Origin of the sequence: Iningainema tapete BLCC-T55, assembly GCF_014698965.1 — a bacterium.
Lineage (GTDB): Bacteria > Cyanobacteriota > Cyanobacteriia > Cyanobacteriales > Nostocaceae > Iningainema > Iningainema tapete.
Window position 1 is genome coordinate 1 of the sequence record NZ_JACXAE010000119.1, and the last position, 52,876, is coordinate 52,876.

General features: G+C 41.0%; 65 protein-coding genes and 1 pseudogene. 33 read left to right on the forward strand and 33 right to left on the reverse strand.

Going from position 1 to position 52,876, the window contains the following annotated elements:
* Window positions 1-18: 18 nt before the first annotated feature.
* From ICL16_RS39730 to ICL16_RS39740, 3 genes are read right to left on the reverse strand one after another with little or no spacing between them, the layout of a single operon-like run.
* The gene (locus ICL16_RS39730; protein ID WP_190837216.1) at window positions 19-795 is read right to left on the reverse strand and encodes an AAA family ATPase; all 777 of its coding nucleotides are present in this window, start codon (window positions 793-795) and stop codon (window positions 19-21) included.
* A gap of 30 nt (window positions 796-825) precedes the next feature.
* Complete coding sequence (locus ICL16_RS39735; RefSeq protein ID WP_190837219.1) at window positions 826-2,067, reverse strand: alpha-L-fucosidase; 1,242 nt, start codon at window positions 2,065-2,067, stop codon at window positions 826-828.
* 25 nt (window positions 2,068-2,092) lie between these two features.
* A complete protein-coding gene (locus ICL16_RS39740; protein WP_190837221.1) occupies window positions 2,093-2,416 on the reverse strand; it encodes a hypothetical protein in 324 nt (107 codons plus the stop codon).
* 280 nt (window positions 2,417-2,696) lie between these two features.
* Here ICL16_RS39740 and ICL16_RS39745 point away from each other — a divergent pair, with 280 nt between their 5' ends.
* Together ICL16_RS39745 and ICL16_RS39750 are read left to right on the forward strand one after the other, a co-directional pair.
* Entirely contained in the window at window positions 2,697-3,209 is a 513-nt protein-coding gene (locus ICL16_RS39745) for a DUF4365 domain-containing protein (protein WP_190837223.1), read from the forward strand.
* Entirely contained in the window at window positions 3,206-3,514 is a 309-nt protein-coding gene (locus ICL16_RS39750) for a hypothetical protein (RefSeq protein ID WP_190837226.1), read from the forward strand. Before ICL16_RS39745 ends, ICL16_RS39750 begins: the two co-directional genes overlap by 4 nt.
* Before the next feature lie 62 nt (window positions 3,515-3,576).
* Here ICL16_RS39750 and ICL16_RS39755 read toward each other — a convergent pair whose 3' ends face one another.
* Window positions 3,577-8,304 carry a beta strand repeat-containing protein gene (locus tag ICL16_RS39755; protein ID WP_190837228.1) on the reverse strand — a complete coding sequence of 1,576 codons (4,728 nt, stop codon included), beginning with the start codon at window positions 8,302-8,304 and terminating at the stop codon, window positions 3,577-3,579.
* Window positions 8,305-8,453: 149 nt separating this feature from the next.
* The gene (locus ICL16_RS39760; protein ID WP_190837230.1) at window positions 8,454-9,359 is read right to left on the reverse strand and encodes a class I SAM-dependent methyltransferase; all 906 of its coding nucleotides are present in this window, start codon (window positions 9,357-9,359) and stop codon (window positions 8,454-8,456) included.
* A 77-nt stretch (window positions 9,360-9,436) separates the two neighbouring features.
* Here ICL16_RS39760 and ICL16_RS39765 point away from each other — a divergent pair, with 77 nt between their 5' ends.
* Window positions 9,437-10,945: a hydroxysqualene dehydroxylase gene (locus ICL16_RS39765; RefSeq protein WP_190837345.1), complete on the forward strand. Its 1,509-nt coding sequence runs from the start codon at window positions 9,437-9,439 to the stop codon at window positions 10,943-10,945.
* A 48-nt stretch (window positions 10,946-10,993) separates the two neighbouring features.
* Here the strand turns inward: ICL16_RS39765 and ICL16_RS39770 are convergent, their stop codons facing one another.
* Window positions 10,994-11,425 carry a hypothetical protein gene (locus ICL16_RS39770; protein WP_190837232.1) on the reverse strand — a complete coding sequence of 144 codons (432 nt, stop codon included), beginning with the start codon at window positions 11,423-11,425 and terminating at the stop codon, window positions 10,994-10,996.
* Window positions 11,426-11,839: 414 nt separating this feature from the next.
* On the opposite strand from ICL16_RS39770, the gene ICL16_RS39775 reads away from it, so the two are divergent.
* The 9 genes from ICL16_RS39775 (at window position 11,840) to ICL16_RS39815 (ending at window position 18,627) form a co-directional block, all read left to right on the forward strand.
* Window positions 11,840-13,843 carry an amylo-alpha-1,6-glucosidase gene (locus ICL16_RS39775; protein WP_190837235.1) on the forward strand — a complete coding sequence of 668 codons (2,004 nt, stop codon included), beginning with the start codon at window positions 11,840-11,842 and terminating at the stop codon, window positions 13,841-13,843.
* Between the two features lie 292 nt (window positions 13,844-14,135).
* Window positions 14,136-14,948 carry a squalene/phytoene synthase family protein gene (locus ICL16_RS39780; protein ID WP_190837237.1) on the forward strand — a complete coding sequence of 271 codons (813 nt, stop codon included), beginning with the start codon at window positions 14,136-14,138 and terminating at the stop codon, window positions 14,946-14,948.
* 84 nt (window positions 14,949-15,032) lie between these two features.
* Window positions 15,033-16,475, forward strand: a complete 1,443-nt coding sequence (hpnJ, locus tag ICL16_RS39785; RefSeq protein WP_190837239.1) for a hopanoid biosynthesis associated radical SAM protein HpnJ — start codon at window positions 15,033-15,035, stop codon at window positions 16,473-16,475.
* Window positions 16,476-16,514: 39 nt separating this feature from the next.
* Window positions 16,515-16,703, forward strand: coding sequence for a hypothetical protein (locus ICL16_RS39790; protein WP_190837242.1), 189 nt, complete (start codon window positions 16,515-16,517; stop codon window positions 16,701-16,703).
* Window positions 16,704-16,778: 75 nt separating this feature from the next.
* Window positions 16,779-17,075 carry a hypothetical protein gene (locus tag ICL16_RS39795; RefSeq protein ID WP_190837244.1) on the forward strand — a complete coding sequence of 99 codons (297 nt, stop codon included), beginning with the start codon at window positions 16,779-16,781 and terminating at the stop codon, window positions 17,073-17,075.
* 48 nt (window positions 17,076-17,123) lie between these two features.
* Complete coding sequence (locus ICL16_RS39800) at window positions 17,124-17,441, forward strand: hypothetical protein (protein ID WP_190837246.1); 318 nt, start codon at window positions 17,124-17,126, stop codon at window positions 17,439-17,441.
* Window positions 17,438-17,809, forward strand: coding sequence for an aspartyl protease (locus ICL16_RS39805; protein WP_190837248.1), 372 nt, complete (start codon window positions 17,438-17,440; stop codon window positions 17,807-17,809). The genes ICL16_RS39800 and ICL16_RS39805 overlap by 4 nt, the downstream gene beginning before the upstream one ends.
* Window positions 17,810-17,996: 187 nt before the next feature.
* Window positions 17,997-18,314 (forward strand): hypothetical protein, encoded by a 318-nt coding sequence (locus ICL16_RS39810; protein WP_190837250.1) that lies wholly within the window; start codon window positions 17,997-17,999, stop codon window positions 18,312-18,314.
* Window positions 18,232-18,627: a protein rep gene (locus ICL16_RS39815; protein WP_190837253.1), complete on the forward strand. Its 396-nt coding sequence runs from the start codon at window positions 18,232-18,234 to the stop codon at window positions 18,625-18,627. The genes ICL16_RS39810 and ICL16_RS39815 overlap by 83 nt, the downstream gene beginning before the upstream one ends.
* A gap of 6 nt (window positions 18,628-18,633) precedes the next feature.
* Here ICL16_RS39815 and ICL16_RS39820 read toward each other — a convergent pair whose 3' ends face one another.
* The gene (locus tag ICL16_RS39820; protein WP_190837255.1) at window positions 18,634-18,945 is read right to left on the reverse strand and encodes a hypothetical protein; all 312 of its coding nucleotides are present in this window, start codon (window positions 18,943-18,945) and stop codon (window positions 18,634-18,636) included.
* Window positions 18,946-19,332: 387 nt separating this feature from the next.
* Between ICL16_RS39820 and ICL16_RS39825 the strand changes: the two genes are divergently transcribed.
* Window positions 19,333-19,650, forward strand: coding sequence for a hypothetical protein (locus ICL16_RS39825; protein WP_190837257.1), 318 nt, complete (start codon window positions 19,333-19,335; stop codon window positions 19,648-19,650).
* Between the two features lie 35 nt (window positions 19,651-19,685).
* Window positions 19,686-20,306, forward strand: coding sequence for a Uma2 family endonuclease (locus ICL16_RS39830; RefSeq protein WP_190837259.1), 621 nt, complete (start codon window positions 19,686-19,688; stop codon window positions 20,304-20,306).
* A 90-nt stretch (window positions 20,307-20,396) separates the two neighbouring features.
* On the opposite strand, the gene ICL16_RS39835 is transcribed toward ICL16_RS39830, so the two are convergent.
* The 3 genes from ICL16_RS39835 to pdxA are packed head-to-tail and all read right to left on the reverse strand — an operon-like array spanning window position 20,397 to window position 22,086.
* Window positions 20,397-20,690 (reverse strand): helix-turn-helix domain-containing transcriptional regulator, encoded by a 294-nt coding sequence (locus ICL16_RS39835; protein WP_190837261.1) that lies wholly within the window; start codon window positions 20,688-20,690, stop codon window positions 20,397-20,399.
* Complete coding sequence (locus ICL16_RS39840; protein WP_190837263.1) at window positions 20,680-21,018, reverse strand: type II toxin-antitoxin system RelE/ParE family toxin; 339 nt, start codon at window positions 21,016-21,018, stop codon at window positions 20,680-20,682. The genes ICL16_RS39835 and ICL16_RS39840 overlap by 11 nt, the downstream gene beginning before the upstream one ends.
* Before the next feature lie 21 nt (window positions 21,019-21,039).
* Entirely contained in the window at window positions 21,040-22,086 is a 1,047-nt protein-coding gene (gene pdxA, locus ICL16_RS39845; protein ID WP_190837265.1) for a 4-hydroxythreonine-4-phosphate dehydrogenase PdxA, read from the reverse strand.
* Between the two features lie 195 nt (window positions 22,087-22,281).
* On the opposite strand from pdxA, the gene petM reads away from it, so the two are divergent.
* The 6 genes from petM (at window position 22,282) to ICL16_RS39875 (ending at window position 26,768) form a co-directional block, all read left to right on the forward strand.
* Window positions 22,282-22,389 (forward strand): cytochrome b6-f complex subunit PetM, encoded by a 108-nt coding sequence (gene petM / locus ICL16_RS39850; protein ID WP_190837267.1) that lies wholly within the window; start codon window positions 22,282-22,284, stop codon window positions 22,387-22,389.
* Window positions 22,390-22,564: 175 nt separating this feature from the next.
* On the forward strand, window positions 22,565-23,548 hold the full coding sequence (locus tag ICL16_RS39855) for an SDR family oxidoreductase (protein WP_190837269.1): 984 nt from the start codon (window positions 22,565-22,567) through the stop codon (window positions 23,546-23,548).
* 156 nt (window positions 23,549-23,704) lie between these two features.
* Window positions 23,705-24,622, forward strand: coding sequence for an NAD(+) kinase (locus ICL16_RS39860; protein ID WP_190837271.1), 918 nt, complete (start codon window positions 23,705-23,707; stop codon window positions 24,620-24,622).
* 247 nt (window positions 24,623-24,869) lie between these two features.
* Window positions 24,870-25,556: a response regulator transcription factor NblR gene (gene nblR, locus ICL16_RS39865; RefSeq protein WP_190837272.1), complete on the forward strand. Its 687-nt coding sequence runs from the start codon at window positions 24,870-24,872 to the stop codon at window positions 25,554-25,556.
* A gap of 72 nt (window positions 25,557-25,628) precedes the next feature.
* A complete protein-coding gene (locus tag ICL16_RS39870; RefSeq protein WP_190837274.1) occupies window positions 25,629-26,168 on the forward strand; it encodes a DUF192 domain-containing protein in 540 nt (179 codons plus the stop codon).
* Between the two features lie 408 nt (window positions 26,169-26,576).
* Window positions 26,577-26,768 (forward strand): DUF2949 domain-containing protein, encoded by a 192-nt coding sequence (locus tag ICL16_RS39875; RefSeq protein WP_190837347.1) that lies wholly within the window; start codon window positions 26,577-26,579, stop codon window positions 26,766-26,768.
* A 167-nt stretch (window positions 26,769-26,935) separates the two neighbouring features.
* On the opposite strand, the gene ICL16_RS39880 is transcribed toward ICL16_RS39875, so the two are convergent.
* The 4 genes from ICL16_RS39880 to ICL16_RS39895 form a co-directional block, all read right to left on the reverse strand.
* Window positions 26,936-27,187 carry a DUF5340 domain-containing protein gene (locus tag ICL16_RS39880; RefSeq protein ID WP_190837275.1) on the reverse strand — a complete coding sequence of 84 codons (252 nt, stop codon included), beginning with the start codon at window positions 27,185-27,187 and terminating at the stop codon, window positions 26,936-26,938.
* Between the two features lie 102 nt (window positions 27,188-27,289).
* Window positions 27,290-28,180: an indole-3-glycerol phosphate synthase TrpC gene (trpC, locus tag ICL16_RS39885; protein ID WP_190837277.1), complete on the reverse strand. Its 891-nt coding sequence runs from the start codon at window positions 28,178-28,180 to the stop codon at window positions 27,290-27,292.
* A 62-nt stretch (window positions 28,181-28,242) separates the two neighbouring features.
* Window positions 28,243-29,670: a dihydrolipoyl dehydrogenase gene (lpdA, locus tag ICL16_RS39890; protein WP_190837279.1), complete on the reverse strand. Its 1,428-nt coding sequence runs from the start codon at window positions 29,668-29,670 to the stop codon at window positions 28,243-28,245.
* 23 nt (window positions 29,671-29,693) lie between these two features.
* A complete protein-coding gene (locus ICL16_RS39895; RefSeq protein ID WP_190837281.1) occupies window positions 29,694-31,019 on the reverse strand; it encodes an RNA-guided endonuclease InsQ/TnpB family protein in 1,326 nt (441 codons plus the stop codon).
* Between the two features lie 130 nt (window positions 31,020-31,149).
* Here ICL16_RS39895 and ICL16_RS47960 point away from each other — a divergent pair.
* Together ICL16_RS47960 and ICL16_RS39900 are read left to right on the forward strand one after the other, a co-directional pair.
* Window positions 31,150-31,314 (forward strand): annotated as a pseudogene (locus ICL16_RS47960) (transposase); the annotation flags it as partial.
* 163 nt (window positions 31,315-31,477) lie between these two features.
* Window positions 31,478-33,016, forward strand: a complete 1,539-nt coding sequence (locus tag ICL16_RS39900; RefSeq protein ID WP_190837283.1) for an SWIM zinc finger domain-containing protein — start codon at window positions 31,478-31,480, stop codon at window positions 33,014-33,016.
* Between the two features lie 134 nt (window positions 33,017-33,150).
* On the opposite strand, the gene ICL16_RS39905 is transcribed toward ICL16_RS39900, so the two are convergent.
* The 4 genes from ICL16_RS39905 to ICL16_RS39920 all read right to left on the reverse strand — a co-directional run bounded on the left by ICL16_RS39905 (window position 33,151) and on the right by ICL16_RS39920 (window position 34,677).
* Complete coding sequence (locus tag ICL16_RS39905; protein WP_190837286.1) at window positions 33,151-33,390, reverse strand: DUF2283 domain-containing protein; 240 nt, start codon at window positions 33,388-33,390, stop codon at window positions 33,151-33,153.
* Complete coding sequence (locus ICL16_RS45095) at window positions 33,375-33,704, reverse strand: hypothetical protein (protein ID WP_238361162.1); 330 nt, start codon at window positions 33,702-33,704, stop codon at window positions 33,375-33,377. The genes ICL16_RS39905 and ICL16_RS45095 overlap by 16 nt, the downstream gene beginning before the upstream one ends.
* Before the next feature lie 23 nt (window positions 33,705-33,727).
* Complete coding sequence (locus tag ICL16_RS39915) at window positions 33,728-34,357, reverse strand: type I restriction enzyme HsdR N-terminal domain-containing protein (RefSeq protein ID WP_190837288.1); 630 nt, start codon at window positions 34,355-34,357, stop codon at window positions 33,728-33,730.
* A gap of 110 nt (window positions 34,358-34,467) precedes the next feature.
* Window positions 34,468-34,677 (reverse strand): hypothetical protein, encoded by a 210-nt coding sequence (locus tag ICL16_RS39920; RefSeq protein WP_190837290.1) that lies wholly within the window; start codon window positions 34,675-34,677, stop codon window positions 34,468-34,470.
* A gap of 109 nt (window positions 34,678-34,786) precedes the next feature.
* Here ICL16_RS39920 and ICL16_RS39925 point away from each other — a divergent pair, with 109 nt between their 5' ends.
* Window positions 34,787-35,116, forward strand: coding sequence for a hypothetical protein (locus ICL16_RS39925; protein ID WP_190837292.1), 330 nt, complete (start codon window positions 34,787-34,789; stop codon window positions 35,114-35,116).
* A gap of 66 nt (window positions 35,117-35,182) precedes the next feature.
* Here the strand turns inward: ICL16_RS39925 and ICL16_RS39930 are convergent, their stop codons facing one another.
* Complete coding sequence (locus ICL16_RS39930; protein WP_190837294.1) at window positions 35,183-35,392, reverse strand: hypothetical protein; 210 nt, start codon at window positions 35,390-35,392, stop codon at window positions 35,183-35,185.
* Window positions 35,393-35,635: 243 nt separating this feature from the next.
* On the opposite strand from ICL16_RS39930, the gene ICL16_RS39935 reads away from it, so the two are divergent.
* Window positions 35,636-36,058 (forward strand): hypothetical protein, encoded by a 423-nt coding sequence (locus ICL16_RS39935; RefSeq protein ID WP_190837297.1) that lies wholly within the window; start codon window positions 35,636-35,638, stop codon window positions 36,056-36,058.
* Entirely contained in the window at window positions 36,048-36,725 is a 678-nt protein-coding gene (locus tag ICL16_RS39940; RefSeq protein ID WP_190837299.1) for a hypothetical protein, read from the forward strand. Before ICL16_RS39935 ends, ICL16_RS39940 begins: the two co-directional genes overlap by 11 nt.
* A 330-nt stretch (window positions 36,726-37,055) precedes the next feature.
* Here ICL16_RS39940 and ICL16_RS39945 read toward each other — a convergent pair whose 3' ends face one another.
* The 5 genes from ICL16_RS39945 to ICL16_RS39965 form a co-directional block, all read right to left on the reverse strand.
* Window positions 37,056-38,684 carry a caspase, EACC1-associated type gene (locus tag ICL16_RS39945; RefSeq protein ID WP_190837301.1) on the reverse strand — a complete coding sequence of 543 codons (1,629 nt, stop codon included), beginning with the start codon at window positions 38,682-38,684 and terminating at the stop codon, window positions 37,056-37,058.
* 9 nt (window positions 38,685-38,693) lie between these two features.
* A complete protein-coding gene (locus tag ICL16_RS39950; protein ID WP_190837303.1) occupies window positions 38,694-39,077 on the reverse strand; it encodes a hypothetical protein in 384 nt (127 codons plus the stop codon).
* Between the two features lie 105 nt (window positions 39,078-39,182).
* Window positions 39,183-39,545, reverse strand: coding sequence for a type II toxin-antitoxin system PemK/MazF family toxin (locus tag ICL16_RS39955; RefSeq protein ID WP_190837304.1), 363 nt, complete (start codon window positions 39,543-39,545; stop codon window positions 39,183-39,185).
* The gene (locus tag ICL16_RS39960) at window positions 39,542-39,766 is read right to left on the reverse strand and encodes a hypothetical protein (protein WP_190837306.1); all 225 of its coding nucleotides are present in this window, start codon (window positions 39,764-39,766) and stop codon (window positions 39,542-39,544) included. The genes ICL16_RS39955 and ICL16_RS39960 overlap by 4 nt, the downstream gene beginning before the upstream one ends.
* 82 nt (window positions 39,767-39,848) lie before the next feature.
* Window positions 39,849-40,334 carry a helix-turn-helix transcriptional regulator gene (locus tag ICL16_RS39965; RefSeq protein ID WP_190837309.1) on the reverse strand — a complete coding sequence of 162 codons (486 nt, stop codon included), beginning with the start codon at window positions 40,332-40,334 and terminating at the stop codon, window positions 39,849-39,851.
* 293 nt (window positions 40,335-40,627) lie between these two features.
* On the opposite strand from ICL16_RS39965, the gene ICL16_RS39970 reads away from it, so the two are divergent.
* The 3 genes from ICL16_RS39970 to ICL16_RS39980 are packed head-to-tail and all read left to right on the forward strand — an operon-like array spanning window position 40,628 to window position 43,284.
* On the forward strand, window positions 40,628-41,530 hold the full coding sequence (locus tag ICL16_RS39970) for a hypothetical protein (RefSeq protein ID WP_190837311.1): 903 nt from the start codon (window positions 40,628-40,630) through the stop codon (window positions 41,528-41,530).
* Window positions 41,531-41,532: 2 nt separating this feature from the next.
* On the forward strand, window positions 41,533-41,940 hold the full coding sequence (locus tag ICL16_RS39975; protein WP_190837313.1) for a hypothetical protein: 408 nt from the start codon (window positions 41,533-41,535) through the stop codon (window positions 41,938-41,940).
* Window positions 41,941-41,979: 39 nt separating this feature from the next.
* Window positions 41,980-43,284 (forward strand): tetratricopeptide repeat protein, encoded by a 1,305-nt coding sequence (locus ICL16_RS39980; RefSeq protein WP_190837315.1) that lies wholly within the window; start codon window positions 41,980-41,982, stop codon window positions 43,282-43,284.
* Between the two features lie 84 nt (window positions 43,285-43,368).
* Here the strand turns inward: ICL16_RS39980 and ICL16_RS39985 are convergent, their stop codons facing one another.
* The 3 genes from ICL16_RS39985 to ICL16_RS39995 form a co-directional block, all read right to left on the reverse strand.
* Entirely contained in the window at window positions 43,369-43,734 is a 366-nt protein-coding gene (locus ICL16_RS39985) for an aspartyl protease (RefSeq protein WP_190837317.1), read from the reverse strand.
* On the reverse strand, window positions 43,731-44,048 hold the full coding sequence (locus tag ICL16_RS39990; RefSeq protein ID WP_190837319.1) for a hypothetical protein: 318 nt from the start codon (window positions 44,046-44,048) through the stop codon (window positions 43,731-43,733). Before ICL16_RS39990 ends, ICL16_RS39985 begins: the two co-directional genes overlap by 4 nt.
* 177 nt (window positions 44,049-44,225) lie before the next feature.
* On the reverse strand, window positions 44,226-44,429 hold the full coding sequence (locus tag ICL16_RS39995; RefSeq protein WP_190837321.1) for a hypothetical protein: 204 nt from the start codon (window positions 44,427-44,429) through the stop codon (window positions 44,226-44,228).
* A gap of 250 nt (window positions 44,430-44,679) precedes the next feature.
* Here ICL16_RS39995 and ICL16_RS40000 point away from each other — a divergent pair, with 250 nt between their 5' ends.
* The gene (locus ICL16_RS40000; protein WP_190837323.1) at window positions 44,680-44,922 is read left to right on the forward strand and encodes a hypothetical protein; all 243 of its coding nucleotides are present in this window, start codon (window positions 44,680-44,682) and stop codon (window positions 44,920-44,922) included.
* A gap of 52 nt (window positions 44,923-44,974) precedes the next feature.
* Here the strand turns inward: ICL16_RS40000 and ICL16_RS40005 are convergent, their stop codons facing one another.
* On the reverse strand, window positions 44,975-46,048 hold the full coding sequence (locus ICL16_RS40005) for a serine/threonine-protein kinase (RefSeq protein ID WP_190837325.1): 1,074 nt from the start codon (window positions 46,046-46,048) through the stop codon (window positions 44,975-44,977).
* A gap of 154 nt (window positions 46,049-46,202) precedes the next feature.
* Here ICL16_RS40005 and ICL16_RS40010 point away from each other — a divergent pair, with 154 nt between their 5' ends.
* Both ICL16_RS40010 and ICL16_RS40015 read left to right on the forward strand, forming a co-directional pair.
* Window positions 46,203-46,592, forward strand: coding sequence for a nuclear transport factor 2 family protein (locus ICL16_RS40010; RefSeq protein ID WP_190837327.1), 390 nt, complete (start codon window positions 46,203-46,205; stop codon window positions 46,590-46,592).
* Window positions 46,593-46,657: 65 nt separating this feature from the next.
* Window positions 46,658-49,084, forward strand: coding sequence for a bifunctional serine/threonine-protein kinase/ABC transporter substrate-binding protein (locus tag ICL16_RS40015; protein WP_190837329.1), 2,427 nt, complete (start codon window positions 46,658-46,660; stop codon window positions 49,082-49,084).
* A 29-nt stretch (window positions 49,085-49,113) separates the two neighbouring features.
* Here the strand turns inward: ICL16_RS40015 and ICL16_RS40020 are convergent, their stop codons facing one another.
* The 4 genes from ICL16_RS40020 to ICL16_RS47965 all read right to left on the reverse strand — a co-directional run bounded on the left by ICL16_RS40020 (window position 49,114) and on the right by ICL16_RS47965 (window position 51,284).
* Complete coding sequence (locus ICL16_RS40020) at window positions 49,114-49,575, reverse strand: hypothetical protein (RefSeq protein WP_190837331.1); 462 nt, start codon at window positions 49,573-49,575, stop codon at window positions 49,114-49,116.
* A 68-nt stretch (window positions 49,576-49,643) separates the two neighbouring features.
* On the reverse strand, window positions 49,644-50,951 hold the full coding sequence (locus tag ICL16_RS40025) for an FAD-dependent oxidoreductase (protein WP_190837333.1): 1,308 nt from the start codon (window positions 50,949-50,951) through the stop codon (window positions 49,644-49,646).
* 16 nt (window positions 50,952-50,967) lie between these two features.
* Window positions 50,968-51,183, reverse strand: coding sequence for a DUF6887 family protein (locus ICL16_RS40030; RefSeq protein ID WP_190837335.1), 216 nt, complete (start codon window positions 51,181-51,183; stop codon window positions 50,968-50,970).
* Window positions 51,180-51,284 (reverse strand): DUF6888 family protein, encoded by a 105-nt coding sequence (locus ICL16_RS47965; RefSeq protein ID WP_420485334.1) that lies wholly within the window; start codon window positions 51,282-51,284, stop codon window positions 51,180-51,182. Before ICL16_RS47965 ends, ICL16_RS40030 begins: the two co-directional genes overlap by 4 nt.
* Window positions 51,285-51,609: 325 nt before the next feature.
* Between ICL16_RS47965 and ICL16_RS40035 the strand changes: the two genes are divergently transcribed.
* Window positions 51,610-51,861: a hypothetical protein gene (locus ICL16_RS40035; RefSeq protein WP_190837337.1), complete on the forward strand. Its 252-nt coding sequence runs from the start codon at window positions 51,610-51,612 to the stop codon at window positions 51,859-51,861.
* A gap of 13 nt (window positions 51,862-51,874) precedes the next feature.
* Window positions 51,875-52,108 carry a type II toxin-antitoxin system PemK/MazF family toxin gene (locus tag ICL16_RS40040; RefSeq protein WP_190837340.1) on the forward strand — a complete coding sequence of 78 codons (234 nt, stop codon included), beginning with the start codon at window positions 51,875-51,877 and terminating at the stop codon, window positions 52,106-52,108.
* A gap of 249 nt (window positions 52,109-52,357) precedes the next feature.
* Here the strand turns inward: ICL16_RS40040 and ICL16_RS40045 are convergent.
* A partial coding sequence (locus tag ICL16_RS40045; protein ID WP_190837342.1) for a WD40 domain-containing protein occupies window positions 52,358-52,876 on the reverse strand: 519 nt, incomplete at its 5' end.

The window sequence follows — 52,876 nt, forward strand, 5'->3', positions numbered from 1 at the left end:
CTCACACTCGAATCATTTTTATTCTTTTACTAACTCACAAGTCATCTTGCTAATGGGGGGGGAGTGAAAAGTTACATTGTATCTTCTCACTAGTAACTGAATGCCGAAGAAATAGGAGCCAAGAAATGCATAGAAAATTATTTTTACTGTATTGGCTTCTATAAAGTTGAATCTGTTCGGCTCTGTAGTGACAATATAGTATGAAGCAAATATCAGCGATGATAGCGTTACAAATAAAACAATATAGACTCCAAATTGAAACGGATTGTATACCGTACTATAAAGTTCATTTATCTCATCAATATTTTGCTCGGAAACCAAACCTAGTAATCTTAAGTCATTAGCAAGACGTTCTTTTTGAACTTCAGATTTATAAAAACTATAGGCAATATATGAAATTGGGAAAATTCCTACTAATGCGCCCACAACTAAAGTGAATACTATAATTCCTGATAAGTCGTTAATAAGCAATGAACTAACAAAGAAAATAATTACTCCTGATAAAGCTAAAAGAAAGAAAGACATTGTACGTTGAAATGTTCTTCTTGTCCTTTGCACTTGTGCTTTATATGCAACTAATTCTAGATAATTGTCTATTAAATTTTCTATTCCATCACTTATTCCTTCAATAACTGAGTTAAGTTCTTTGTCATTATTTTGTTCTTGTTTAAGTTTTTCTAACAGTAAATTTCTCAGTTGTTGAGGTATATTTTTAGATTTTTCAATACTGGCTGGCGATAACAACTCAGATACTTCTTTTGATACGTTTCGTCTTTTTTTGCGACGATTCCACATTTTGTTAATTTTTATCAACATATCTGTAGACTACCATTCAATATCAATAGTAATTACAGTTGCGTATGGGTCAATTACAGATTCTGGTACAGTAATTGTTATTTCTCCTATTGGGTTAGGATTGAAAGATTCGATGATGCTACAGCGAGTTGTGTATTGGAGTGGGGTTCCGCTAGCCAAAACGCTTACTGATTGCACTTTTTTGATGGGTATTCCCCGTACAGAAATTGTTTCATACGGCTTCCAGAGAAGATGTAAATAGATTTGGTTGTCTTTACGGGTTGATGGACCGTAAAATTGCCAAGGCTCTAATCCTGGTTGCGTACCTATGATGCTCTGTTTGTTCGATCGCATCCAGGTTTCTACTACTGCTAATCTTTCTAGTAATTCTGGTTGAATTTGTCCATCACCCATAGGGCTGATGTTTAACAACAAATTGCCGCCTTTACCTGCTACTTCGCAAAGGGTGTGAATTAATTGTCGTGGTGATTTAAAATTAGTATCGGCAGTATTATAACCCCAACTTTCGTTGATGGTCATGCAAGTTTCCCAAGCTTGATCTGGAGGTTGGGGAGGTATAAACTGTTCTGGGGTGGTGAAGTCACCAAATCCTGGTAGGCGATCGCTAATTAATATTTCTGGCTGCAAAGAGCGAATTATGTTGTATAATTTTTCAGCTTGCCATTGTTCAGGCGATCGCTCCCAACTACCATCAAACCAAATTACATCAATATTACCGTAATTTGTGAGTAATTCGCGCACTTGGGCGAACATAAAGTTTATATAACGCTGCCATTGTTCAGGAGTGGGCTGACGGTGTTGAAAAGTTTGATAAGGTTTATCAGCTTCAGTAAAAGCCGGATAATCAGGATGATGCCAGTCAATTAAGGAAAAATACAAGCCGATGCGAATTCCTTCTAGTCGCATTGCTTCTACAAATTCCCGGACAATATCTTTTTTATAGGGCGCATTCTGAATAGAAAAGTCTAATTGCTTTGTGTGAAACATCGCAAAACCATCATGGTGCTTGGTTGTCAGAATGGCGTATTGCATTCCTAACCGTTTAGCTAAATTAGCCCATTCTTGGGGATGATATTGTTGTGGGTTGAATGTTTTTGCTGTGCTGTGATATTCTTCAACAGGAATATTGCCACAAAAAGGTAGGCTGAAAACACCTCCTACTAAGGGCCAAGATAATTCGCAGCCTTGTTGAGAACTATGTCCCCAATGAATAAACATTCCAAAACGGGCTTGTTCAATCCAGGTTTTCATAACTAGATATTCCTAACATTTATATTCATGCTTCCATCGGATCGAGTCTACCAATTCCTAGTTCCTTTAACTTAGCCTTGACATCTTCCCACTCAGTACCACAGTAGTAATATTTTTTATCCAAGATGTTTGCTATGTAAAAACCCTGTTTACCGCCGTTAATTTGTCTTAGCTCATTAGCAGCTTGTTTCATAGATATGCCAAAAGTAGCAAATAAATCCTCGCCCTGAAGCCAAGGTGCGTTAAACCAATTGATAAACGGCTCACCTTTTGTGAAGTACCAAGTGTTGTCACGACGAACAACTAGTCGATAATAAACTGGGTAAACAATTGTGCCTAATTTTGACATAATGTTCTATCCTGAATTTAGGGAATAGCCCCTAGAGGCAATTCTAGGGGTAAAGCGAAACATCTGACGCCTAGTGCTTAAAGTGCTCAACAGCCGCGCCAAGAGCGCTCGCCAGCAAATGAGGTGTCACATTGGTTGCAGTAGCAACTAGAACCACATCACCATTGGCATCTCTTACCCAAAAGCCAAGTTTAGAATTGCTGAATGCTCCATTTCAAGCTAACTTCATAGTACCCAATTGAGGTATCATTCAAAATTACCTCAAGCAGAATGTAATTTTGTGTTGACTGAACCCCATATTCTTGAATCATTAAGTCGATCTTATATCCGAGCGATTGCTGGTATTGCTGGCTTAAATCTTTCCATCCGCGAGTATGATTATGGAGTAGATGGCAACTTTGATGAAATTACTATCCGCAACAATCGGCGTGTTGAGTCTGGCTTTTCCCTTAGCTTTCAATTAAAAGCTTCAACCCAATGGCAGCGAGACGACAACATAGTTATTTACGACTTGGAAGCCAAAACTTATAACGATTTAGTGCTTCGAGGCAATTTCAGGATGGCTGTACCTTGTATCCTCATATTATTTGCCTTACCTTCAGACTCATCCCAATGGTTAATATATAATGAAGATGAAATGCGGCTTCGTGGCAGTTGTTACTGGGAATACCTGAGTGGTAAACCAACCGATAATAGACAAAGTGTGAGAATCCGGATTCCAAGGGCACAACGCTTAACCCCAGAATCATTGCTAAATTTAATAGAGAAGGTAAAAACAGGAGAGTGGTCATGACAGAACAGATTGTCCCAGAGGAATTGCAAACCCATTCTCTTAAAATTGCTGATATCGTATCTTATCTCCATCAAAATGGTTGGCAAGCAGTAAGACATCCCAACCCACGTTTATTGGTATTTCAAGGTGCTGCTGACGATGAAGGAAATCCCATCCAACTTGTATTACCCAGTCACAACACTTTTGAAGACAGCGATCGCTTATTAACAAAAGCTGTAAACTTGTTAGCAGTAATTGAAGATAAATCACCGCAAGCAATCATAGATTTAATTACTCAAACACATGCAACAACAGCAGGTACTTAGTGGCTAATAGACACAAACAGCTATACTAATAGCGACCGCCAGCAAATGAGGTTTGTTTTTCATCAATCAGAACAAGATGCAGGCGTAAACCAGGGATTTTGAGGTATCACACTAGGTACACTAGCAACTAGAACCACATCACCATTGGCATCTCTTACCCAACCTTGTGCTTCCACAATTTGATTAGAGGGATTGACATTTACGGCATTTTGTTTTATTTCTCCCCTTGTTTCATCAAACAGTGTTACCCAAGGAGTCAGCACCGCATCACTCATCAAAGGCTCAGAGGGACTAGGTGCTATTCCGCCCCGCCCTGTAGCAGTAAATGAACCCTTTCTTTGTCTACTACCAGGGGTGCAGGCAGTGGAAATTTGCTGTGTAGCATCAACCAAATTTGTGGGTAGTTGTATCAATCCCCGATTGGGATCGACTTCAGGTGTGTTGAGTTCTACAGTGCCAGCTACTCCACGTTCTGAACTAGCAGTGATGTCTGAGAGCGAAGTTGGGCGTGGACGAGATTGAATACCATAGATACCAGAGGCTGTAATGTTAACATTGCCACCATTACCATCAAAAGCATTAGCGCTGATATTGCTATCTTCCTTTGGCACAGCGACGATGAAGGGGGAGTTGATCGTAATTTTACCGCCATCACCGCCAGCCTGTGCAGTGCCAGCAGTAGTAGAAATTTGACTGCCACGACGCAATAGTAATAAGTCCTGCACATTCAGGTTGAGATTTCCGCCATTGCCTGAAAGAGTCGTAGCTTGAATAGTACCCTTGTTATCAAGACGAACAGAACCAGCTGTAACTGCTATGTCACCTGCCTGCCCCTGCCCAATGTTGCTTGTACTTAGTTGAGCCTCATCCGTAACAAAAAGTGATCCAGTAGCGATTGTAATGTTTCCGGCTGTACCTACAGCTTCAGGTCTGACTCTACTGAAAATACCTGTTTCATTTCCAGATAACAAGATGCGATCGCTTGCATCAATTCTCACACTGCCCGCATTCCCTTGTCCAGCAGTAGTGGTAGTTAGAATAGCTCTATTTGTAATAGACAATGAGCCAGTGGAGATGGTAATGCCACCAGCGTTGCCCTCTGCTCCTTCTCCTACAATACTTTCCGCATACGCCTGTCCGTTAAAGGCAACGGTATTGCCAGCATTAATGGTCACACTGCCTGCATTTCCTTTACCATTGGTACTAACATTTAGGAAAGCCCCATCTGTTGCCGAAAACGATCCGGTAGTAATAGTAATGTCTCCAGCTTTGCCCACCACACCAGATGCCAAATTGCTACTTATACTACTCGAGCGATCGTTACGACTTATTCCACTCAAAGAAACACGATCGCGAGCGTTAACCGTTACACTACCTGCCGAACCGTTTTCTTGAGCGATGGTAACTAATCGAGCTCCGTTAGTGATAAATAGAGAGCCACTATTTATAGTAATGTCCCCAGCGTTGCCCTCTCCTCCAGAAAGTACACCGGTGATAGCTTGACTACTGCGCCCATCACTTCCAACCCCATCAAAGGAAACCAGATTGTCAGCATTAATCGTTACATTACCTGCATCTCCTTTAGCATTAGTACTAGCGATTAATCGAGCGCCATTAGTTACAGACAACGAACCAGTAGTAACAGTTACATTTCCACCCTTACCCTCCCCAATCCGATCCCCTAAGCGTTCTACTGCGCTTGCAACAACGCTGTTTGCCCCATCTAAGTATACACCATGAGCATTAATTGCCACATCACCTGCATTCCCTCGACCAACTGTGGTAGCACTTAATTGTGCTCTATCACTAACAGACAGCGTTCCAGTGGTAATAGTGACGTTTCCACCTCTACCCTCTGCTCTTGCTCCTACTTGGCTGAAAACACCTGTATTAATTCCATCAATAGAGACTCTATTACGAGCATCAATGTTGATATTACCTGCATTCCCTATAAAGAAAGTACTTGCACTGAGTTGTGCCTCATTTTTGACAGATAGCGTTCCGGTAGTGATGGTAATATTCCCACCGTTACCCCTATTTCTCACATTGCTAAAGACACCTGTATCATTGCCATCAAAAAAGGCAATGTCACTGCTATCAATTGTCACATTTCCAGCATTCCCTAGTCCATCGGTAATAGAGGACAATCTTGCGCCATTGGTTGCAGAAAGTGACTTGGTTGTCAAACTAATGTTACCTGCATTACCTCTACCCCCAGATCGAACATCATTGAACACTCCACTGCGAAATTCATTGCCTCCTACTCCATTAAGTAGGATGTTGTCCCTCGCTAAAATATTTATATTACCCGTATCGCCTCGCCCAATAGTGCTGGCAGATAGTGTAGCGCCATCGGTAACAGAAAGCGATCCAGTGGTAATACTAATGTTGCCTCCTTTGCCCACAGCTTGACGGTCTTCAACACTACTAAATACACCACTGGGGAACAATCCATTGCTACTTACCCCACGCAGGGATATACTGTCACGAGCATCAATAGTGATATTACCTGCATTTCCTTGTCCAAAAGTGGAAGCAATGATTTGCGCTCCGTTTGATGCAGAAAGTGTCTCGCTTGTCAAACTAATGTTACCGCCCTCGCCTACAGCCCCTGGTGACACATTATTAAATATGCCGCTGAGGGAGCCATTACTGCCTACCCCATCGAAAGAGATGGTATGTGTGGCTTTAACTGTAATACTACCTGTATCTCCTTGCCCAAAAGTACTGGTATTCAAACGAGCGCCATTTTTTAAAGCCAGCGCCCCAGTTGTAATGTTGATATTGCCGCCTTTTCCTGACGCACCCTGTTCCACAGAACTGAATACACCACTGGGAAATCCATTCCTACCTATTCCATCTAAAGAGATAGTGTCAGCTTTAACATTAATATTACCTGCATTTCCTCGCCCGAGAGTGTTGGCATATATCGGTGCACCATCAGTGAGAGAAAGCAAACCTGTGGTAATGCTGATATTACCTGCATTCCCAATCGCATCACTTCCCACGCTGCTATAAACACCACTAGAAAATCCATTGCTACTGACACCATTCAAGGAAATAGTGTTAGCATCAATAGTGACATTACCTGCATTTCCTTGTCCAAAAGTGGAAGCAGATATTTGCGCTCCATTGGATGCAGAAAGTGACTCGCTTGTCAAACTAATGTTACCAGCTTGACCTACAGCCCCTAGTGACACATTATTAAATATGCCACTAAGGGAGCCATTACTACCAACTCCCGCTAGAGAGATCGCGTTGCGGGCATTGATCTTGATATTGCCGACATTTCCGATTCCAAAGGTACTGGTATTTAATCTCGCACCATTAGTAATTGAGAGCGACCCAGTTGTAATGCTGATATTACCAGCTTGACCGACGGCGTTACCATATACAGTGCTGTCAACACCACTAGAGATGCCATTGCTACTACCATTCAAAAAAATCGTTTTAGCATCAATAGTAATATTACCTGCATTCCCTTGTCCCAAGGTGGAAGCAAAAATTAACGCTCCATTATTTGCAGAAAGCGACTCAGTTGTAATACTGATGTTGCCTGCTCTGCCTACTGCTCCCTGTTCCAAAGCAGTGAATACTCCACTCAAAAAACCGTTACGGTCTATTCCATCAAGGGAGATGTCTCTAGCTCTAATTGTGACATTGCCAGCATTTCCTTGTCCAAAAACATTAGCTACTAATTGAGTACCATCAGTAAATATCAGCGAATCTGTAGTAATATCCAGGTTTCCAGCATTACCTGCACCATTGGCTTCCACAATGCTTTGAATCCTACCACCTTGCCCAGCCCTAATTGTGCTTGTTGCATTGAGCGTAATATTTCCAGCTTGGCTGTCAGATGAACCTAACCCCGATCCTATGCCACCTAAAAGCCGACTTTCTCCTAAAATATCAATATTACGAGCATTAACCGCAATACTTCCCCCATTACCAGCAATCACATTGATGCCGGCTCCGTTAATTAGTGATACATCCGATCGCTCTACCCCATCAGAGAAATTTAGATTCAGATTATTCCCCAACTCTACTGTTCCCGCTCCGGAAACACCTCCTAACTCAACTCTCCCACCAAAGGCATTTAACCTTCCGCCATCCATGCTGATGTTACCACCTACTAACACCAAACTCCGACCATCTCTAACACGTAACCCAGATGCACTCACTCTTTCTGTCGGATCTAATCCTGCTGGTGCTACTGAGTTATTTTGAATCGATGCTGCTGCAATTTGATTGAATAAAAAAGCAGAAGGATTTACTGTCAACAGTTCAGGAGTATTCGGATTCGTTGCATTGAAAAAACCTTGATTACCAAACCCAATCGCATTAGCAGTCGTTGCAACAAACGAACCTCCGACATCTAAACTGGCATTGCGTCCAAAAATGATTCCGTTGGGATTAATTAAAAATAAGTTGGGATTGGAGTTACCAAACGTGCCCAAAGTCCCCAAAATCTCAGAGCGATCGCCACCCGTAACTCGTGCTAATATATTTTGTATATTGGCGCTAGGACTAAAAAAATAAGCACCGCGTCCAGCACTAACATTGAATTCTCGAAAACTGTGAAAGAGATTTTGACCCCGCTGTGTTCCACCATTAATTACCTCGATTGGTTCCCCATTAAAGTTAGGGGTGACAGTCGAGTTCTCGGCACCTAGTGTATTGTCAGGAACAATGTTACTTTGGGCTAGTGCGCAATTCACAGAGAATGCGATCGCACCCCCCACAATCCCTAGCTCGAATAACCAACCTTTAATACGAACATCGCCGGACATTGCATTCCCCTAGCGTAGCCACAGTTACTGAAAAACTATCTATTAATTAACTTCTCAGCTTTTGAACTATGAGGTATGCATTTTTTAATAAAAATTAATAGTTTGCCTGTAAGATCCCCGACTTCTTAAAGAAGTCGGGGATCTTAGGGTTAATTCAGATTGCTGCTGTAGGCGCTAAAGCCGTAAGCCAAGGTTTCTCTCATCGCAGGTGATGATGGCTTAATACTTCTGTTAATTGTTTTCGCAAAAGGTACAACAATGCCTTTAATTTTCTCCGGTAAAATTGCATATTCTTGTGTTGGTTCCACAATATATTGTGGACTCTTTGCTGTAATTCCAGAAGCCGTCAACATCTCTTTGATTTCTGCTGCTGAATATTGCTTGAGATAAACTGGATTCCGAGCAAATATATTGAGCTTTCTAATAAAATTGTGGATTTTATGAGAAGGACAAGATTTGTTATGGAAAGAATGATTGAAAACAAAAATACCGTCCGGTTTCATTATCCGCGCTATTTCCACAAACAGATTTCTGATTTGTGCGTCGGGAATATGCATAAACACACAGTTAGAAATTACCAAATCTACAGAATTATCTTCTAGCGGCAATATTTCTGCCGAGTCACAGATAATATTAAATTCAGCTTTCGGAAAGAAATCATATTCTTGCTTACACTTAAGTAAACGTCGCAATAAAGGTTCAGAAATATCCAGCCCGTAGTATTTATTGCATTGCAGATTTTTCTCTTTAGAAAGATACAAAGGAATTCTACCGTAACCACAGCCAAGTTCCAGAATAGAATCAACTGATTTATTCTGAGGAAATAGATTCCAAGTTCCACCAGGTCTTCCCGTCAGTAGTGTATAATCTTGTTTAATTGGCGCTGTTTCCCCAGCCTTTTCAATCTTTTGAGAACCGTAGTATGTTTTGCCTATTTTATCCCATTTTTGTTTATGTTTGGTACTAGTTAATTCCTCGTATGATTTGGGAAAATAAATACCATCTCTAATTTGAAATTCGCGTAAAGTAATAGGTGAATTTACTGATTGAGTCATTAACTTATCCAAGTGAGTAATTAACATGTTTTATGTTATACTCTGAAGATAATACTAACTGCAAGTTTTATTTGTGTATGTTAGAAGCGTCACAAGGCAAAGTGGTTGTTGTTGGTGCAGGTTGGGCAGGTTTAGCAGCAACCTATCATTTAGCTAAACAAGGTTATGATGTGACGCTGCTGGAAGCGGGTTCATATCCTGGTGGATTGGTAGCGGGGTGGAAGACAACGGCAGGGCGCTCAATAGAAGCAGGTATTCACGGCTTTTGGTATCCTTATCGAAATATTTTTTCCCTAATTAATGAATTAGGAATTAGCCCCTTTACAAGTTGGACTCGTTCATGTCAATATTCACCCGCAGGTTTGGAAGTTGAATCGCCAATTTTTCAAGATTTACCACGACTGCCCACACCTCTAGGCACTTTTCTCTACACTCAGTTTAAACGTTTACCCTTGAGCGATCGCCTCAGCGCCCTGCCTTTACTTTATGCGGTAATTGATTTTGATAATTCCCATCAAGCTTGGCAACGTTATGATTTCGTCACAGCCAGAGAATTATTCAAAGATTTTGGTGTTTCTGCCAGACTTTACCGCGAATCTTTTGAAGCAATGTTATTGGTAGGCTTGTTTGCCCCTGGTGAACAGTGTTCGGCAGCTGCTACCTTAGGAATGCTGTACTTTTTCATTTTGGCGCATCAACCAGACTTTGATGTAGTTTGGTGTCGTGGCACAGTCGGGGAAAAAATCTTTCGCCCTTGGGTACAACAAATGGAAAAAGCCGGGGCAAGAGTGTTAGCAAACCGTAGAGTTACTGATTTAATTGTTGGTAGTAACAATCGGGCAACAGGAGTTGTCTGTGGTGAAGAGGTATTTGATGCGGATGCAGTAATCTTTGCCGTGGGAATCACGGGGATGAAAAAGATTGTCTCCAGTAGCCCCAGTTTGCAAAGCCGCCCAGAGTTTAGAAATATAAATAATTTAGGAGCAATTGACGTTTTAGCCTCAAGACTGTGGTTTGATCGCAAAATTGATATACCTCGTCCTTCCAATGCTTGCTTTGGTTTTGATGCCACCACCGGATGGACGTTTTTTGATTTAAATACGCTGCATGACGAATATCGCAACGAGCCAGGAACAGTCATAGAAGCTGATTTTTATCACGCCAATCAGTTTCTTAATTTAGAAGATAAAGAGATTATACCAATAGTCCAACACTATTTAACAAGCTGTGTACCAGGATTCCGAGACGCAAAGGTAGTTGATAGCAGTGTCATCCGTCTACCAAATGCAGTAACTCACTTTGCCCCTGGTAGCTATCGTTATATGTTACCAGCAATTACAAGTTTGCACAATGTATTTATGAGTGGTGATTGGATTATCACCGCTCATGGTTCATGGTCTCAGGAAAAGGCATACGTTACTGGTTTAGAAGCAGCAAATTTAGTAATTTACTATTTGGGCAACGGTACACCAGCACAAATTTTACCTGTGGAACCAGACGAAGCCCATATTCAAGTAGCTCGGACTGTCAATAGAATTGTACGTCAAATTGGCAACTCTGTATTACCTGATTTTTGGCTACCGTAACCATCAAGAAACCCGGTTTCTTAAAGAAACCGGGTTTCTCATTTGAGTTTACCTTCGCCGCACATGCAATCCATCCAGCCCTTGTTTAATCCAATTTAAACACTCGAACTCTGATTTGAATAATTTTGGTGCGGCAATGTTGTTTAATGAGTCAGGGGGATAATGGTCATAAAAATATTTACCACCATCTTGAAAGACAATCACTAAATTGTTATTGTAGATATAGCGACATTTAAAATAGTCACCGTTCGTAGTAAATTCCGCATTTTTGTCAATGTGTTCTTTGGCGATCGCAATTACGTTTTCAATGCTACTACCGTAAATGCCCGCCGGGTTTTCTGCTTTGTGGAATTGGCTTTTACTTCCAATTACTGATAATAATTTGTACGAATAAATTTCGTAACCACTTGCCTTGCCAAAAACAAAGGGAATGATGAGATATCCATTATAGGAAACTGAATTCTCATAAATATGACGCATCTCTAACTCCTATACCTGTAAATGCCCACTGCAAGATAATTGCTCCGTTTTTCACAGAACAATTAAGAGTAGATTTTGGAGATTAACGGAATCTGTCTTACCACCATAAAGGCGTGTTATAGCCGAGAAGCGGAATATTTGATTGAATAAACTGCTTCCCTGTCGCTGCTTACTTATTCTACCAACATACTATATCGATATAGTCAAAAAAATACTTCTATTTTTAGAGTTATTTTCAAAGTGTTACAAACCTAGTAGCTTAATATAAAAAAACATGGGCAGTGTTGGGTGTCCAATGGTATTCATAACACACTAAAACCATAATATCTACAAGCATTCGATTTGTTTTGCACATCTATTCTATCGGTAGATTTTATGAGAAACTGACAGTGATTAATTAAAAAAATTTGTTGCATGAGTATCGAATTTGGACGAGAAATTTGCGGCTACCTCGACATTGCAGAATCACGGGAGTGGTTAGTCACTAACGGTATTGGCGGTTATGCTTCTGGTACTGTAGCAGGATTGCTAACTCGGCGTTATCACGGTTTATTGGTGGCAGCTTTGAAACCACCATTAGGTAGAACTTTACTACTTACTAAGTTTGACGAAACTGCGTCTTACGATCGCCATTCCTATCCACTCTACTGTAATCGTTGGGCGGATAACACCATAAGTCCCCACGGCTATCAATATATTGAACGTTTTTCTTTAGAAGGTACTATTCCAGTATGGCGCTTTGCTTTGTGTGATGCAATACTTGAAAAACGAGTCTGGATGCAACAGGGCGCTAACACTACCTACGTCCAATATACCTTGCGTCGTGGTAGCCAACCGCTACAGTTAACGCTCAAAGCATTGGTTAACTATCGCGATTATCACAGCAATACCCGGAATGACGGTTGGCGAATGAGTGTAGAGCCAGTGCCAGGGGGAGTTTGTGTCACGGCTTTTTCTGGTGCAGTACCACTTTACCTATTGAGCCGCGCCACTGCTACAATTGTGAATAACTGGTACTATGGATTTTACCTAGCAGTAGAACGTCGTCGAGGATTGAGCGATCGAGAAGATCATCTTCATGCAGCTACCTTTGAGGTGACGCTTCATCCTGGGGAAACTCTGACTTTTGTTGCCAGTACCGAACAGCAACTAGATCTTGATGGTACAACATCTCTCCAACAACGCCATCAGCAAGAAAAAAATTTAATTGAACTTTGGAGCAAGCAATTACCCCAAGTGGAATCTCCTGCTTGGGTAAATCAACTAGTTTTAGCTGCTGACCAATTTATTGTAGATCGTCCCTTACCCGACGAACCAGATGGCAAAACTATCATTGCTGGATATCACTGGTTTAGTGATTGGGGAAGAGACACTATGATTAGTCTACCAGGTTTGACGGTAACAACTGGACGCTTAGAAATTGCCCGCTCAATTTTGCGTACTTTTGCCAAATATGTAGATCGAGGAATGCTTCCCAATCGCTTTCCTGATGCAGGACAGACACCAGATTATAACACAGTTGATGCGACACTTTGGTATTTTGAAGCGATCCGCAGTTACTACAGTGTGACAAAAGATGTTGATTTGGTGAGAGAACTTTTTCCAACTCTAGCAGATATTATTCACTGGCATCGTCAAGGCACACGCTACAACATCCACCTTGATACAGATGGTTTACTTTATGCTGGTGTTGCTGGAGTACAACTGACTTGGATGGATGCGAAGGTTGATGATTGGGTTGTTACGCCCCGCATTGGTAAACCTGTAGAAATTAACGCTTTATGGTATAACGCGCTCTTGACAATGGTCTTGTTTGCTCAACAAATTGGTCAGCCATATCAAGAGTATAAAGATCTTGCCAACCTTGTTCAAACACAATTTTCTCGCTTCTGGAACAATTCGACCAATTACTGCTATGATGTCTTAGATACTCCTGACGGAGATGATATATCCTTGCGTCCCAACCAAATATTTGCGGTATCCTTAAGTGAAAGCCCACTCACACCAGAACAACAGCGTGGAGTAGTAGAAGCTTGTGGAAGAGTTTTGCTGACTTCTTATGGGTTGCGATCGCTTAGCCCAGAGCATCCTCAATACCAAGGAATTTATGATGGCGATCGCTATCAACGTGACGGAGCCTATCATCAAGGAACTGTTTGGGGTTGGTTACTCGGTGCATTCGTTCACGCACATTTGCGCGTTTATAACAACCCCTCTCAAGCTAGAGAATTTTTAGAGCCAATGGCAAATCATCTTTACGGTCATGGTGTGGGTAGTTTAAGCGAAATTTTTGATGCTCTTGAGCCGATGACGCCAAATGGCTGTATTGCTCAAGCTTGGACAGTAGCAGAAGTGTTACGAGCATGGGCAGCAATAGATACCCGACTTCTTCAAGAAGCCGGGTATCTGAATACTTGACTTTTGACCTAATCTATGTATACAAATGTCAAGATCAGACGCGGGAAAAAGTGTATACGATCAACTAAGCATTGTTAAACGCCAGTTGCTATAATTTTTACTCCCCTGTGAAACAGCTACAGGTTATCAACGTCATGTAATTATCAGCTACCAGATGAAAATGAGATTAAAAAGAAAGACATGTAGATTTGATGACTTGAAAATTGTTTAATGTTCTTAATCATCCACACTTAGTGTAGTGTCATCTGTAGTGACTGGGGTGCAAGGTTGGTGTATGCGAGGAGTGCAATCAATGAATTTATGTAGAGAAGCGTTGGAAATCCTAAAGGAGACTAGCCGGACTTTTTACATCCCAATTGTACGTTTACCTCATGGCTTGCAAGAAGCAGTGACATCAGCGTACCTATGTTTTCGAGCCATTGATGAAATTGAAGACAATCCAGAATTAGATAATCTTACCAAAGCAAAGCTATTGCGAGCGATTAGTTTAACATTACAAGCTGGGAGTGATGGCTTTGGCGTTGATGTCTTTTCTCTGGCATTGAGTACACAGGAGAATTTACTCCCAGAAGTAACAATGCGGATTCGGGAATGGACATTATTAGCGCCTGCGACTATTGCACCTCGAATTTGGGATGCTACGGCGGCAATGGCAGATAGAATGGCTTACTGGGCAGAAAATGAATGGAAGATTCGTGATGAAACAGATTTAGATCGTTATACTTTCGGAGTTGCCGGAGCAGTAGGTTTGTTGCTCTCTGATTTATGGGCTTGGTACGATGGTACACAAACAAACCGTACCTTGGCAATTGGTTTTGGTCGAGGTTTACAAGCTGTTAACATTCTCCGTAACCATATTGAAGATTTGTCACGGGGAGTGGATTTTTATCCAGAAGGTTGGAGTGCAGAAAATATGCAAAAGTATGCTCGTCGCAATCTTACACTAGCAGATGCCTACATCAATTCCCTTCCCGTCGGTGCAGCATTAGATTTTTGCCAAATTCCGTTTACACTGGCTTATGGCACTCTTGATGCTCTTGCTGATGGCAAAGAAAAACTTAGCCGCAGTGATGTGATGGCGTTAATTGAGCAAGTAACAAAATAATTAATAATTCGTAATTCGTAATTCGTAATTATAGAGAGCAATTACGAATTAACGATTACGAATAAATATATGGGAGAGAAGTCTGTGAAGAAAACTCTGTTCCTTAGCCCTCCTTCTTTTGAGGGATTTGATGGTGGTGCGGGTTCGCGATATCAAGCCAAACGCGAAATTACCTCTTTCTGGTATCCTACATGGTTGGCACAGCCTGCCGCTCTTGTTCCTGGTAGTAAGCTGGTGGATGCGCCACCACATAATCAAACTGTGGAAGATGTGCTGAAAATTGCTCAAGATTACGAGTTAGTGATCATGCACACCAGCACGCCTTCACTATATAATGATGTAAAATGTGCGGCGGCAATCAAAGCTGAGAACAAGAATGTACAAATTGGCTTTGTTGGGGCGCATGTGGCAGTTTTACCAGAGCAAACTCTGCAAGAAAACCCAGTCATTGACTTTGTTTGTCGCAATGAATTTGACTATACCTGTAAGGAATTAGCAGAAGGCAAACCGAGTGAGCAAATTAAAGGTCTGAGCTACCGTGATAATAATGGTAATATTAATCACAATGAAGAACGCTCACTGATTCACGACTGGGATAGTATGCCCAGTGTATTACCAATCTACGCTCGTGATTTGGATATTACGAAATATTTCATAGGATATTTACTACACCCTTATGTTTCGTTTTATACAGGGCGCGGTTGTCCGGCAAAATGCACATTCTGTCTTTGGCCGCAAACAATAGGGGGACACCAATATCGGAGCAAAAGTCCAGAGGCGGTAGGGCAGGAAATGGCAGAAGCTAAGGCGATATTTGGCTCTAGTGTGCGGGAGTACATGTTCGATGATGACACGTTTACGATAGATAAGCAACGGGCGATCGCCATCAGCGAACACATGAAACGACTGAAACTCACTTGGAGTTGCAACGCCCGTGCTAACTTAGACTACGATACACTCAAGCAACTGCGTGACAACGGCTTGCGGTTGTTGCTGGTAGGGTTTGAATCTGGTAATCAACAAATTCTGGATGGAATTAAGAAAGGTATTAAGCTAGAAGTGGCACGGAAGTTTATGCAAAACTGCCACAAACTTGGCATTACCGTACACGGTACATTCATTATCGGTTTACCCGATGAAAGCCGCCAGACAATAGAAGAAACAATTCGCTTTGCTTGCGAAATTAGTCCTCATACCATTCAAGTTTCCATCGCCGCCCCCTATCCGGGAACGGAACTTTATCAACAAGCTCAACAAAATGGCTGGTTTAATGACAGTTCCCTAGTGGCTAATTCTGGAATTCAAATGTCTACGCTGCAATATCCAAACCTCAAAAACACCGAAATTGAGGATGCTGTTGAGCAAATGTACCGCCGATTCTATTTTAGACCTAAAGCTATTATCCCGATTGTTGGTGAAATGCTTAGCGATCCGCAAATGCTCGTGCGTCGTCTACGCGAGGGGCGCGAGTTCTTCTCTTACCTCAAAGAGCGTCGCAACCAAGTAGTGAGTTCAGTAAACAATTAATAAATATAAGGTTTCACCGCCACTGGAGCTAGTAACTTTGTGGATAATCTTACTCCTGAGTTGTTTCTATCTACTTGCCTTCAAGAAAATGCTCGAAGGTTGAGTGTATACGATCAACAGCTACTTCAGCCGCAACTTATGCCTGCACTGGCTAAAATCGCTTTGCGTATTTTTAGATTCATGCCTCGACAAAAGCCAAATCCAACAGCTGAGTTTTCTAAATCATAGAATTTTTTACCCCACCCTAACCCTCCCCGAAATCGGGGAGGGAACTAGGACTAGTTAACGTATCCAGAGGTATGTATGAGTGAACAACATAATAGCTCTCAACTTGTTTTAGAGCCAGAACAATATGCAGCTTTAGAGCAACTGGCAAGTAAGCAAAACCGCCCAATTTCTGATGTAGCAAGAGAAGTTGTGCGTTTGGGATTAGAATCTCTTGAACACAAGAAACAGCAGCGAAAAGAAGCTTTGGAGCGTTTAGAGCAAAGGCGGCTAGAAATTTACAGAGTACATGGAATGTATCATGGAGATCCAGTTGCTGAGGTACGGGCAGAACGGGAAAAACAAATTGAAAGGGTAATGAGAGGAGAACCTTAAAAGTAGTTCAACCAAAAAATACTTTTAGTTAAGAAGGGAGAAGTAACAATGACTGATACAAAGCCTACTCGTACAGCGCGTCGGGGAAGAATTTTCCCGGAAATTCAATGGACACCAGAAAATATTGCTCAACGGAAAGCTGAAAAAGAGGCGTTTCACCAGCGCTGCAAAGTAATTTTTGACCAAGTTCAACCAGAGTTAATCAAAACACACTACAACTGGTACATGGCAGTTGAACCTGATAGTGGAGATTATTTTATTGATCAGAATGTAGAAGTAGCTACACAATTAGCACGTCAAAAGCACCCGAATGTTATCCCGTTTGTCTTCCGCATCAATGAAACAGGGACATCTGGGACGATATGATCCAAGGTAGGTTTGGCGATGATGATGAACTATTCTTTGAAATTGAATTAATTGCTGCTAATGGATTGGAACTGCCAACTGAAGCACTTCTAGATACAGGGTTCTCAGGATGGCTAACCATCAACAGCCAGGATTTAGATGGGCTAGATTGGATTTATGTGCGTAAGCAAACTCTGCAGACTGCTTCCGGGGAAGCAGAGTTTGATATCCATGTAGGAAAAGTGCGAATTGATGGACAAGAATTTGATATTCCTGTTTATGCGGGTGATGGAGTACCAGAAGTTTTACTAGGTCGTCAGTGGTTGAAAAGTCGGCGGTTGGTAGTGGATGTGCTATCAGGAGTTTTAACACTAGGAACAAGTAGCTAATAACACTCGCTTTGTAACGCTGCTTATGGATGGATAGTAGAGGGATAACGCTCTACAAATAAAATCTACAAACGCTCCAGACAACTATAAATTTAGTGATATTTCAGTACAGTTACTGAAATAAATATGTTAAACGACGTGTTAGTTTGAGTTATCCACATCAAACCAAACACGGAGCGGGTATTTCGTGTCTGCTCAAGCCTCTGACAAAAGCTTTATTGCTGCCAATGTATCTCCTGATGACAAGTACCAACAAAGTAGAAGTCAACTGAGATTAACCGAGGTTTCGCCAATAGGTAAAGCTTGGGACAAGCATCGAGCCAACGCTGATCAAGTTTCCGAATATTATGCTAGCGCTGTTGAAGGTTGCTTCCATTCCTATGCTATGCGAGTGAGAATGTGTTCTGATACATATTTTAGCAATGATACCGCCTTCGTATTTCAGTCATGGCTATCTTTCCCATGCCAAGTGGGTAGCATTATGGCAGCAGTGCTTACGGATTGATTACCAGCCAGTTATTTATGTCAGCGCGATCGCCAAGTATCACGATCCCAAAGCGCTCATCCCAGAAATTCTTAAGTATCAGCTCAAGGAGTCAGACTTGGTTAGCGATCGCGAATGGTTTTTGGAGTTAACCCGCCAACTACACAAAACTAGAGCAATTGCTGTAGGGGGTGTACTAAGGCAGTATATGCGGGAATTAGAGGAGAAAAATCAAGACCTGATTGACGAGAGTGAAGAGACGGATGAGGTAGATGGGGCAAGTGTGTCTTTCAGATGGGAGCGCAAGGTACAGAAGTACAAGATAGAGGGGTAACTAAGATTAGTCAAGATACTCATAATCAGGAAGGTACGGTGGTTTGAGTCCCTTAAAGAAAGTAGAAGCGGAGTTCAAAAGATACCGAGTATAAGCGGCATGGCGATGGTGTGGATATCGAGATGCAAGACGGCAGTATTCAGTATAAGAAGCAATAAACCAAATCACTTTTCCAGTAACATAAAAGGTTTCACGGTGAATGCGAACAGACTTATACCAAAGAAGAAAAGTAGGGTTGGTTGTGAAAGAGTAAGGTACGAAGAGTCTTCCCACGGGAAAGCCGGGAATTTCACTAAGATTAATCAAGAATTCTGGCATATTAATACCTCATTAGTTTTTCCTATTTATTTAGGCGATAGCCTATGAATAATTGCGTGAGTCACAGCTTCACCCTGCCCGAACAAACAAAAAAAGAAACCCCCGCCACTTAACGAATAGGTGACTGGGGGATGAAAATTACCTTGACTAGAAACTGGGAAATAACCCCGATGAGCAGTTATAAAACTGCCTTAAAAGCGACGTAATATTACCTTTGAGCGTGAGCGAGCATTCTTCGACAAGAAATTTACTGAATACACGAAATGTATCCAAGAGATCCAGTGGCTGAAGTACGGGCGGAACGGGAAGAACAAATTTATAGAGTGATGAGAAGCTTGAACGTGGTTTGTCTAAGAGCTATTTTGAGTTAAAAAGGGAGAAGCAACAATGACTGATACAAGGAATACGCGCACAGCACGCCGGGGAAGAATATTCCCAGAAATTCAGTGGTCTGAAGAAAAAATAGCGCAATGGAAAGCTCAACAAGAGGCATTTTACCAGCGCTGCAAACCCATTTTTGACCGTGTTCAACCAGAGTTAATAAACACTCACTATAACTGGTACATGGCAGTTGAACCGGAGAGTGGAAACTATTTCATAGACACAGATGAATTAACTGCTATTAACAAGTCTCGTCAGCAGCACCCAAATGCTCCTGTATTTATATTCCGGATTAATGAGACAGGTGTATCCGGAACAATATGATAGAGAGCAGATAGCAAAAAGATGCATTGTACATTATGACCCAAACCCTACCCACACAAAAGCTATTTACCTTTGATGAATTCATCGAATGGTATCCGGATTCAATATTGCGCTACGAGCTACATAATGGAGTAATTGTAGAAATGCCTCCACCAACTGGAGATCATGAAGATGTTGTAGGTTTTTTAACCCAAAAAATAGCAGCCGAGTTTGAGCGGCACAACCTACCCTACCGCATCCCAAAATCAGCTTTAGTCAGAACATCCAGTGGGGAATCTGCCTATATACCTGACGTATTGTTAATCAACCGCGATAATCTTAAAAATGAACCGCTGTGGAAAAAACAATCGACTGTTATTTACTCCGAAACTGTACCGTTAGTTGTTGAAATCGTTTCCACTAATTGGCGTGATGATTACTACGATAAGTTTGGGGACTATGAAGAGATGGGCATCCCAGAATACTGGATTGTAGACTATGCAGCGTTAGGTGGGCGCAAATTTATTGGCAACCCCAAACAACCTACTATTTTCGTATGTGAATTAGTGGACGCAGAATATCAAATGACCCCGTTTAGGGGTACTGATCGTATTGTATCGCCTACATTGCCACAGTTAAACTTGACCGCGCAACAGGTTTTTGATTCAGTTTTGTAGATTTAATTTACAAATAGGCAGCGATATTGTTTTGGTGAGTACTTGTGAAGCGTCGAATCCAATTTTAGATTCTGGATTGTCGCCTCAGATTCACTTAACTGTTACTGCTAGGTGCAACCCCAAAGCATCAAGCAAGGCACTCAGACAATAAAATTCCACTTGTTCTTTCTCCAACAACATCTGGTCAAGTTTTTCATAACATTCCTTAACTTGTGCTGAAAGTTGATAAATTCCTCCTTGCGCTTCAATAACATTTTTCAGCGCCTTACTTAACATTTTCGGGTTACCCTCTTCTAAAACAACCTCGATATAAGTTGCAGCTTCCAATGGGTCTAGTAGGTCTTGAATAAGTTTTTCGTGATAACTTGTACTTCTAGGCGTCATCTCTACTCCTATAGTCTTGCCAATATTCTTTAGCTATACGAATATCTTGTGCTTGAGTACTTTTATCTCCCCCACATAAAAGTAGAATAATTGTTACCTGGTCTTGTCCCAAGTATATGCGGTAGCCAGGACCGTAGTCTATTCTCAGTTCAAAAACACCGTCTCCAACTGACTTATAGTCTCCTAAATTACCATCTTCAACTCGGTCAAGTCTTGCTCTGATTTTAGCTTTTGCTTTTCTATCTCGCAAACTATCTAGCCACTCATCAAAAGGATTTCTCCCATCTGCTGTCAGGTAATTTCTGATCTCCCTTGGTTGTACTTCCATACTTTACATGTCAGGTGATTCTTACGCTTCTCTCCTTTGTTGCACCAACTCAGCCGCTAACTGAATGGCTGCTTTCATACTTGTAGCATCGGCGATTCCCTTTCCGGCAATATCAAATGCTGTACCATGATCGGGTGATGTGCGAATGAAAGGAAGACCGATTGAAGTATTTACTGCTCTGTCAAATGCCATCAGCTTGACGGGAATTAAGCCTTGGTCGTGGTAAAGTGCAAGGTAGGCATCAGCGGTTTGAATCTGAGCATTTCCGTACCAAGCTTGACCTGGTTTGACCCACATTGTATCTGGTGGAATGGGACCTTCTAGCTTTATGTTTGGGCGATTTTTACGTTCAAGCTCTATCCACGGTATTAGCCAATCTTGTTCTTCTTTTCCAAGTTGTCCAAGTTCCCCACTGTGGGGATTTAAACCAGCGATCGCAATCCTCGCTGTCTTTAAACCAAAGTCACGTTCCAAACACTCCACCAGCAATTCAAGTTTTTCTGTCATCAACTCCGGTGTTAATACTTGAGATACTTGACATAATGGTATATGTGTGGTAACGAGTAAAGTGCGGAGTGTCCAGCCAGTATGAGGCGATCGCGCTACGAATAACATTCCCACACGATCAGCACCTGCTAACTCTGCCAAAAGTTCTGTTTGCCCAGGATAATTATATCCGGCAGCCTTCCAAGCAGATTTGGCGATCGGACCTGTAACAATTCCATCAAACTCACCTGCTAGTGTACGGGTAATGGCTGTTTCCATATAAGCAAAGCTAGCCGCGCCACTTGCCGCATTACCTGTTCCAATCACAATTTCTTGTTGAATATGTTCTGGTAGGGGTACATTAAGGATTGACAGTTCGGCTAAATTCAGTTTTTCGTAATTCCGTAATAAATCTTGGCTACCTACTACTGTTAGATCGCAATTTTTGCTGATTTCAGGATCTGCCAAAGCTTTTAAAATTACCTCAGTTCCAATTCCAGCTGGATCTCCCAATGTTAGTGCTAGACGTGGGCGATGGTTATTACGTAAATTTTCTCTTTTCATTTGACCAATTTGATACATAATATAATTTGGTTTTGTGGTTATGCTGTGGGATAGACGTTTTGACGAATTAGAGAGACGTTCCAACGGAACGTCTCTACCATCTGTGGGAATTGTGATTTACAATAATTAATGCAGGTCTAATACTATAGCGTCTCTACCTGGCTGCTGATAGACTTAACTTAATTAAATAATTCGTAAAGGAGAATCACATCAATGAGCGGCGAAATGTTGAATGCAGCTCTTTTGTCTTTTGGTTTAATCTTTGTCGGCTGGGCTGTAGGTACTTTATTACTTAAAGTTCAGGGCGTTGAAGAAGAGTAGAGACGTTCCGGCGGAACGTCTCTAAATTTAAGATACGGGTGTGGTGAGACAAAATTTTCCCTACACCCTACCCCCTGTCAAAAGGCTTAGTTAAATTTTTTGTAAACTTTTGTTTACATACTTCCATCTGATAAGATTTTATTCATAAAAGTTTAAATATCCTTAAATTACCCTCATGACATTATTAATCGTTGGTGCCACTGGCACCTTGGGAAGACAAGTGGCTCGTCGTGCCATCGATGAGGGATACCAAGTACGTTGTCTTGTTCGGAGTGCAAAAAAAGCTGCATTTCTCAAAGAATGGGGAGCGGAACTTGTACCTGGAGACTTGTGTTACCCCCAGACATTACAGGCAGCACTTGAAGGCGTCACCGCAGTTATTGATGCGGCAACATCTCGTCCTACGGATTCACTAAGTATTAAACAGGTGGATTGGGAAGGCAAAGTATCTTTAATCCAAGCATCAGTAGCGGCGGGTGTAGAACGTTTTATATTTTTCTCAATTTTAGAAGCAGATCAATATCCAGAAGTACCGCTAATGGAAATTAAGCGGTGTACAGAATTATTTTTAGCAGAATCGGGATTAAATTATACCGTATTGCGCTTAGCAGGCTTTATGCAAGGTTTAATCGGGCAATACGGAATTCCCATTTTAGAAGGGCAGCCAGTTTGGGTAACGGGTACGTCTTCTCCCATTGCCTATATGGATACGCAAGACATTGCTAAATTTGCTGTACGTGCTTTATCAGTAAAGGAAACAGAAAAGCAAGCCTTTCCTGTAGTGGGAACCAGAGCTTGGAGTGCTGAAGAAATCATTAGCCTTTGCGAACGCTTGTCTGGAAAAGATGGTAGAGTATCGCGGATGCCCATAAATTTATTGCGGACAATGCGTCAAGTATTGCGATTCTTCCAATGGGGGTGGAACGTATCAGATAGACTGGCGTTTACAGAAGTACTGGCAAGTGGTAAACCGCTGAATGCTCAAATGGATGAGGTTTACAGAGTATTTGGTTTAGACCAAAACGAAACTACCACAGTAGAAGGCTATTTGCAAGAGTACTTCAACCGAATTATGAAGAAGCTTAAAGAGCTAGACTACGAAAAAGATAAAAAGAAAAAGCAGAAATCAAAAAGATCTCCGTTTAAAAGTAGTCAGTAGAGACGCGATTAATCGCGTCTGTACAGTTACGGCAGAGCGTCTGTACAGGAGAGAAGATAAAATAATGATTTTTGACAAATAACTAGTGACTAAGTTGTCAAAAATGTGTAACTATAAACATAATAAGAAGCATCATCAAAACTTGGATATCTGATTGTGCCGAAAGTAGGCATTATCTACAATGACGTTAAACCGATCGCGAGTCGTGTCGCGCTCGAACTCAAGGAAAAGTTCACAGCCGCAGGTTGGGATGTGTGCATCACAACTGGCGTAGGTGGTATGTTGGGCTACTCCAACCCGGAAAGCCCTGTATGCCACACACCAATTGAAGGTTTGACACCCCCTGGCTTTGATTCAGAAACAGAGTTTGCTGTTGTATTGGGGGGAGATGGTACTGTCTTGGCGGCGGCTCGTCAAGTCGCACCTTGTGGTATTCCTATGCTAACGGTAAATACGGGACACATGGGATTTTTGACGGAAACCTACCTCAACCAAGTACCACAAGCAATAGAGCAGGTAATGGCAGGTAAGTATGAAATAGAAGAGCGGGTAATGCTGACAATTAAGGTGTTTCGAGAAGATGCCGTAATTTGGGAAGCTCTCTGCTTGAATGAGATGGTGCTGCATCGGGAACCCTTGACTTCAATGTGCCATTTTGAAATTGCCGTGGGATGCCATGCGCCTGTGGATATTGCCGCAGACGGTGTGATTATTTCCACGCCAACTGGTTCTACAGCTTATTCTCTGAGTGCAGGTGGACCAGTTGTTACTCCTGGTGTGCCTGTGTTACAATTAGTGCCGATTTGTCCTCACTCCCTAGCTTCTAGGGCTTTGGTATTTCCTGATAGTGAGCCAGTAAATATTTATCCAGTCAATACACCTCGTTTGGTAATGGTGGTAGATGGTAATGGCGGCTGCTATGTTCTACCCAATGATCGGGTACAAGTGACGCGATCGCAATATAGCGCCCGTTTCATCCGCCTACAACCACCAGAATTTTTCCGCATTCTACGGGAAAAACTCGGTTGGGGTTTACCACACATCGCTAAGCCGACTTCTGTGGAATTACCCTAACACCGCTGCGCGAAAGTCAAAAGTCAAAAGTCAAAAGTCAAAAGTATTTGGATTTTGGATTGACGTTGTTCTCATAAATCAAAAATATCAAATTCTGAATTAGTCATTAAATTTACAGTATCCATAATTAGGATAGCTGATACTTAAACGTGCTAAAACAGGGTAGAAGACTAGTAAACTCAGAGTTGCTCACTCATCAAAAACTGGGAAAAAGCAACTCTACCCCAATCTAAAATCCAAAATCCATATGACTCTCGCTCACAGCCCTTGTGTTTTGGTGATAGAAAGTGATGAAAGCCTAGCAAATCAACTGGCTTTCGATTTGAAAGAAGCAGGCTACGATCCCGTCTTGGCGGCAGATGGGGCAAATGGTATACAAAATTGCCGGGATCGCTCTCCTGCTTTAATTGTAATCGATAGAATGTTGTCAGGAGAATCAGGGCTTTCACTGTGTAAAAATTTGCGCAATACGGGAATGCGCGAGCCTGTGCTAGTCTTAATGGCGCGGGATGCAGTTGATGATCGAATCGCTTGTTTAGAAGCAGGTGCTGACGATTACTTCCTCAAGCCCTACCGTTCAGAAGATTTTTTGAACTTGATTCGTCTTTATCTCAAACCGGATATAGATACCACTGAGCAGTTACGTTTCGGCGATTTAGTTTTAGACATAGCCACCCGTCGCGCCATTAATAATGGACGGGCAATTGACTTGACCATGAAAGAGTTTGAACTGCTAAAGTATCTTATGGAACATCCCCGGGAAGTATTAACCCGTGAACAAATTCTCGAAAATGTTTGGGGTTATGACTTTATGGGCGAATCCAATGTCATTGAAGTGTATATTCGTTACTTACGCCTGAAAATAGAAGATGAAGGTCAAAAGCGCTTAATCCAAACGGTGCGAGGTGTAGGTTACGTTCTGAGAGAACAATAAGTAAATTTTTGTAAAATAAGGTTGTTTTTGAGTTATATTTTTGAGCTTCTAAAATCTAAAATCTAAAATTTTATGCTTCGTTGGTTAAGTTTTTCTGTAATACTGAGTTTTCTGCTGATTAGTTGTTCAACCTCAACAACAGCAGTTTCTCCTTCTTCATCCAAGGTATCAATGAATTGGGATAAAATACTAGCTACAAATAATTCTGGTCAAGAACTACCAATTTCCGCTAGTGCGACTGTTCCCAATGGAACAAAGATTCAGTTGGAAGTGGCAAGAACTCCACAACAGCAGTCAATGGGATTGATGTATCGCCCTGCTTTACCAGATAACAGAGGAATGCTGTTTCAGTTTTCGTCTCCGCAACCTGTCAGTTTTTGGATGAAAAATGTACCTGTACCTCTAGATATGGTTTTTCTTAATCAAGGGCAGGTGCAATATATTGCTCCTTCTGTACCCCCTTGTACTACCGATCCTTGTCCTACTTATGGACCTAACAAACCTGTTGATATGGTCATAGAACTGCGTGCTGGAAGGGCTGCTGAGTTAAAATTGAAAGCAGGCGATCGCCTTAAAATTGAGTTTTTCAACCCTAGTACTTCACAAAGCTAATTTGTCATGAGCCAGCACTAAGGTATAAAAATATACTTATATCTTCTGCTTTCTGCCTTGCCCAAAGAACTGGTCAAAAATACTTCTTTTGGCATAGATACTAAATGTTGCCAATCAGAGAGTATAGATTCAGGAATCTCTCTTCGTATAGGTGTAGACAATTACTGCACTGAGGTAAAAAAGATTAAACATACCTTAACAAGTAAGCTTGTTGTTATTGGTTATCAAAGTAGAAAAGTGGTGCTATTATTAGTATTCCCACTTTTCTCTATTAAATAACACTACACACACTTATACTTTGGATTTGATTGGCGTAAGTGCAGTGACAACTTAAATACTGCACACCAGTTGCTTCAATTTGTAAATTAATACTTGAAAATACTTTTCACACAAGGAGGTGAAATGCTAATGTTACCGTCAACTTATTCTCGACTTGTTAGTTTTCTATTAGAAGATTTAGCTCTTTCTACAGCTTCGGTTGCAGTCGCTCTTCGTCGTAGTGAACAAGACCCAGGTCCACTGCCGATGATTCTATGGCAATATGGCTTAATTACTCTAGAACAGTTAGAAAAAATTTACGATTGGCTCGAAACTGTATAAAAGTGAGTAACTCGTTAAGGAGAATCAAAACATGCCACATCGGATTTGCTTGTTTCAAAAGCTGATGGATAAAGAAAGTGAGTATATATACTTATACTTATTTAATACTCTGGTGGGGCGGGTTACTGAAAATGCCCGCCTTTTCTAAATCTTGAATTAAGATTAACTCATTCAGAAGCAGTAACTTGTCTATTGTTAAGATGATTGATTGACCAACGGTGATCTATCGCCAAAGAAGAGAATTGGCAAACATCTTCCAAATGCTTTTGTTGAGCGGCTGCTTTACGTAGGGTAATAATTAATTGATTTACCTGATGCCGTAAATCTGGGTTATCACTGACTGCTGACATCGTTTGCCTTTCGAGAAGTTGCAGTATGAGCTCGTAGTGGATTGGTGAAGGCAGAGGAATTTGCTCCATGTAAATAACTTTAGATTTTTGATTTAGATGTGTTTTTGATTTTTTTATTACATAAATCTTTACACAATTAATAACTATTTAGCTACAGTAAGATTATTTTACTCATAAAGATTTGCCAAAAAGATGAGTAATTGCTAATTCAGGATCTGGTTGTTTCACTAAAGACTCTCCAATCAGAACGGCTGATGCTCCTGCAAGTAATACTACATTTAAATCTTCTGTTCTATCTATTCCTGACTCGCTGACAACAACAATGTTCCTTTCCTGTAATTCTTTACCTCTTGCTGCTAATATTTCGCAAGTATTGGACAATTTAACGGAAAAATCTTCTAAGTTGCGATTATTAATACCAATTAAGGAAACGCCATCTAGAGCTAGTACATTGTCTAACTCGGCAACCGTGTGAACTTCGATTAAAGCAGCCATTTTTAGTGCATTGGCAATTTTGAGAAAGTATTGCAAATCTTGGGTGTTAAGTACTGCCGCAATTAACAATACCGCGTCTGCACCTTGAAGTCTTGCCAAGTACATTTGATAGGGATATATCACAAAATCTTTGCATAGTAGTGGTATATCTACCGCTGTACGAACTTTAGCTAAGTTTTCAAAGCTGCCAGAAAAGAACTTTGTATCTGTCAGTACAGAAATACAACTAGCGCCACCTTGTTGATATTTTAAGGCGATCGCCACCGGATCAAAGTCTGGGCGTAAAATTCCTTTACTGGGAGAAGCTTTTTTCACTTCCGCAATTAAAGCAGGCTTAGTCTTACCTTGACGTAGTGCAGCCACAAAATCAAGGGTAGGGGGGCTTGAAAGTACTTGACGTTGCAGCTCTTGCAAAGACAACTTCTCCCGCATTTGCTCAACTTCTACTTCTTTGTGCCAAATAATTTCTTCTAAGATATTTTTCGGCTCCGCATCAGGCAAAGCAACCTGATAGCGCATCATGGATACAGCAACAGCAGGGTTAGGTTGACGGCGACGGATTTGCATAATTAGGGAATGGGGAATGGGGGGGAAAATGTAGAGACGCCCCGGCGGGGCGTCTCTACGTTTTAGGCGATCGCTCGCTTGTACGCTTCATCCAGTACTTCGGATAGTGTAGGATGGGCGTGGACTAGATGAGCGAGTTTGTGAACTGTTTGACGGTTGGCGATAGCTGCAGATGCTTCGTGAATTAAGTCGGAAGCGTGGATGCCAAAAATGTGGACTCCCAAAACTTCACCTGTGTCAGTACGATACACTACCTTTGCCATACCATCAGCTTCACCTTCTGCAAGTGCTTTGGAGTTTCCTTTGAAGTAAGTTTTCGTCGCGGCTACAGAAAATCCTTCGGCACTACCTTTTTCCTTGGCGGCTGCTTCAGTCATACCTACATAACTAATTTCTGGATGAGTAAAAGCTGCTGCAGGGATGCTGTGATAGTCTACTTCTCTGTGTCTTCCACAAATATTTTCCACTGCTACGATACCTTGGGCAGAAGCAGCGTGGGCTAGCATCATCTTACCGTTGGCATCACCAATTGCCCAGAGATGAGGTACTGTTTCACCTGCTGACAGTACTGCCATAGTGTCGTTAACTGGGATGAAGTTGCGTCTATCCAGTTCTACACCTACAGATTCTAAACCAAGGTTTTGTGTTGCGGGGATACGTCCTGTAGCAACCAAGCAAGCGTCTACTTCTAGTACATCTACGAATTCTTTCGTTTTGAAGTCGGCTAATTCAATGACTACGGGTGTTCCGGGAATGACTTTCCTAGCGTATATTCCCACACGGGTTTCAATATCGCGGGGAGTAATTAGTACTCGTTCGGCTAGTTTGGCAATATCGCGATCGAATCCTGGCATCAGCTGATCTAAAGCTTCAATCATGGTGATTTCACAGCCTAAAGCTGAGTATACATCGGAAAATTCCAAGCCGATGTAGCCACTACCAATAATTGCTACCCAGTCTGGTAGCCATTCTAACTTTACACCTTGGTCACTGGTAAAGACAGTTTTGCCATCTACTTCAATACCTGGAGGAACAAAAGGAACGGAACCAGGGGAAAGAATGATGTCTTTAGCTGTGATAGCTTTTTCGCCCCCCTCTGTGGTAACACTGACTTTTTGTATTCCAGCTATTTTACCACGACCCCGGATAATATCTACTTTGAGACGTTTGAGGCTGTTGGTTAAGTCGCCTTGAATTTTCGCGACGAGATTGAGGGCATGGTTAGCGATCGCAACTCTATCAAATTCTACACTACCCAGTTGAATTCCCAACGATTTGAGGTGGTGGGCATCTTTTAACTCCCGCACACGTCCAGAAGCTGCCAGTAGCGCCTTAGAAGGAATGCAGCCTCGGTTGACACATGTACCACCCATGTCCGCTGCTTCAATAATAGCTGTTTTTAGACCACAACTAACGGCATGTAAAGCAGCGCCATGTCCGCCTACTCCTGCGCCGATAATCACTAAGTCGTAATCAAATTCTTGACTCACGTTAGTTTCCCCGTGTGCTTCATCTATATATTCTTCTTTTGACTAACTCCCCTGGAAGACAGCCGAGGGGATTCTTTCGCTAAAGAATTAGTTCTGGTTTTCCAAATTCTAATTCTACCTACGGTTGTCAAGCACCGTCTACCGATTCTGCTCAGGTTAATGCCTAAGTTCATCGCTACTTTTCTAAGTATATTTGCAGCCGCTTGGATGTCGGCGTTCACTAAACTACCATTTTGTGTACGATACAAACCGCGTTTAATTCTCCTACCAGACGCTTTCCACCCGTCTGGCTTTTTGCCATGTTCGGGCAGGGAGTCACCATCTAGATACGAAGCGCAAGAAGTGTTAGCTTCTTCCGTTTCAATGTAGCGAATACCGTACAAAGTACACAGTTGTTTAATACGTTCTTTGAGCTTTGCTAATGGCATCTGGACAAATTGCTGATTGCTTTTTTTGCCCATGTCAGAACCATCTTTTATCCCTTCATTCCAACCAACAACAATAGTTCCTATTCCATGAGTTAAACAATGATTAACAGCAATCCTTGCGGCTTTGTTAACCATGTCTCTCATCTGATGATTGCGCTTGCGAGTAATTTTATCTAGAAAATTATCCCAATATTTCTGGGTCTTACCTTCTTTATGATTAGCAACTCGCTTGTTGTAGAGTTGATTCATTGACTTGGCTTGTTTTGAATCAACCAAGAAGGAATTACCAAAGGTATCAACGCAAGCCATTAAATTAGCAGATGTACCAAGGTCAATTGACAAAGCTTGGTCAATATCTAATTTAACTGTTACTGGTTCTACTTCATAACTGCACTCAAGGTAAAATTCACCATTTTTAGGCAGTATTGTAAATTCCTTAATTTTTTTAAAATCAAGGTTAGTTGGTAACGGTAAGAAGAATTCCTTAACCTTGAACCAACGGTTAATTTGTAATCCCAAAGGAAAACGAATCAAACCATCTACCATAGTAGGTCTACCAGCACCAGTATTAGGATATGCAACTTTGTACATACCTCCAGATGCCCGGTAATCGGGTGCTTTTGGCTTTTGATTTAGCTCACCCTTAAAAAATAAGTCACGCAACTTCCTAAACGATTTAAATGCCTCAGAAACACTTAACAACGTTTGCTGTGCAGGCACAGATGGCATTACTTGGGCGTGTATATTGTTCCCTACTTCATACACGGGGTCAAATTTAGAAATTATCCTACCCGTCTTGAAAAATATTTGACGTGCCCAATACACACCACAGTTGTACAAACTATTAGATTGCTCGCAGAGAAAAGTCAGAATTGCTTTTGTATCCCCATCACAATATATTAAGTTTTGCTGAATACCCATTAAAAGCTTATCTTTTTTATCTATTTTAGATTTCTTCGTACCCAGTGTAATTACCCCCCTTACTGTTGTTAGTTTATGTATTTTAATCTACCATATATATATACAATTTGACAGCTATAATTTCCGGAATATGGCTAAATTTTATCCCAACAAATATAGGCATGAAGGTAACGCGGTATCGTTGTTAAACTACCATTTTGTTTTTTAACCAAAACGCAGAAAGAAAATAGCAGAAAGATTGCAGGAAATTATCTGTGATGTTTGTAATGAAAATCGGTGGAAGATTATTGCAATATTTTCTTATAACTGACCGTACAATCAGTGGAAGTTTCTTAATTTTAAGGTTTCGTTACTACTTTTGCGTTTTTTGCCAAGAGTAAACCTATGCATCCAAACTTAATGTAAAATTTTTGCATACTAGGGGTAAGTTGTAAACACAATGATGAGGCTATCTCCCTATGGCTAACACCAACGAGCAGTGTCCCACTTTAGAAAAACTACTGGATCGTCTAGATCATTTACAAAACCAAAGGTTAGTGCAAGAACTAGTAGCAAACCATCCTGAACTCAAGGAGGAGATTGAACAATTCGTTATTTCCATCCCTGATCGAGATTCATCTCAACAATCGTATAACATAACACCACATTCAACATCAAGCAAGAAACAGTCTCCATCAGTCCGTCGCACAACAGTCGATCCGACTCCTTACCAAAAACAGGTACGACAAATTCTGCGGGATGCAGTGCGCTCTTGGGAAGATGGATATGATGAAGATCCTGTTAGCGAAGAAATACTAAGTATAATTCAAACTGCTGTAGATTTTAGCGAACGGGGAGATGGAAATAATGCCTTGATTATTTTGGCAGCGATTACCCAAGCCTGTGTAGAAAATTGGGATGATGTAGCTGACTACGGTGCTGAGAATGAGGAGATTGTCGAGGCATTGAATAGTGCTTGGTGTGAGGCTATCCTCACCACCGAATTTACAGAGGAGGAAAAACTCGATCTCGAAGAGAATTTAGAAGCATGGCAGGATGAGTGGAGTGCTAATTTTGAAATGGCTTTGGAGGCTTTGCGCCAAGGTTGGGATTATCCACCTCTGGTGCGGGTTCTTCAAGGTAATGTGACAAAACAAGGAGCTTGGGAAGGAGAACCCCCAGATTACGCTGATGATTTGGCTTTGATTCGGTTGAAGATTCTCGAAAGTGATGAGCGTTACCAAGAATACCTGTATTTGGCAGAAGCAGAAGGGCAGACTAAGCAGTATCTCACAATGTTAGGTCGTTTAGGTCGGGTTGAGGAAGCAATGAATGCAGCACAAACCCAAATGACTTCGATGAATGAAGCTTTTGCCCTAGCTAAAACATTACAAGAACAGGGGGCTTTGGCGCAAGCACTGCAAATTGCTCAAACTGGGTTGAAGTTAGAAGGGAATTGTCAGTACGATTTGGGAACTTGGACAAGTGATTTAGCTGTTGAGTTGGGAGATAAACAAGCTGCGCTATCTGCTAAAATTGCTGCTTTCGCTGCCAAACCCTCTTTTACCGATTACCAGAAGATAGAGGAATTAGCTGGAGAAAATTGGGCAAGTGTAAAAACAGACTTGTTACAAATACTGCGCACCTACAAAGGTTGGGGATGCGACGAGGCGAAGGTGGCAATTTTCTTGCATGAGGGGTTAATTGAGGATGCGATCGCGATCGTTTCTGAACTTAGTTCTTACAGTTCCCAGTTAATTCACAGTGTAATGGATGCTGCCATATCTCACAACCCCGATTGGGTAATTGCAAATGCCCGTCGCCGTGCCGAATCAATTATGGATGGGGGTAAAGCCGAACATTATGACAACGCAGTTGAATGGTTAAAAAAAGCACGCGCTGCCTACTTGGAATCTGGGAGAAAAGCAGATTGGGCAACATATCGGGAAAAGTTAGTGCAAACACATGGTCGTAAGTATAAACTAATGGGATTATTCAAGCAACGGGATATGCAATAATCTCTTGTTCGTAGTAAGGACTTTAGTCCTTCCCCCTGTTCATCGCCTGCGATTCAAATCGCAGGCTAATACCTAAAGTTCTCTTTAGAGAACTACATATTTATATGGAAAATTATGTTTTGAATTACCTGTATTTAAATGGCTGCAGCAAGACGCAAATCAGCAATAACGGGTAGTTCAAACAATGTTTTCTCTGATAAACGCTTTGAGAAAAACAAAATTTCTAAATTTTCTATTTCATTTGTAGAAGGGTGGAAACGAGCCACAACTCCATATTCAATTTCTTCTGATTCTTGCTCAGGATATGGTAAACATTTATTAATATATAGAATATCTCCTTCACTGTCGTATTCAAAACTTAATTTCGCGTCCATATCACTTCTCCTTGAGTTACCTTGCGAGCAATGTAGGCGGTTACAATCCAGTTGCGTTCTTGAGGAACGGTATCTGTAACTACTGCTACCACTATATGCTTTCCCTTGCGGAGGGTAGGATACCAGCGTGAAAACAAAAGTGTATTCTCAAATCTTAGATCACATCGAACCTCATCGGGATCGGCTAAGGTATCAGCCATTATTTCATGATATGTTGTAGGCATATCAGGGTGTCGGTTCAAAATGTGTCTTTCTCGTTCCTCTGATAGCTCTATTTCGCTGTCTAGATACGGACAAAAGAATCGAACTATCACAGTTTTTCTACTTTTCTTTTCACCTAACTTGATATCAATTTAGCAAATCTCTTTAAAACCCTTAAAACCCAGTATAGCTCATTGTCCGGACGAAACAGAGAGAATTCAGTGGAAAAAGCATACTGAGGTGGCTGATTATGTAAAAGTTTGATGAAGAGAAAATGACTGCCATTGGTTACTAACCCAAAGGTTGGTTGCTCAGTATTAAGATTAGCTATCATGTAAAATAAGGCTTGGGCGATGGCATCTTTGAGGGAAAATCCTGCTTGTTTAGACTCAATAACTGCTATCCAAACTTGTCGCTGCAATACCAAAATATCAACTCGTCCCCAAACCGTCTTATTTTCATTTTGCAACGCTACATCTACCCGTTTTTCCAAAACTGGACGAATAGGGGCGCGGTAAAATCCTGCTAATGACAGCAAGGGTGACAGCACCACCATTTTTACCAAGTCTTCTAACAGCGGATATTTATTGAGATAAAGAAACTCTGTCTTAACTCTATCTAAAGCTTCAATTTCTGATTGATTTAGTTCTGGCAAATTATCCTGCCATTCTAAAAAGAAGTTTGGATCGTTAAATACTTGACGGAGGTTGAATTGATCTTCAACCTCACTCAGTGTCAGTTCGCTTGCTTGGATAATTTGAGCCATTGCTTGCAGAATAGAGAACTTGCTGCTGTATTTCTAGTATAGGAGTTACAATAAATTTGAGTAAATTGCCTAAGTAAACTATGTCCGAATAAAATCTCCTCGTGTAATCTCTACCACTTAATTTCCCCACGAGCCAAACGATTCTCATAGTCTTCCAAATTAATTAGGTAGTCATAATCTGACTCAACAATTTCTTGGCACTCAGTAAAGTGATGACTGTAATGCTTCAATAGCAAGGTATCTATAAAATCACTTACTTCCTGAACCAGGTATTCTGGAAGAATACGAATCTTAGAGATGGTTTGGTCATGTACACTCATGAGGTCTACCTGTTGATTGCAATTTTATGTTTAGGATACTATGAGTGAGGGGAGTCGGACGAGTTTCTAATAGGTTACTATAAATTTGAGTACATTGCCAAAATAAGCCATGTCAGAAACAGTACAGTACATTACAAACCAACAGGGAGAGAGAGTCGGTGTACTGTTGGATTTACAAACTTACTATCAGTTAACAAACGCATCAGTAGAGGATGCGGAACTCTTAACTGGCTTAAGCTTAGATGAACTGCAAGCCTTAGCAGAAAGTATGTTGTCTCTAAAAGCTCAAGCTCAATTAGACGATTTGCTAGCGCGAAATGCGGAAAATCAACTATCGGTTGATGAAACTGCCACTTTAGATAGTTTATTAGCACAGGTTGACCAACTCAACATTCTTAAAACTAAAGCAAGGTACATATTAAGCCTTGAAAGCGTCTGAGCGGGATTGGTAATTATAAATCAACTGTATTTAGAGCGCAAGGAACAACATCTCCTCGTATAATCTCTACCACTTAATTTCCCCACGATCCAAACGATTTTCATAGTCTTCTAAATTTGTTAGGTAGTTAGAAAAATCTGAGTCAACCATCTCCAATGACTCAGTAATATTATCTTTGTGCTTCCACAGTAAGAAATCAATAAAATCATTTACCTCGTCAATCAAAGGCTCTGGAAGAAGATAAATTTTAGCGATGGTTTGATTATGTACAGTCATGATGTCTACTTGTAGGTTGTAATTATATTTTTAGCATATTCGATGCGATCGCTATATTGTTACCACAGCAAATTACCTCAAAATTTTCAAGACGGAGTATTAGGTCATTTGGGGTTTAATCATTAATTAGTGCTGGCTCACTTTAACTTTTGCCGCTAGGGCAAAAATTTGTAATAATAAGTAAAGTGATAATAGTTGATAGAAGATTAAACCCAATCAAATTGATCTGAGTAGAAGAAACCTATGGATGAACTTCAGTGTGCGGTAGCATATCAAGAACTTGTGGAAATCCTCAATGAGTTTGAATTAGGGTGGTTAGCACTTCAGGTTGCTGATGTCATCAAGGGAGGAAAAACAGTTGTAGTGCATCAAAACGGTCAAAAACATTCTCATTTGGAAACAAAACTCTATACTGAACAAGAAAAACTCTTTCTCCTAATTGATGCAATAGAACGAGCTTTAGTGGAAACTGCGGCGATGGAAACAGAAATTTCTGAGTTCTTAATTGCACAAAACTTGGAGCCAAAAATTATTCGTTCAGATGGTAGGCAGGAAACGGTGCGTGATTATAGTCCCTCTATTGTCCATTCCCGGAAAGAAAACGCCGATGCGTTAAAAGAATTGCTTGAAAAACTGCGTCGGGATGCTCTAGCTCATGTCGATTGATGCTAGATTAAAGCAAGGAATTAGAAGTCGCCTTGCCGGAAGCATTCAGCATGCATTTACTGATGAAAGTAAGACTTCAGATATTTATGAAGAATACATCTTTAATATTATTCTCAGTGCTGCTAAAAATGAAGGAGCTTCGATTTCTTTCTTAGATGCTTTTGGAAATACACCGCAGTCTTTTCAGTTTCGCCGCAGCCCAGGTCAAATTTATGCTACCGATGAACCCTACACCCATGCAATACTAGAATTTTTTGGAACTCCATTGTTAGAAGTTCATGTAGGGGTAAGGGTTCAGGGAATTTCTCAGGTAGCCCATGAGTGCGATGTCTGTGTTCTTTATCAAGATGAGGCTCATGTTTGTCGAACCACCAGACGTGAACCGGACTGTTCTAAGGTGATTATTGCTGTAGAGTGCAAGCATTATGAATCAGAATTGAATCTTGATTTAGCTCGGTCTTTTATTGGTTTAGCTTCTGAGTTACAAGTTGAAGGAGATTGCTACTTTGTTTCCAATACCTCAAGTGTATCAGTTGCTAAGTTACTAACCATTCGCCGTCTAAAGTGGGAGCATAACGTTACTCCAGGTTCGCGGAATGATATCAATAGGCTGAGGTACGCTTTTCAAAGTAACTTTAAAGATGTTAAAGCAAGATACGGAATTTAAGCCATGCTACTCCTCTCACCATCGCTTACGAGCCAATGATGGAAAACGTTTCAGGCGCAACCAAAACCAGAAAAAAGGAATCACTGGGGTAGTCGCTTACTAGCAGGAATGACGATTAAAGGAAAGACGAAAAAGTCACTAGGGCAAATGAGTTTACCTTGGGATAACCAGAAGGTATCTGAACTTACAGAAGTACATTAAGTAGCAGAAAAATTTATTAGGCAAACTGTTTTCACCCTTCAGTAGCAGGTATGGATCTCTCAAACGCTGATTGTATCGTAGAAAGAGTAGCTGTAATAAATCTTGACAAAATTCTAAACAGCTTAAATGCTAATCTTTACAAGTCTCGATGCGAGAGAAGAAAACCCCCTCCATAAAACCCATAAAACCACCTACGGGGAGGTGTCCCTTTGGTGCTGAGGTATCATATGTTACATTTTTCTCCTCTCCTTCCATTTTCCACCCCACGCCTTCGGCAAATTTTGACCAGGTTTCTGAATCGTATTTGCCATCTAGCTTTCCGCTGACTTCTAAGTATATTTTCTTTTGAATGCTGAATCCAAAGCGCCCATTACTATATTTTACCCATAATTTGTCTATTGTGCGCAGATCGGTGCAGGGAAAATTCAAGAGTTCTTCTTCCCTAATCCAATCATGTTCCTTACGACCTACAGCTTGAAGCATCACTAAATAAGTTTCATAATCAGCTTCTTGCCACTTTCCAGCTGCTAGCAAGTCGCGCAGTTTAGTGTAGTCTACACCTTTTTCAGAACTAAGGTCATCTTCGGTAGTAGAGGGTTCAGGTATTAAAACCGTCCCCGCCTCTCGCGACAACGACGTGCCCCCCGAATCTCGGGGGGTTGGGGGGATCAACAACCGCAACTCAATTGGGGCAATGTCTTCATCTCTGAGTTGCAAACTTTGCTGTAACCGTTTCAAAACCTCTTGTGTGTGATGGCTAAGAGTGCCTTCTTCATCCTCATAAGCCTCTATCAGTGCTTCTTCGTATTCCTGAAGATTCTCCTGATATTTGCGCAAAGGCTCTAAAACTTCATTCTCAATTTGGGTAGCCTCTTGCTGCGACAAACCCAGTTCACTGTGCCGACGCTTCAAAAAACGACGACTTACACGGGAAACTTGACCATTTTGAATGCACCGCTCTACTTCCTTACGATACTCCACTTTTGGATCGCCTATAGGAGCTTTCGCTAACTGAATTTTGTAACCTTCTCTCACGGCAAAAATCCCCGGCTTCATCGCAGGTGCTGCTTCCTGCACTTTCTTGCGGGCATACTCATGCAGTTCATCCACCGAAATCACACCATCGTTGTCAGTATCCGCAGCACCTTTCTCGATTCCTTCCACAAGATAGCGTGTATAAACGGATAAGTCTGACCCCTGTTGTTCAAAAGAATACTCAATAGCAGTAGAAGAAGTGAGAACTGCACGTCCTTCTACTTCCTCTTGATTTTTAGTCTTTAATAGTTGATTATTAATATCCAGGCTGCCATCATCCTTCGCCCTCATACCTTCGGCAAACGCTCCACTGAAGCAACAGTCAAGAATAATTACCTGTTGTCGAGAGCGGCTATTTTCCATTACCTCATGTACCAAGTTGGCAGCCACAGCTGTAGTTCTCACCAGTTCTCCCTGAGAGTTTTTGCGTGTTAGGCGAGTTGCCAAGTAAAGCCTGCCTCTGTCATCTTTAATACCATGACCGGAAAAATACAGTACTACAAAGTCATCTTTTTTACGATTAGAGAACAACTTCTCGATCGCCTCTTCCATCTTTTGCCGTTCGGGATTTTTCAGCACTGTGATATCAAAAGAGGCAAATCCTCCCATTTCTGGATGCTGCAAAACTCGCTGCACGGCATCAACATCTTTGATAGCCGCAGGTAGTAAGCTCAAACCTTCTTCATACTCACTCACTCCAATTAGCAAAGCAACTTTCGCCATTTTGCTACCCTAATTGTTGTTGAGAAAATCCAAGGCTTTTTGCATAGCAAAATCAAACTCTTCTTTACTACTTGCTTCTACGGTGATTTCCCTACCGTCAGGAGCCTTCACTGCGATCTTAATTGGTTTGTTACCCAGTCGTTCGCTCAAAAACCCAAACAATTTTTTAATATTTGCCGGACTCACCTCAGCCATCAACAGTCCTGTCAAAAAGCTGACAAACCCTTTGCTTCTGGTTGGTGGATTAGGATCGGACACCCGGTTAACTTCTTCCACCTCCGCCAGTTCCTTCATTTGCGCCTGAAGCTTCTGCACTTCCTCATCTTTTTCTTCATCATCCAAGTCTGGGTTAATAAAGGTAATGGTTAGTTTAACGTTGGATGTATCTGTCATAAAAGAAAAATATAGTATTTACACTTATGAAAATTCTACAGTTATGAGATCAATGCGATCGTTTTCAATTCCGGAATTTTCAAGGCAAAGCCTTTAAGATACATCCTACAGTGAATCCAGAGTATCTGATGGGTCATCCAAATCTACAAGGGCTAGTTTTACACACGCACGAACACTCCTCCAATCACGTTCTGATAGATGCCCAATAAGTACTAAATTAGCCGAGGGTGGTAGAGTAACGATGAAACTGCGGAAAACAGATGCAACTCGTAAACCTGCTTCAGCCCAATCTTGCAATACATAGTCAGTAGTACCTAGAGCAGTTGTCTGAGTAGTGATCAGTCCAACTATCAGATCAGGACGAGTTACGTGATAAGTGGCTGATGACAGAGCTACAGCAGGGCGACGTTTAACGCCAGTGACACCAGGAAAATCAACTGTCAGCACATCACCAGGATTGAATGTCACTCGTCAAATATCTCCTCGTTTGGGAAAAGCGTAGCTGCGTACTGTAAGGAAAAGTTCGTTATATCAAGTTGATCTTGCTCAGTCCAAGTATCACTTTGGTCAATCACAGAAAAATTTTGCTGAACCAGATCGTTAAGGATAAGAGTTGCCAAGCGTAGTCGCTCAGTCGCTGATAAATTACAAATAATTTGCGTATAAATTTCTTGAGCAGTAGTTAGCATAGTAAACCCTCCTGTCCCTCATCCTAACCTGAAGTGTGTTTTCTTAGTGCGGCACTGTGTCAAATACACATTTGGCTAAATATTAACCCTTGCCGTTGGTGTTAAAGTCCTCTATTATTGGGGCATCTGTTGGTGAAGCTGCTACTATTCTCAGGTTAAGGTCAACTATTATTTTATTGTTATCAAAACTTATATTAGCTTTCTTTACTAATAACTCTACTAGTGACTCATCACTTAATTGAACTTGATTAGATAAGTGAGTTTTATATCCTGCTTCTTCAAGCCATTCTGTAATATTTCTCCAGTTTTCTACTTTTTCATCGCCTTTATCTATTAGGCTTTTAACATACTTATACAAAGTATTACAAAGGTCAACTTCAACTCCTTTGACGTTCTTATTTAGCCTTGCTGCTATTTCAGCCGGACTGTAACCATAAAGCAACCCGCGCAAGTGTAGTTTCTCAACTGGTGTCAGGCGCTTTCCCTTTGCGGATGCGAGGTCTGTGTATAGCGTTTCTAAGTCCCAGTTGTTTGCAGCTTGGGCGAACTGCTCGTCAGTATAAGCCATTGTCGGGTACGTTGAAAATTCCTAACGCAATCCTAACCTGCTTCCTAACGTTTGTTAAGGGATGGCTAGTTAAAACTAGTTTAGTATGATTAATAACTCTAAAAAAAATAAATGCGTAAAATTACGTTAAAAGCACTATCTACAAAATGTCGTTAGAGAGTGGCGCTCAGTTGATTAAAAAGCCTTGATTAGTAAGTAGCGATGATAAAGCTAGCGCGACCACTACTGCACCTAGTTAAGCTTGCTTAACTAGCATTTATTAGAGTGATAAAAATTATACAAAGGAGTATTTGATGGTTTCTTTTTACCCTGGTCAAAAAGCCAATGAACTTGCCAAAGCTGCTCAAGAGCGATCTGAACGTGCTCTCGAACAGTTGAAAAAAGAGGAAGCAGCCACAAACAAATTGGCAGAAGAGTATGGAGAACTCCAACTTAGTGTTATAAAAGATACAATTAAGCGCTTTGTTGACTTCCTTGAGCGCACTGGTAGAAAGGCTTCTGAAAGTGAGAAGCGACTTTTAGAGGGAATGGATTTTTCCGTTCAGCAGATTGAAGAGTACAAAGCGGCGGCTATAGGAGCAGAACAATATTTTATGGCTGGTGCTAAAGCGGCTGGAGCAGCAGCAGCAGGTTATGGCGGTGCTATCACTGTTGCTACCTCAATAGGAGTAGCAAGCACTGGAACAGCTATCTCAAGCCTCAGTGGAGCCGCAGCTACGAATGCAATGCTGGCATGGTTTGGCGGTGGCGCGATCGCTGCTGGTGGCGGCGGTATGGCTGTTGGTGCTGCGGTACTAGGCGGTATTACTGTTTTACCAGCTTTGGCAATAGGGGGCTTTTTTGCAGCTCGTGAAGGCGAGAAAGCCATGACAAAGGCGCAGGAGTATGAAGCCAAAGTCAATAAAGCGATTACTGAAATTAACGCTGCCAAAGACTGTTCGCAAAAAGTTAAACAGCGGATTATTGAGTTGAGAGGTGTGTTTGAATCTCTTAACACTCGCGCTATTGAAAGTTTGAACAAACTTGAATCTCAAACTTTTGATTCCAAAAAGGATGCTGAAAAATTTCAACAGCTAGCAATTCTTATCAAGGGACTTGTAGAAATTTTGAAAACTCCAGTGTTAAATAGTGAAGGGAAGCTGAACCTTGGCACTGTAACCGTTCTAGAGAAATACCGCAATCTACCAGGTAAATAGACATGACGGCAAAAAAAGTTCCTGTAGAAGTATTGGGCGCTGGAGTAGATGCTACTCAATGCTTACGCGCTGTTGTTGAAGCTTACAGCGAGTACAAGATAGTTGCAGAAGAAGAACGGACAAAGCGGCGTGGTATCGAAGCTTGGGAAAAAACAACAATTGCCCAGATTAAAGCTAATCGCGATGCTCTGATCAAGTATCTTGAAAGCTCGTTTAATGAACGTGCCAATAATTTTCGCTTTCTGTTTGAAAAAGTCGATCTGGCAATAGCAACTGGTGATAACAACCAGTTAACTTTAGCCCTACATTCAATTACAGAAATAGCCAAATCCAGCCCGTTCAAAGACCTCGCTGATTTGACATCAGTTAGAGCAGCCCTTGATGATCCTGACCATGAATGGACGTTTTGAAGCACTTTATTTGAAAGAGAACAAAGATAGGTAATTAAAATGAGTTGGGAAACTGTGGAATCCGCTCTTGGAGCAGCTCATGATCTTTCTGACAATGATTTTGCCAAAGAAAATTCAACGGGGTCTATTTTAGGAGGAGGTGCAGCACTAGCGGCTGGTGTAGCTCTGGGTGTTACTAGTCTCCCTTTAGCTGTTCCTTTACTTCTTGCTGGGGGTGTATTTGCTGGTGCAGGAGGGGAGGCAGCAGTTAAGAATGCAGCTAAGGGCATTGGATCTGTTTTTGGAAATGTAGCAAAGGGAATTGGAGGAATTATAGATGTCTTCAAGAGCGATGAGGACTTTTTCAATCGAGGAGTAGAGAGACTTCAAAACCGACAATATAAAGAAGCTGTTGAAGATTTCACTCAAGCTATTACAATTAATCCTCAACATGCCGATGCCTATTTCTTAAGGGGCTGTATCCGCTCTGATACAGGCAACCGTCAAGGAGCGATCGCCGACTACACCCAAACTATCAAGCTTGATCCTGACTATGTTGATGCTTATCGGAATCGAGGGCATATTTTAACTGCACAGGGCGATTATGAGGGGGCAATTTCCGACTATACCCAAACTATTAGGTTAGAACCAAGTGATACTGACATTTACTTTAAGCGGGGAAGAATATACCTTGAACTAGAAGATTATGAGAGCGCAGTTGCAAACTATACTCAAGTTATTAAAATAAACCCTGACTGTGTTGAAGCCTACTTGCTTCGAGGCTGTGTCTACTTTGATTTAGAAAATTACCAAGATGCTGTTGTAGATTTCACTCAATTCATCAAAATTCAGCCTCAAGATTATAACGCCTATCGTCATCGTGCTGAGGCTTATATTGCACTACAGAATTATAGCGGTGCAGTAGTAGACTTAACTCAAGCCATCAAGATTGTTCCCGAACACAGCGATGGTTACTTTAGACGAGGATATGCCTATGCATCTTTAGAAAATTACGATAGCGCTATAGTAGACTTTACCCAAGTGATCAAGATAGAACCAAATTGTGCTGATGCATTCTTTATGCGAGGTTGTGTTTATATTGAGAAGGGAAACAGACGGGAAGCTATCGCAGACTACAACCAAGTCATTAAAATTGACCCCAACTATGCTGATGCTTATGTTCAACGGGGTTCTATCTATAGAAACAATGGAGATAAAAAGAAAGCAATAGCTGATTTTCAAAAAGCAATAGATATTTTTTCTAAAGAATCTATGCTGGATGAAGTTCAAACTCTTCAACGCGAAGTCAGAACTCTTCAGCAAGAAATTAAAGATACTCCTTGGTGGCAAACACGAGTGTTTTAGTAGTCTGTGGGTGGAAAGCGGTACTAGATGCAAATAGTGCTAGACAATGGGCGAGCTAACTGATTACGCTTGTGGCGATCGCCCTTACCCCAGCGTTAAAACGGACGCTGAAAAATCTGCCACCAGTCGCTTTATTTGCAGCCAATTTACACCTAAGATAATTTCTGGAAGTTCATTTCCACCTAAAACTAGGATTATGTACTCCTGTTCATCCAGAAGTACTTTTCCTTGATAAATATTAAACCTTGCTTCCCCCCGTGCTGTCCGCATCTGCTGCTTCTGACTCAAAAGCAACCACCCAAGACTTTCCGCATCTTGGGTGTCAATCGCTAACCAACCAGTGAAACCTGTATCTAGAAGCGGTTTCACTGGAATAACATCATCATCAGCAGCAATCAAACTTATTTCAAAAATTAACTCTCCCTTACTGTTGAACTCACCTGAAATCATATTCTGCCGCAAGCTCCAGTCTCATTGATTCGCATTATGAGACTTATGGAATTACCAAATTTCTCATCCGCCTTTTGTCTTGCAACGGTATCATCCGGATCTATGACATAATCCCCACTCTCTGGCTCAATGATGATGAACCAGTCATAGTGATCTTGAATAAGTTCTGGTTGAACTCTATCAAAAATTACATGACAGCGTTGAGCAAAAGCGTCACTTTCAGCTTTACGTCTGGCTATCTCTTCTTTTGATAATTGGCGTTCTGGGAATACTCTGCCCCGTCGCGGAGTGCGATTATTAGATAGCTGAGTCATGTTGTGTCCTATCTGTCAGATATGATTTGATTTTAAGTCGATTGGACTCAACTTTAAGCAGCTAATTTTCATATTATAACTTAAGTACAATCGCCCTAAAAATTACTCATAAAAAAGCCCCAGTACTGTTGTGACTGGGGTTTAATTATTAATTGCTAGCTCAATTTCAGGAATATACTAGTGCAAAAACTTGTAATAATAAGCTGTGGCAAACAAGAGAACTACTAAAACAGCAAGAGAAATGTAGAGAGACAGATAGTCTAAAGTGTATTTATAAGGATTATTCTGACCATAATCTTGAGCATTTGAAGCTGGAGATGGTTTCGGATCGTAATATGGTGAAGCTTGTTGATCCTTAGTAGGTTGGTTTTGTCCTGTCATGGCGGCACTCCTCGTATATTTTTATTTCTCAATTTACTTTCACTAGCAGAAACTGCATCTAGCTTGGGAATTATACCTATAAGGTGATGAAAAAAGTGCATACTTGTTGGTTATGGGTAAATTCTATATAGTACAATTGTACCAAATAGATCATCACTCCCACCTGTAGGGTGGGATTTTTCTGCATGAGGATAAACGGGAGCTTTGCGCGATCGCACGTCCTCTTTATGATTAAAAAAGGTGAGAAGAAATGATTGTTGCAATTGATACTAAACCGTTGTACAAAAAAGGACAACTGGTAGAAGTTTCACGCAAGGATGTAATCTACCATAAAGTTGTCATTAAAATCACAGAGATTAGGCGATTATGGAATAAGTGGCTGTACGTTGGGAAATGCGTACATTATCCCAGAGAGTTACGCCAATATCAAAACAACGCCAAACGTTATGAATGGGCTTTGTTTGAAGAGGAATTATGTAAATATCAGCAGTGAAGAGTTAAGATTGGGTATGCGATCGCCTAATCAACTACTGCAAAAGTTGCTCTTACTCAAATCGCCTATAATCTTTCAAAATAGAAGTTAAGCGTTTGTGTTGTCTTGACCATTCTTGACAAACTTCTGTGACAAGTTGTATTTCTTCATCGGTCAAAAGCTCATCTGGCTTTCCTGAAGCTAAAATCCAAGCAGCTTGATCTGCTTTTTGGTATCCTACACCATGCTTAACTAACTCTGTGTGAAAGATTTCCTTTTTTTCTGTAAATGATACAAAAGGTTGTAGTTGCTGGAGGGCTTCAAGAGCAACAGTAGCGTCTTTGTAACGCTGACGATAATCATAGCGCACCATCGTGTCTAAGATTTCGACTAAACCCGGATTAACGTTGGCGCACTCACTCAAATTACTACAATTAAACTCTCCTGTGCGGAAATCTCGCGTGAGTTTGTGAGGATCTAACCCGGTTAAAGCTTGAATACCAATCATCCCAACTGCGTAGATATCGCTACTAAAATGGGCATGAAAAGCTTGTTGTTCGCTAGGCATGTAACCTGGAGTGCCGATCGCAACTGTTTGAGTTGTTTGTCCCTGAGTATTCACTGATAAAGCACCAATTTCTTTAACTGCGCCAAAGTCAATCAGCACAATTTTTTCGTCTTTGCGCCGTCTTCTTAAATTTTGTGGTTTAATGTCCCGATGGATGACGTTATTTTGATGAACAAACGCTAAAACTTCTAAAATGTCTTTAAGTATACTGAAAACTACTTTCTCACTCAATGGCTCTCCGGAAGTAATTTCTGTCGTTAAATCATGCCCATCTATAAATTCTTGAACTAGATAGAATTCTTCCTTCTCTTCAAAATGTGCGAAAAGTTGAGGAATTTGATTGTTTTCGTTACCTAAGCGATATAATGTTTGGGCTTCTTTCTCAAATAGCCTTTTGGCAATGGGCATTACAGTGGGACTTGAACCTTTTGGTTTAAGATGTTTAACTACACACAAAGGTTGTCCAGGTAAATCCAAATCTACCGCTTTGTAGGTATTGCCAAATCCCCCGCTTCCTAGTAAGGTGACAACTTTGTAGCGATTCCGGAGAGTTTTTCCAATTAAAGGGTACTGGCTCATGTGGTACATCTCAACCTACTAGCTAACCTTCACAACGCTTAACATTTGGGCTATTCTTATTTGAATGATACTCAAATACACTAGCCTCTTTAAATACTTACGTATATTTTTTGTTTTAAACAGGCACTTACTAGATAAATTTAATGAAAACCTGATGTCAGACAACACTTTAAAAGTTGCTTACCAAGCATTTGAGCATTTCACTCATGGTTTAGCGACAGGAGATTGGAACCAATTTATAGATATGCTTACGGAAGACTTCAGCTTTTGGTTCCCTATGGGAAAGTACCACGGGTTGAATGTGGGTAAAGAAAAAGCTAAAGAGTTTTTCCAATATGTTTACGAAAGCTTTAGCCCAGGATTGAAGTTGACTTCCCTTGATAACGTTACTAGTAACGAAACAACCGTTGTATTTGAATTTCGAGATGAAGGGCTGTTGTTAGGACAACCTTACAAAAATCGGGTAGCAGTTTCTTTTGATGTGCGTGGAGAAAAAATTTGCAGCTACCGGGAGTACTTTGGCAGCGATGGTAAATCCAATTGAAGCTGCACAGAGAATTCTCGATTTTGCAAGGTATAATTGATCATCACAAGCTTAGATGCCAGCGTATGAGTTACTGCATAAACCCTGCATGTCAAAATCCTCACAATGGTGATAGTGAGCTTTTTTGTCTTAGCTGTGGCTCAGAGTTACTATTACAAGGTCGTTATCGAGTAGTTAGATACTGGCAAGAACGAAAATATACGCATATTTATCAAGTAATAGATACTATACAAGCATATCCAATTGCAAAAGTGCTTAAAGTTCTCAAACCAATAAGTAGATTGGAAAATAAGTTAGTTGAATTGTTTGAGCGAGAAGCAAAAGTTTTGCAGGAGCTAAATCATCCTGGAATTCCCAAAGGAGATGGGCATTTTATTTTTAAAGCTGGACAAAAACCAGAGCCATTACACTGTTTAGTAATGGAAAAAATTGATGGAAGTAATTTAGAGGAGTATATTCAAGGCAGAAAAAATAGTCCAATTAGTCAAGAATTAGCAGTTGCATGGTTGATAAAACTGGCAACAATTTTAGAAAAGGTGCATGAGCATAAAATTATTCACAGGGATATTAAACCATCTAATATTATGCTCAGACCTAATGGTACACTGGTACTGATTGATTTTGGCACTGCTAGAGAAATTACACTCACTTACAGTGAAGATTTTGAAGAACAAGAGATTACAAGGGTTTGTTCAACAGGATATACTGCACCAGAGCAACTTAGAGGTCAAGCTGTACTTCAATCTGATTTTTTTTCTTTAGGACGTACTTTTGTCTATTTGTTAACTGGTAGAACATTTACTAATCATATAAATTTGCTCAATTGGCGACAAAATGCACAGATATCTCCTACAATAGCAGAATTAATTGATGATCTCATGGCAGAATTGCCGGAAAATCGTCCCCAAGATACAAAAATAATTATCCAAAGATTAGCAGAACTTCAAGAAAATTTATTAGTAAAAACTACTTTTAATACAACTGTAATTGAATCTAGTCATAATATTATTCAACCAAGGCAGTCAAAATTACAGCAATTTATTCAACCATTATCAAAAAGGATTATTCCCTTGGTAGGTGTTTTTGCTATTTTATCTAGTACGTTGGTAATATATAAACATTTAAATGTAATTAATGGTTGTGCAAAACCATTGCTAAGTAGCATGTCTACGGGAGATAGTTTTAGTTGTGGCGAAGAAATTCTCATTGCCAATTCAGGAGAAGTAGAAAAGAATGAAGGTACGGAAGCTTATAAAATCGGTAATTACAGTAAAGCTGTTGAGAAGCTTAAGATAGCACGTCAAAAGCAACCATCAGATCCGGAAGTTTTGATTTATCTTAATAACGCATTAATTGAGGTAAATAAAGTTAATGCTCCAACAATAGCTGCAATAGCTCCCATTAGTAACAGCCCAGAAATAGCAACAGAACTTCTTAAGGGAGTTGCTCATGCACAATATGAAAGGGTGAAAGAGTTAAAAAAGAATCCCAAGGCAGTTTTTAAAGTGTTAATTGCAGATGATGCTAACGATCCCAATCAAGCTAGGCAAGTAGCAGAATCTTTGGCAAATCAATCAAATATTTTAGCAGTTATTGGTCACAATAGTAGTGAAATTGCTCTGGCGACAATGGACATTTTTGAAAGACGGCAGTTGGTGTTGATGTCTCCTGGCAGTACTTCAGCAAATCTTCCTCGCCCTGGTGATAAATTTTTCTTCAGAACTATACCTACTGTGCGGGTAAAGACTTCAAAGTTGGCAAATTACCTTGTTAATCAGGCTCGGCAGAAAAAAGTCGCAGTATTTTCTAATCCTCACAGTGATTTCAGTAACTCTTTTCAAGAGCAATTTTACGGTAGTTTTACGGCAATTTCCGGAGAAATTATTGAGCAAAAGTTTGATTTATCCAATCCTTTTTTTAATGCAAGTGCTGCTATTAAAGAAGCACGTAAACAAGGAGCTACTGCATTTGTAATTATTACCGATGGTGGCACTAATCGCTACACTTTCTTAAATGCTCTAAGGTTGATTAAGGCTAATCAAGGTCGTAATTGGATTATGGGGGCAAATAGTGTTGCTCATCAAGATGTTTTATTAGTAGGGCAAGAAGCTGTAAACCGCCTGGTTATGACTATTCCTTGGATAGAAATGACAAGTTCTAACAAAGAATTTCTTTTGGTGGCTAAATCTTTATGGCAAGGGGAGGAACTTAATTACCGCACTGCTTCAGCTTATGATGCGACTCAAGCTTTGATTAAAGTTTTAGAGACAACTCCTAACCTTAATCGTTTGGAAGTGCAAAAAGTTTTGTCAAACCCTAATTTTAGAGCAAAGGGTGCTACTGGGGTAATTAGTTTTCTCCCTAATGGCGATCGCCAACAACCCCTAGCAGAATTAGTCAAAGTTGTTGCGTCTCAATGTTCTAAGTACGGTTATATGTTTGTGCCTGTGGAGTACAAACAATTAGAAAGTGCTTGCCAACAGAAACTGTAACATTTTGTCGAGAATAAAAACCGAGTTTCTTAGTTATTCTCAACATGTTTTTGGTTGATTTCTTTGCACTTAATCTCTGCTGCTTGATAAGCCGCCAAATAATCCTTACCGCCCAACATTACATTACCGTAATACTCATAAGGTGCGTCACCATATATTGGTAGCGGATCATCTTCTGGGTAATCTTCCTGAGATTCTTCCATGATAGCTTTGAGTTGCTTGACAGTAAGGCTGTGTGCCGGAAAATACCAGAGTTCCTGGGCATTTTTTTTCAAATGCGGTAGTGTGGGATCAACTATAACATCGTCAATCTCAACCCAGCCGTGTTCCACGGGTTTGTATGGCTTGCCTTTCATCACCAAAAAACCCTGCACGTAAGTTCCTTTAATTGCCAATGCAGCTCTGTGAGCATTGTCAAAGGGAGTTTTAGCCTTACTTTTGATGCGATCGCTAATTTCTAGGGACAGCGCTTCATCTAATGTCTTCATCAACAACGAGAATTAAAGCAGCGACTAAAACAGTTTAGCACCTGTGTCTACCATCATAAATGAACAAATCTCTAAAAAGCTGTAAATAAATCCTTATTTGAATTTTTTACCTTTGACACCCAGCCTTGGTATGAATTTAAAATTTCTGAATAAGGAACTGAGGTTTCAAAAATCATCTCTATGATAGATGACGGAAAGTATTGCGGAAATATTTGGTGGAGAATTTTGCCAAGACGCTGCCTCAACATAAACTCAAAAATTAATCCTTTGGATGAAGGAATCACGTTCTCACCAAGCTCTACCAAGGCAAGGGCATCTGGCAGGCGGCGAATAGTAAACTCCTCAAGAGCCTTTGCCAAATTGTCAGAATACTCATTCAAAAGGTTATCAAATATGAACACATCTTCAAGTGCCGCATTACAACCTTGACCAATAGCAGGTGATACGGAATGCGCTGCGTCTCCAATCAGTAGTACACTATTACCGTAGTGGTAGCGGTTGCAGCGAATTGTTAAAACTGTAGATAGTGGTCTAGCAAGAAAAGCTTCCGCCTCTGATTCTGGCATCAGTTTGCCTATTTCTGGGAAATTCTCCTGAAAGAATTTGAGTACTTCTTCTTTTGTAGAAAGACTAAGTATCATGTTTTGTTGGCGGGGAAAGCGGATGGCTCCATTCATCGTCCCATCTGGCTGATGCAGCATCAATATACCAGTGCCGTCCTCTAGTCTCCAAGAGTGGATACTGTTCTGTTTCAGGTGGATGTCTGAGTTTTCGTCAGGGCGGGGAAGGAAAATCGATTTGCGATGATTTCTGTCGTACTTCTGTTCAAACTCAAACAGTTTGGTGGAGAGAAAATGCTCTCTAACAACTGAACGCGCCCCATCTGCACCAATTAATAGGTCATAATTAACAGTGAGTTCTGCTGGTGTCTGTCCGGCAAGGTTTTTAATTTTTACTGTCTGCGCCGTAAAATCTACTTGGGTGCATTGATAGTTGAAGTGAATGTTTAGGCGCTCGCTGTCATACTTTTCGGTTAATTTTAACAGTGCAATTACTAAATTAGTCCTGTCAAGGGTAATGAGAGGTTTCTTCCTACTTGTGAATCGCTTCTTCCCATTTTTTTGGTGAAAAACTGTTCCCGTCATCTCCACACTTAATGCCTTGACGGCTTCTTCAACACCCTCGATTTTCCTCAAGGCGTTCATTCCCCTTTCGCCAAGTGCTACAGGGTAGGAGCGGGATTTTGAGAATGGAACAACTCGCGGATCACCACGTCGCTCATAAATGTCGATTTGGTATTGTGAGTCACGACGCAACAAATAGTGAGCTAGAAGTACTCCGCTCGGTCCTGCACCCACGATAACTACTTTCTTGACCATTTTGAGCGCGAAGAATTTATAATCCTAATTCTAGCTTATTAACGTATTCTTGAATTAACTGTGGTGTCTTGGCAAAATCTTCTGGAGTTTTTGGCAATGGATGCCATACTCTATTTTCAGAATCAGCAGCAAAACGGTCAACAAATTTATAAAAAGCTTCTTGATCGTTTGGGTGAGCAACAATGTAAGCTCGCAATTCAGCTTTACTCATGTTGTTAAAATCAGGTTTCATGTTATGAAGCTCCATCTACCATCGCGCCTAAGTTCAATTTCAAGTTCCTCGCCTGAGATAATAAAAACATTACCAGTACGCTCACCCAGACGTAACAACACTATGGGCTTGTAAAAAAGTTGTCAAGGACTGGCAGAGAATGATGCAAAATAATCTTTGGTCTGCTGTTGGAAGAGTAATCACTACTACAAAAAGCAAAAACTTGATACAGCATACCATATAACTTTTCTATATTGTACCAGCATGAAGATAAACGTGGTTAACCGATGTGCGATCGCTACCCTGTCTGGTAGCTGATGGTATGAATCCCCAAGAGGAGAGAAAATTGACCAATTTTGAATTTAAAATGGCTGATTGCTCTTAATATGGTACTTTTTTAGCTGATTAATTTTGTATAATGCGGATAACTGGTTTAATTACAATTCGATGGAAGCAGCTAAAACGATTGACACTCAAATAACGTTGCCAATTGAGCTATACAGAGCGATCGTTCAACAAGCACAGGCACACGGATCTTCCATAAGTGGCGAAATTACAGCGCTGCTAACACCTGTGCTTATGCAAGTACCTACTGAATTAGTTCAAGAGTTTGCAGCTTGGGAAGCAGCAAGTGATGAGGACTGGTTAAGAATGGAAGCGACGTTAGCATCATTTGACGCGGTAGCGGATTGCCCATGAGGTAGAGAATTAGATGGATAGAGGTGATGTTCTCTTAGTTGGTTTGCCAGAGTCAGATCAACGAGAGGAAAAGGGCAATCGTCCAGCAATTGCGGTACAAACAGATGTAGCAAATTCTCCTATGTTGATGATTGTTCCGATTACGTCTTCATTAGGTGCATTGCGTTTTCCGTTTACAGTTAGGATTGAGCCATCGGAACAGAATGGTTTAACCAAGCCTTCCGTGGCAATGGTGTTTCAGCTGTGAGCTATTGACCGAAAGCGCATAATTCGGAAAATAGGTGAGTTAGAGTTGCAATATTTAGCGCAGGTTGATGCAGAAATTTGGCAAATGTTGAAGCCAAAAGAAGTCCAAGAGTAAGGTATCAATAATTGTACCTTCATCTGATAAGCGTTTCTTTAAGAGAAGTTGAAGCTGAGGTCTAGTTTCCATATTTTCTGGAACGCAGCAACTGTAAGGGGAACATCACCCTGTCGCGCTAAATCTTTTCCTTTTTCAACCTGACGCTTGGCACGCCTTTAGCTCTTTGAGTATTTCAGGATGAGTGACGAGGTAATCAGTCAACCAATTGCAACCTTGTACTAATAGCTCGTCAAAATCCTGGTTCCACAAAATTACTTTACCATCTGCACTACCACTGCTCCAGAGTTTGACAGTACCGTCATCACTACCAGAGGCAATGGTCTTGCTATCCGGACTAATGCTGACGCTTGTGACAGCTTTAGTATGCCCTTTGAAGGTTTGCAGTAGTTTCCCGTCACTGCTCCAGAGTTTGACAGTACCGTCATCACTACCAGAGGCAATAGTCTTGCTCTCCGGACTAATGCTAACGTTTGTGACAGCTTTAGTATGCCCTTTGAGGGTTTGCAGTAGATTCCCGTCACTGCGCCAGAGTTTGACAGTACCGTCCCTACTACTAGAGGCGATGGTCTTGCCGTCCGGACTAATGCTAACGTTTGTGACAGCTTTAGTATGCCCTTTGAGGGTTTGCAGTAGATTCCCGTCACTGCGCCA

Coding starts and splice junctions, on each gene's coding strand:
- ICL16_RS40035 (WP_190837337.1), top strand. CDS start 51,610: ATGGAAGCAGCTAAAACGATTGACACTCAAATAACGTTGCCAATTGAG.
- ICL16_RS40000 (WP_190837323.1), top strand. CDS start 44,680: ATGATTGTTGCAATTGATACTAAACCGTTGTACAAAAAAGGACAACTG.
- ICL16_RS40030 (WP_190837335.1), bottom strand. CDS start 51,183: ATGAAACCTGATTTTAACAACATGAGTAAAGCTGAATTGCGAGCTTAC.
- ICL16_RS39795 (WP_190837244.1), top strand. CDS start 16,779: ATGAGTGAACAACATAATAGCTCTCAACTTGTTTTAGAGCCAGAACAA.
- ICL16_RS39975 (WP_190837313.1), top strand. CDS start 41,533: ATGACGGCAAAAAAAGTTCCTGTAGAAGTATTGGGCGCTGGAGTAGAT.
- ICL16_RS39835 (WP_190837261.1), bottom strand. CDS start 20,690: ATGACGCCTAGAAGTACAAGTTATCACGAAAAACTTATTCAAGACCTA.
- ICL16_RS39780 (WP_190837237.1), top strand. CDS start 14,136: ATGAATTTATGTAGAGAAGCGTTGGAAATCCTAAAGGAGACTAGCCGG.
- ICL16_RS39740 (WP_190837221.1), bottom strand. CDS start 2,416: ATGTCAAAATTAGGCACAATTGTTTACCCAGTTTATTATCGACTAGTT.
- ICL16_RS39840 (WP_190837263.1), bottom strand. CDS start 21,018: ATGGAAGTACAACCAAGGGAGATCAGAAATTACCTGACAGCAGATGGG.
- ICL16_RS39980 (WP_190837315.1), top strand. CDS start 41,980: ATGAGTTGGGAAACTGTGGAATCCGCTCTTGGAGCAGCTCATGATCTT.
- ICL16_RS39900 (WP_190837283.1), top strand. CDS start 31,478: ATGGCTAACACCAACGAGCAGTGTCCCACTTTAGAAAAACTACTGGAT.
- nblR (WP_190837272.1), top strand. CDS start 24,870: ATGACTCTCGCTCACAGCCCTTGTGTTTTGGTGATAGAAAGTGATGAA.
- ICL16_RS39775 (WP_190837235.1), top strand. CDS start 11,840: ATGAGTATCGAATTTGGACGAGAAATTTGCGGCTACCTCGACATTGCA.
- ICL16_RS39940 (WP_190837299.1), top strand. CDS start 36,048: ATGTCGATTGATGCTAGATTAAAGCAAGGAATTAGAAGTCGCCTTGCC.
- ICL16_RS39760 (WP_190837230.1), bottom strand. CDS start 9,359: ATGACTCAATCAGTAAATTCACCTATTACTTTACGCGAATTTCAAATT.
- pdxA (WP_190837265.1), bottom strand. CDS start 22,086: ATGTATCAAATTGGTCAAATGAAAAGAGAAAATTTACGTAATAACCAT.
- ICL16_RS39965 (WP_190837309.1), bottom strand. CDS start 40,334: ATGGCTTATACTGACGAGCAGTTCGCCCAAGCTGCAAACAACTGGGAC.
- ICL16_RS39895 (WP_190837281.1), bottom strand. CDS start 31,019: ATGGGTATTCAGCAAAACTTAATATATTGTGATGGGGATACAAAAGCA.
- ICL16_RS39755 (WP_190837228.1), bottom strand. CDS start 8,304: ATGTCCGGCGATGTTCGTATTAAAGGTTGGTTATTCGAGCTAGGGATT.
- ICL16_RS39770 (WP_190837232.1), bottom strand. CDS start 11,425: ATGCGTCATATTTATGAGAATTCAGTTTCCTATAATGGATATCTCATC.
- ICL16_RS39855 (WP_190837269.1), top strand. CDS start 22,565: ATGACATTATTAATCGTTGGTGCCACTGGCACCTTGGGAAGACAAGTG.
- ICL16_RS39880 (WP_190837275.1), bottom strand. CDS start 27,187: ATGGAGCAAATTCCTCTGCCTTCACCAATCCACTACGAGCTCATACTG.
- ICL16_RS40005 (WP_190837325.1), bottom strand. CDS start 46,048: ATGAGCCAGTACCCTTTAATTGGAAAAACTCTCCGGAATCGCTACAAA.
- ICL16_RS39970 (WP_190837311.1), top strand. CDS start 40,628: ATGGTTTCTTTTTACCCTGGTCAAAAAGCCAATGAACTTGCCAAAGCT.
- ICL16_RS39915 (WP_190837288.1), bottom strand. CDS start 34,357: ATGGCTCAAATTATCCAAGCAAGCGAACTGACACTGAGTGAGGTTGAA.
- ICL16_RS39825 (WP_190837257.1), top strand. CDS start 19,333: ATGACTGATACAAGGAATACGCGCACAGCACGCCGGGGAAGAATATTC.
- ICL16_RS39875 (WP_190837347.1), top strand. CDS start 26,577: ATGTTACCGTCAACTTATTCTCGACTTGTTAGTTTTCTATTAGAAGAT.
- ICL16_RS40015 (WP_190837329.1), top strand. CDS start 46,658: ATGAGTTACTGCATAAACCCTGCATGTCAAAATCCTCACAATGGTGAT.
- ICL16_RS39750 (WP_190837226.1), top strand. CDS start 3,206: ATGACAGAACAGATTGTCCCAGAGGAATTGCAAACCCATTCTCTTAAA.
- ICL16_RS39830 (WP_190837259.1), top strand. CDS start 19,686: ATGACCCAAACCCTACCCACACAAAAGCTATTTACCTTTGATGAATTC.
- ICL16_RS39820 (WP_190837255.1), bottom strand. CDS start 18,945: ATGCCAGAATTCTTGATTAATCTTAGTGAAATTCCCGGCTTTCCCGTG.
- ICL16_RS39925 (WP_190837292.1), top strand. CDS start 34,787: ATGTCAGAAACAGTACAGTACATTACAAACCAACAGGGAGAGAGAGTC.
- ICL16_RS39765 (WP_190837345.1), top strand. CDS start 9,437: ATGTTAGAAGCGTCACAAGGCAAAGTGGTTGTTGTTGGTGCAGGTTGG.
- ICL16_RS39990 (WP_190837319.1), bottom strand. CDS start 44,048: ATGACTCAGCTATCTAATAATCGCACTCCGCGACGGGGCAGAGTATTC.
- ICL16_RS39870 (WP_190837274.1), top strand. CDS start 25,629: ATGCTTCGTTGGTTAAGTTTTTCTGTAATACTGAGTTTTCTGCTGATT.
- ICL16_RS39805 (WP_190837248.1), top strand. CDS start 17,438: ATGATCCAAGGTAGGTTTGGCGATGATGATGAACTATTCTTTGAAATT.
- ICL16_RS40010 (WP_190837327.1), top strand. CDS start 46,203: ATGTCAGACAACACTTTAAAAGTTGCTTACCAAGCATTTGAGCATTTC.
- ICL16_RS39935 (WP_190837297.1), top strand. CDS start 35,636: ATGGATGAACTTCAGTGTGCGGTAGCATATCAAGAACTTGTGGAAATC.
- ICL16_RS40025 (WP_190837333.1), bottom strand. CDS start 50,951: ATGGTCAAGAAAGTAGTTATCGTGGGTGCAGGACCGAGCGGAGTACTT.
- ICL16_RS39945 (WP_190837301.1), bottom strand. CDS start 38,684: ATGGCGAAAGTTGCTTTGCTAATTGGAGTGAGTGAGTATGAAGAAGGT.
- ICL16_RS39930 (WP_190837294.1), bottom strand. CDS start 35,392: ATGACTGTACATAATCAAACCATCGCTAAAATTTATCTTCTTCCAGAG.
- ICL16_RS39815 (WP_190837253.1), top strand. CDS start 18,232: ATGATACCGCCTTCGTATTTCAGTCATGGCTATCTTTCCCATGCCAAG.
- trpC (WP_190837277.1), bottom strand. CDS start 28,180: ATGCAAATCCGTCGCCGTCAACCTAACCCTGCTGTTGCTGTATCCATG.
- petM (WP_190837267.1), top strand. CDS start 22,282: ATGAGCGGCGAAATGTTGAATGCAGCTCTTTTGTCTTTTGGTTTAATC.
- ICL16_RS39995 (WP_190837321.1), bottom strand. CDS start 44,429: ATGACAGGACAAAACCAACCTACTAAGGATCAACAAGCTTCACCATAT.
- ICL16_RS39960 (WP_190837306.1), bottom strand. CDS start 39,766: ATGCTAACTACTGCTCAAGAAATTTATACGCAAATTATTTGTAATTTA.
- ICL16_RS39950 (WP_190837303.1), bottom strand. CDS start 39,077: ATGACAGATACATCCAACGTTAAACTAACCATTACCTTTATTAACCCA.
- ICL16_RS39905 (WP_190837286.1), bottom strand. CDS start 33,390: ATGGACGCGAAATTAAGTTTTGAATACGACAGTGAAGGAGATATTCTA.
- ICL16_RS39985 (WP_190837317.1), bottom strand. CDS start 43,734: ATGATTTCAGGTGAGTTCAACAGTAAGGGAGAGTTAATTTTTGAAATA.
- ICL16_RS39920 (WP_190837290.1), bottom strand. CDS start 34,677: ATGAGTGTACATGACCAAACCATCTCTAAGATTCGTATTCTTCCAGAA.
- ICL16_RS40040 (WP_190837340.1), top strand. CDS start 51,875: ATGGATAGAGGTGATGTTCTCTTAGTTGGTTTGCCAGAGTCAGATCAA.
- ICL16_RS39730 (WP_190837216.1), bottom strand. CDS start 795: ATGTGGAATCGTCGCAAAAAAAGACGAAACGTATCAAAAGAAGTATCT.
- ICL16_RS39800 (WP_190837246.1), top strand. CDS start 17,124: ATGACTGATACAAAGCCTACTCGTACAGCGCGTCGGGGAAGAATTTTC.
- ICL16_RS39735 (WP_190837219.1), bottom strand. CDS start 2,067: ATGAAAACCTGGATTGAACAAGCCCGTTTTGGAATGTTTATTCATTGG.